At 40.6% G+C, this 57,671-nt stretch carries 44 protein-coding genes and 1 other RNA gene (2 of these 45 cut by a window edge); 18 read left to right on the forward strand and 27 right to left on the reverse strand.

The annotated features are described in order from the left end of the window. Positions 1 to 262: the end of a photosystem II repair protein Psb32 gene (gene psb32 / locus V7K79_RS12200; RefSeq protein ID WP_335047929.1), read on the forward strand. It extends 476 nt beyond the left edge of the window; the window shows 262 of its 738 coding nt (coding positions 477–738); its start codon lies off the left edge, out of view; its stop codon occupies positions 260 to 262. A 63-nt stretch (positions 263 to 325) separates the two neighbouring features. Here psb32 and V7K79_RS12205 read toward each other — a convergent pair whose 3' ends face one another. The 3 genes from V7K79_RS12205 to V7K79_RS12215 form a co-directional block, all read right to left on the reverse strand. Then, positions 326 to 709, reverse strand: a complete 384-nt coding sequence (locus V7K79_RS12205) for a DUF4346 domain-containing protein (RefSeq protein ID WP_335047931.1) — start codon at positions 707 to 709, stop codon at positions 326 to 328. Positions 710 to 893: 184 nt separating this feature from the next. Then, positions 894 to 2,075 (reverse strand): GNAT family N-acetyltransferase, encoded by a 1,182-nt coding sequence (locus V7K79_RS12210; protein ID WP_335047932.1) that lies wholly within the window; start codon positions 2,073 to 2,075, stop codon positions 894 to 896. Between the two features lie 113 nt (positions 2,076 to 2,188). Continuing rightward, positions 2,189 to 2,929, reverse strand: coding sequence for a RibD family protein (locus V7K79_RS12215; RefSeq protein WP_335047934.1), 741 nt, complete (start codon positions 2,927 to 2,929; stop codon positions 2,189 to 2,191). A 294-nt stretch (positions 2,930 to 3,223) separates the two neighbouring features. Here V7K79_RS12215 and V7K79_RS12220 point away from each other — a divergent pair, with 294 nt between their 5' ends. After that, positions 3,224 to 5,356: a sensor histidine kinase gene (locus V7K79_RS12220; protein WP_335047936.1), complete on the forward strand. Its 2,133-nt coding sequence runs from the start codon at positions 3,224 to 3,226 to the stop codon at positions 5,354 to 5,356. 41 nt (positions 5,357 to 5,397) lie between these two features. Here V7K79_RS12220 and V7K79_RS12225 read toward each other — a convergent pair whose 3' ends face one another. The 7 genes from V7K79_RS12225 to groL form a co-directional block, all read right to left on the reverse strand. Next, entirely contained in the window at positions 5,398 to 6,495 is a 1,098-nt protein-coding gene (locus tag V7K79_RS12225; RefSeq protein ID WP_335047937.1) for a Gfo/Idh/MocA family protein, read from the reverse strand. 163 nt (positions 6,496 to 6,658) lie between these two features. Further along, on the reverse strand, positions 6,659 to 7,378 hold the full coding sequence (gene rnc, locus V7K79_RS12230) for a ribonuclease III (RefSeq protein ID WP_335047939.1): 720 nt from the start codon (positions 7,376 to 7,378) through the stop codon (positions 6,659 to 6,661). 102 nt (positions 7,379 to 7,480) lie between these two features. After that, on the reverse strand, positions 7,481 to 7,663 hold the full coding sequence (locus V7K79_RS12235) for a hypothetical protein (protein WP_335047941.1): 183 nt from the start codon (positions 7,661 to 7,663) through the stop codon (positions 7,481 to 7,483). A 219-nt stretch (positions 7,664 to 7,882) separates the two neighbouring features. After that, an RNA gene (gene rnpB, locus V7K79_RS12240) (RNase P RNA component class A) lies at positions 7,883 to 8,314 on the reverse strand. Positions 8,315 to 8,361: 47 nt separating this feature from the next. Then, positions 8,362 to 9,057, reverse strand: a complete 696-nt coding sequence (locus V7K79_RS12245) for a hypothetical protein (RefSeq protein WP_335047943.1) — start codon at positions 9,055 to 9,057, stop codon at positions 8,362 to 8,364. 64 nt (positions 9,058 to 9,121) lie between these two features. After that, positions 9,122 to 10,264, reverse strand: coding sequence for a magnesium/cobalt transporter CorA (corA, locus tag V7K79_RS12250; protein WP_335047945.1), 1,143 nt, complete (start codon positions 10,262 to 10,264; stop codon positions 9,122 to 9,124). Between the two features lie 286 nt (positions 10,265 to 10,550). Next, complete coding sequence (gene groL / locus V7K79_RS12255; protein WP_335047946.1) at positions 10,551 to 12,233, reverse strand: chaperonin GroEL; 1,683 nt, start codon at positions 12,231 to 12,233, stop codon at positions 10,551 to 10,553. 158 nt (positions 12,234 to 12,391) lie between these two features. On the opposite strand from groL, the gene V7K79_RS12260 reads away from it, so the two are divergent. Beyond that, positions 12,392 to 13,474 carry an MraY family glycosyltransferase gene (locus tag V7K79_RS12260; protein WP_335047948.1) on the forward strand — a complete coding sequence of 361 codons (1,083 nt, stop codon included), beginning with the start codon at positions 12,392 to 12,394 and terminating at the stop codon, positions 13,472 to 13,474. A 176-nt stretch (positions 13,475 to 13,650) separates the two neighbouring features. Here V7K79_RS12260 and fabG read toward each other — a convergent pair whose 3' ends face one another. After that, positions 13,651 to 14,397 carry a 3-oxoacyl-[acyl-carrier-protein] reductase gene (gene fabG / locus V7K79_RS12265; RefSeq protein WP_335047951.1) on the reverse strand — a complete coding sequence of 249 codons (747 nt, stop codon included), beginning with the start codon at positions 14,395 to 14,397 and terminating at the stop codon, positions 13,651 to 13,653. A 657-nt stretch (positions 14,398 to 15,054) separates the two neighbouring features. Between fabG and trxA the strand changes: the two genes are divergently transcribed. From trxA to V7K79_RS12280, 3 genes are all read left to right on the forward strand, one after another. Further along, positions 15,055 to 15,372, forward strand: a complete 318-nt coding sequence (gene trxA / locus V7K79_RS12270) for a thioredoxin (RefSeq protein ID WP_335047953.1) — start codon at positions 15,055 to 15,057, stop codon at positions 15,370 to 15,372. Positions 15,373 to 15,742: 370 nt separating this feature from the next. After that, positions 15,743 to 15,907 (forward strand): hypothetical protein, encoded by a 165-nt coding sequence (locus V7K79_RS12275; RefSeq protein ID WP_335047955.1) that lies wholly within the window; start codon positions 15,743 to 15,745, stop codon positions 15,905 to 15,907. A gap of 302 nt (positions 15,908 to 16,209) precedes the next feature. Further along, positions 16,210 to 16,923 (forward strand): hypothetical protein, encoded by a 714-nt coding sequence (locus V7K79_RS12280; RefSeq protein ID WP_335047956.1) that lies wholly within the window; start codon positions 16,210 to 16,212, stop codon positions 16,921 to 16,923. Here V7K79_RS12280 and V7K79_RS12285 read toward each other — a convergent pair. The 3 genes from V7K79_RS12285 to V7K79_RS12295 form a co-directional block, all read right to left on the reverse strand. Then, positions 16,913 to 18,832, reverse strand: coding sequence for an iron uptake porin (locus tag V7K79_RS12285; RefSeq protein ID WP_335048122.1), 1,920 nt, complete (start codon positions 18,830 to 18,832; stop codon positions 16,913 to 16,915). The genes V7K79_RS12280 and V7K79_RS12285 overlap by 11 nt on opposite strands. A 1,295-nt stretch (positions 18,833 to 20,127) precedes the next feature. Then, positions 20,128 to 20,886, reverse strand: a complete 759-nt coding sequence (locus V7K79_RS12290; RefSeq protein WP_335047958.1) for an isoprenyl transferase — start codon at positions 20,884 to 20,886, stop codon at positions 20,128 to 20,130. Continuing rightward, positions 20,883 to 21,833 (reverse strand): ferritin-like domain-containing protein, encoded by a 951-nt coding sequence (locus V7K79_RS12295; protein ID WP_335047960.1) that lies wholly within the window; start codon positions 21,831 to 21,833, stop codon positions 20,883 to 20,885. The genes V7K79_RS12290 and V7K79_RS12295 overlap by 4 nt, the downstream gene beginning before the upstream one ends. Positions 21,834 to 22,263: 430 nt before the next feature. Here V7K79_RS12295 and V7K79_RS12300 point away from each other — a divergent pair, with 430 nt between their 5' ends. From V7K79_RS12300 to V7K79_RS12310, 3 genes are all read left to right on the forward strand, one after another. Beyond that, positions 22,264 to 22,395, forward strand: coding sequence for a hypothetical protein (locus V7K79_RS12300; RefSeq protein WP_335047962.1), 132 nt, complete (start codon positions 22,264 to 22,266; stop codon positions 22,393 to 22,395). 249 nt (positions 22,396 to 22,644) lie between these two features. Next, positions 22,645 to 23,070, forward strand: a complete 426-nt coding sequence (locus V7K79_RS12305) for a type II toxin-antitoxin system VapC family toxin (protein ID WP_335047965.1) — start codon at positions 22,645 to 22,647, stop codon at positions 23,068 to 23,070. A 120-nt stretch (positions 23,071 to 23,190) separates the two neighbouring features. Further along, a complete protein-coding gene (locus tag V7K79_RS12310; protein ID WP_335047967.1) occupies positions 23,191 to 25,599 on the forward strand; it encodes an NB-ARC domain-containing protein in 2,409 nt (802 codons plus the stop codon). 330 nt (positions 25,600 to 25,929) lie between these two features. On the opposite strand, the gene V7K79_RS12315 is transcribed toward V7K79_RS12310, so the two are convergent. Further along, positions 25,930 to 28,956: an eCIS core domain-containing protein gene (locus tag V7K79_RS12315; RefSeq protein ID WP_335047969.1), complete on the reverse strand. Its 3,027-nt coding sequence runs from the start codon at positions 28,954 to 28,956 to the stop codon at positions 25,930 to 25,932. A 212-nt stretch (positions 28,957 to 29,168) separates the two neighbouring features. On the opposite strand from V7K79_RS12315, the gene V7K79_RS12320 reads away from it, so the two are divergent. After that, entirely contained in the window at positions 29,169 to 29,879 is a 711-nt protein-coding gene (locus V7K79_RS12320) for a Uma2 family endonuclease (RefSeq protein ID WP_335047970.1), read from the forward strand. Between the two features lie 332 nt (positions 29,880 to 30,211). Here the strand turns inward: V7K79_RS12320 and V7K79_RS12325 are convergent, their stop codons facing one another. Both V7K79_RS12325 and V7K79_RS12330 read right to left on the reverse strand, forming a co-directional pair. Next, complete coding sequence (locus V7K79_RS12325; RefSeq protein ID WP_335047972.1) at positions 30,212 to 32,203, reverse strand: ATP-binding protein; 1,992 nt, start codon at positions 32,201 to 32,203, stop codon at positions 30,212 to 30,214. Beyond that, a complete protein-coding gene (locus tag V7K79_RS12330; RefSeq protein WP_335047974.1) occupies positions 32,200 to 33,474 on the reverse strand; it encodes a DUF4255 domain-containing protein in 1,275 nt (424 codons plus the stop codon). Before V7K79_RS12330 ends, V7K79_RS12325 begins: the two co-directional genes overlap by 4 nt. Positions 33,475 to 34,045: 571 nt before the next feature. Between V7K79_RS12330 and V7K79_RS12335 the strand changes: the two genes are divergently transcribed. Next, positions 34,046 to 35,965 (forward strand): protein kinase domain-containing protein, encoded by a 1,920-nt coding sequence (locus tag V7K79_RS12335; RefSeq protein ID WP_335047977.1) that lies wholly within the window; start codon positions 34,046 to 34,048, stop codon positions 35,963 to 35,965. A 30-nt stretch (positions 35,966 to 35,995) separates the two neighbouring features. Here V7K79_RS12335 and V7K79_RS12340 read toward each other — a convergent pair whose 3' ends face one another. The 3 genes from V7K79_RS12340 to V7K79_RS12350 form a co-directional block, all read right to left on the reverse strand. Next, positions 35,996 to 36,181, reverse strand: a complete 186-nt coding sequence (locus V7K79_RS12340; RefSeq protein WP_335047979.1) for a hypothetical protein — start codon at positions 36,179 to 36,181, stop codon at positions 35,996 to 35,998. Next, positions 36,178 to 37,803, reverse strand: coding sequence for an AAA-like domain-containing protein (locus V7K79_RS12345; protein ID WP_335047981.1), 1,626 nt, complete (start codon positions 37,801 to 37,803; stop codon positions 36,178 to 36,180). The genes V7K79_RS12340 and V7K79_RS12345 overlap by 4 nt, the downstream gene beginning before the upstream one ends. Before the next feature lie 105 nt (positions 37,804 to 37,908). Next, entirely contained in the window at positions 37,909 to 40,629 is a 2,721-nt protein-coding gene (locus tag V7K79_RS12350) for an AAA-like domain-containing protein (RefSeq protein ID WP_335047983.1), read from the reverse strand. Positions 40,630 to 40,822: 193 nt separating this feature from the next. Here V7K79_RS12350 and V7K79_RS12355 point away from each other — a divergent pair, with 193 nt between their 5' ends. Further along, on the forward strand, positions 40,823 to 40,981 hold the full coding sequence (locus V7K79_RS12355) for a hypothetical protein (RefSeq protein WP_335047984.1): 159 nt from the start codon (positions 40,823 to 40,825) through the stop codon (positions 40,979 to 40,981). A gap of 31 nt (positions 40,982 to 41,012) precedes the next feature. On the opposite strand, the gene V7K79_RS12360 is transcribed toward V7K79_RS12355, so the two are convergent. Beyond that, positions 41,013 to 42,614 carry a peptide ligase PGM1-related protein gene (locus V7K79_RS12360; RefSeq protein WP_335047986.1) on the reverse strand — a complete coding sequence of 534 codons (1,602 nt, stop codon included), beginning with the start codon at positions 42,612 to 42,614 and terminating at the stop codon, positions 41,013 to 41,015. Positions 42,615 to 43,157: 543 nt separating this feature from the next. Between V7K79_RS12360 and V7K79_RS12365 the strand changes: the two genes are divergently transcribed. Beyond that, positions 43,158 to 44,039: an SDR family oxidoreductase gene (locus V7K79_RS12365; RefSeq protein ID WP_335047987.1), complete on the forward strand. Its 882-nt coding sequence runs from the start codon at positions 43,158 to 43,160 to the stop codon at positions 44,037 to 44,039. A gap of 20 nt (positions 44,040 to 44,059) precedes the next feature. Here the strand turns inward: V7K79_RS12365 and V7K79_RS12370 are convergent, their stop codons facing one another. Beyond that, positions 44,060 to 44,191 (reverse strand): hypothetical protein, encoded by a 132-nt coding sequence (locus tag V7K79_RS12370; protein ID WP_335047989.1) that lies wholly within the window; start codon positions 44,189 to 44,191, stop codon positions 44,060 to 44,062. Positions 44,192 to 44,265: 74 nt separating this feature from the next. On the opposite strand from V7K79_RS12370, the gene V7K79_RS12375 reads away from it, so the two are divergent. After that, entirely contained in the window at positions 44,266 to 44,523 is a 258-nt protein-coding gene (locus V7K79_RS12375; RefSeq protein ID WP_335047991.1) for a hypothetical protein, read from the forward strand. 151 nt (positions 44,524 to 44,674) lie between these two features. Here V7K79_RS12375 and mgtE read toward each other — a convergent pair whose 3' ends face one another. Next, positions 44,675 to 45,727 carry a magnesium transporter gene (gene mgtE / locus V7K79_RS12380; protein WP_335048124.1) on the reverse strand — a complete coding sequence of 351 codons (1,053 nt, stop codon included), beginning with the start codon at positions 45,725 to 45,727 and terminating at the stop codon, positions 44,675 to 44,677. 708 nt (positions 45,728 to 46,435) lie between these two features. Here mgtE and V7K79_RS12385 point away from each other — a divergent pair. Next, the gene (locus tag V7K79_RS12385) at positions 46,436 to 49,471 is read left to right on the forward strand and encodes a PA14 domain-containing protein (RefSeq protein WP_335047992.1); all 3,036 of its coding nucleotides are present in this window, start codon (positions 46,436 to 46,438) and stop codon (positions 49,469 to 49,471) included. Positions 49,472 to 49,620: 149 nt separating this feature from the next. Here V7K79_RS12385 and V7K79_RS12390 read toward each other — a convergent pair whose 3' ends face one another. Then, the gene (locus tag V7K79_RS12390; RefSeq protein WP_335047994.1) at positions 49,621 to 51,171 is read right to left on the reverse strand and encodes a mercuric reductase; all 1,551 of its coding nucleotides are present in this window, start codon (positions 51,169 to 51,171) and stop codon (positions 49,621 to 49,623) included. Between the two features lie 1,128 nt (positions 51,172 to 52,299). Between V7K79_RS12390 and V7K79_RS12395 the strand changes: the two genes are divergently transcribed. Then, on the forward strand, positions 52,300 to 53,049 hold the full coding sequence (locus tag V7K79_RS12395) for a hypothetical protein (protein WP_335047995.1): 750 nt from the start codon (positions 52,300 to 52,302) through the stop codon (positions 53,047 to 53,049). A gap of 669 nt (positions 53,050 to 53,718) precedes the next feature. Here the strand turns inward: V7K79_RS12395 and V7K79_RS12400 are convergent. Both V7K79_RS12400 and V7K79_RS12405 read right to left on the reverse strand, forming a co-directional pair. Beyond that, entirely contained in the window at positions 53,719 to 54,999 is a 1,281-nt protein-coding gene (locus V7K79_RS12400; protein WP_335048126.1) for a ribulose bisphosphate carboxylase small subunit, read from the reverse strand. 443 nt (positions 55,000 to 55,442) lie between these two features. Continuing rightward, complete coding sequence (locus tag V7K79_RS12405; protein WP_335047997.1) at positions 55,443 to 55,691, reverse strand: hypothetical protein; 249 nt, start codon at positions 55,689 to 55,691, stop codon at positions 55,443 to 55,445. 106 nt (positions 55,692 to 55,797) lie between these two features. On the opposite strand from V7K79_RS12405, the gene V7K79_RS12410 reads away from it, so the two are divergent. Together V7K79_RS12410 and trmFO are read left to right on the forward strand one after the other, a co-directional pair. Continuing rightward, entirely contained in the window at positions 55,798 to 55,950 is a 153-nt protein-coding gene (locus V7K79_RS12410) for a hypothetical protein (protein WP_335047999.1), read from the forward strand. A 132-nt stretch (positions 55,951 to 56,082) separates the two neighbouring features. Next, positions 56,083 to 57,399, forward strand: coding sequence for an FADH(2)-oxidizing methylenetetrahydrofolate--tRNA-(uracil(54)-C(5))-methyltransferase TrmFO (gene trmFO / locus V7K79_RS12415; protein ID WP_335048001.1), 1,317 nt, complete (start codon positions 56,083 to 56,085; stop codon positions 57,397 to 57,399). A gap of 72 nt (positions 57,400 to 57,471) precedes the next feature. Here the strand turns inward: trmFO and V7K79_RS12420 are convergent, their stop codons facing one another. Continuing rightward, positions 57,472 to 57,671 carry the end of a DUF4439 domain-containing protein gene (locus tag V7K79_RS12420; RefSeq protein WP_335048003.1) on the reverse strand. 445 nt of this gene lie beyond the right edge of the window, so 200 of the gene's 645 nt are visible here — the last part of the coding sequence; the start codon falls outside the window, past its right edge; its stop codon occupies positions 57,472 to 57,474.

A 57,671-nucleotide genomic window follows, 5' to 3' on the forward strand; every position in this document is an offset into this window, starting at 1 on the left:
ACCGTTACGCAATGGTGACAAATACAATCAGGCATTTATTGATGCAAGCGATCGCCTTGTCGCCGTTCTCTCTGGTAAAACCGATCCAGGGCCACCCCAAATAACTGACAATGTACAGGTTGGAGGCACTTTCAAGAAAGCTGAAGAAACCGATCAAGGTAACGCTACTGCTTGGGTAGTAGGATTGTTAATTGCTGCCACCGTTATCCCAATGGCAACTTACTATATCTATCAGATAAATCAGCCTTCATCTAATGGGTAATGGCATTAGGAGTTAGGGGTTATGAATTTCTAACTCTTAACTTTTAACTCCTTACTGTCAACTTTAATCTTGAACATACTCTTGCCCTGTAACTAAAGCTACCTCAGCCCGGATAAATTCTCGACCTAAGTAAGCTGCATGATCTAGTTGAGTTACAGGAGAAGGCTGATTTTCTTCAAAAATCTTCACGCAAAGTTCTTTCGCCGTTCTGGCGCTAAAAACTGTTGTATGAGTTCGTTCTACCTTTTCTCGCGCTGGAATAACCTTTCCCGTTTCAGGATCGACAGCTAAACCGCGATCGTCAATCACATTTGTGAAATGCTTGGCATAAATTAACCCTGCATCTCGATCTAAGTAAATAATGAAATATCCACCGGGATCAAGGTCAATATGGCGCTGGGAAAGTTTATCATCAATTGCGGCTAAATCTTCAACTATTAAATCCATAAGCATTATAAAAAGAAATTTTCTTTTTTCAGGGTTTTTACACTCTATATCAAGTGTAATTCGTATCTTCCTTAGTCTTCTTGATATCTTTCACACTATTTTGAAAATAAGGAAAATTTACATCTATTTGCCGAGTAAAGTTTAATTATTCGGTAAACTCTGTTAAGAAAGTAGTTCGTTTTCCTCAAGCATTTTTCTCATTAAACGGCAACTCTGCATTAATTGCCTCAATCTGCTGCTGTTCGAGTTGATTCACTTCCTTAATATAGGGACGGATAATTTGCCCTAAACGATTATTGTAAAAGCGATGCAGACTATGATTGGGCATAGCGGGAAAACCGCGCCGTTTTTTGTGTCGCCCACCCGCGCCAGGGTCAAAAATTTGGATGCCATTAGCGATCGCCCACTCAATCGGTGCATAATAACAAGCATCAAAATGTAAGCAATCTATTTCTTGAAAACTCCCCCAATAGCGTCCATAAAGTTTGTCATCTTTAAATAAACAAAAGGACATTCCTAAAGGTTGAGAGTCATCTTCTTCGCTATATGCGGCAACAAACAAGACTCGATGGCGATAATCACTGTGTAGCTGCTCAAAAAACCTCCGTGTGAGATACTTACTACCCCACCAGCCAAACTTATCACAGGTGTCAGCATAGAATTGGTGCATCAAGGGAAACAAAGACTGAGGAATTTGATCGCCACTCAACGGTTGCAATCGTAAACCTGCTTTTTCCACAGCTTTGCGTTCCCGCTTGATATTGCGGCGCTGATTGGCATTGAAAACCTTCAAATAGTCATCAAAAGTTTTAAAGCCAGCATTTTCCCAGATATAGCTGTGGTGCAGCCAAGTTGTAAACCCATGCCGTTCCAGCATCGGCCGCCATTGAGGATCGACGTAGAGAAAATGACACCCAGAAATCCGATTTTTGGAGCAAAAAGTGTCAATTTCATGCACCATCAGCGCTGTGATTTCATCCTCATCTTCTCCTGGGGCGATTAAGAACCGATAACCTTCAGCTGGGGTGAATGGTGTCATTCCCAGCAATTTTGGGTAATATTGAACTCCGATGCGATCGGCTAACTCTGCCCATTGGTGATCGAAAATAAATTCACCAGAACTATGTCCTTTAAGATAAAGTGGCGCGGCAGCAATCAGTGTTCTATCTCGCCACAATGTCAAGTGATTTGGCAACCAACCAGTTTTAGCTGTAACACTTTGGGAGATTTCAAGATTGTTCAGCCACTCCCATTCTAAAAATGGCGTTTTGAGTGGCATTGCCAAAGCATTCCAGGCATTTTGGGGTACTTCAGCGATTTTATTCGTCCAAACGACAGAATAGCGAGGCTTAAGTTGTTCCACCATTTTAGAGGAGTAGGGAGTAGGGAGTAGGGAGTAGGGAGTAGTAAGGGGCAGGGGAAGAATAATTAATGCTCAATGCCCAATACCCAATACCCGATAACTTAACTTAGCGTAATCTAATCTGTTAGTCGTTGCAGGCGATAGTGCAAAAACACTTCTTGCTCTACTGTATGAACTTCTATAAGTTCTAACTTGGGAGCCAAATCAGGTAAAAATCCTTTCCCATCTACGGCTGTGGGTGCAGTATTACCACCTAAAATCAGCGGACAGACAGTTAGCCATAATTCATCAATTAAATCTAATTCCAGCAAGGAAGCTACTAATTCACCTCCACCCAAAACCGCCAAGCGTGTTATATGTAGAGTGGCTAGATGCTTCAAAGCTGCGGAAATGTCAATTTCTCGCGTTGGTGTTTCAAAAACCAGAATCTGCTCAAATTCTGGAGGGTACTCTTGTACTCTGGTTGCCAGAGTTGAGGAAAGCGTCTGTAAGCGTTCTTTCCATGAAATTTCTCCTGATGTTGTAGTGAGTAGCCAGCGTCTAACTGGTTGCTTAAAAAAGCGAATTTCCGGATTAAGGTTTGCAGAGTTTGTAGTCACTATATGAACTGGTTGCCGAGGCTTCCCTCCTTGCGCCCGAAGTTCCACTAAAGTTGGATCGGTTATAGTAAGTGTTGTTCCATAAGCGTCCAGAGTCCCAGCACCAAACAAAACGGCATCAGAGGCAGCAATTTGTTTTTCTAAGTGTGCTTTATCAACCCTTGAGCCAAATCGAGCAGGCGATCGCTTAAAATCTGCTATCTTGCCATCTGCACTCATTGCTAAAACAACTGTAGTATGAGGACGATGTTGCAACATTAAATTGATTTGATAGTTTTTATATTTTCTTTAGTCAGATGTAGATTTTCAAACAAAAACATACCTGCAAACTACTGTTTTATAATTTTAGCCCTTTATTGATATGCAACATAAATCGCTTTTACATCTAGCATATACGAGTTTTGGTATACGACGTTTCTTTTTGAATTATAGCAATTTGTTATTTTTAAACATTGAAAATAAAATTTTGGTAATTTAATAAAATGTCTCATCTAGCTGGTCTAATTGCATATCTTTGGTGTTGTAGATTGCAGGTGCAAAGTGAGACAGTCGATGACTAATTCCCGTCAATCTTCCTTTCGTCGAATTTTAGTAACGAGAATATTGCTGCTATTTGTTCCAGTTCTACTAGTAGGCGAAATTGTTGCCTTGAATAAGGCACGTTCTAGTATATTGGGAATCGCACGGCAAAATTTAACAGAAAGCGCTATCAGTAAAGGGGAGAGAATTGGTGATGCGATCGCAATCTTAAAAGCTAATTTGCAGAGTGTAAGCAAAACAACGGTTATTCCGTCAGATTCGCCTATACAAGAGCAAGAAATTCTCACGCAGTTAAGGCAACAACTTCCAGCTAGTATTGAGTGCATCCAATTAACAAATCTCCTAAGCCATAAGATAGTTGCTAGTAGTTGTGGGGATCGAGAAATTGGAGAATTGAGATTACCTTTCCCTAATGAGGGAATTGATGTCAAAGCAATCTTCCCGCAAAAAGCAGGAATGACGGGAAAAAGAAACACACAAAATCAGCAGCTGCAAGTAGTTTTATCTGCACCAGTCTTTGATAGGCGAAAAAATTTAGTTTATAGCTTAAGTATTCAGTCTGCATTGTCCCAACAAACCAATAATCCGCCGGGATCGCTCACGGGCGCTATGGTAGTGATTGCTGAAAATGGCACAATTTTGGCACACCCATTCACAGATTGGGTGGGAACTAAGATCACTCAGCACCCTAATCATTCCCAAATCGAGAGCATAATTAAAAATGCAATTACGGGACAAAACGATTCGATAAATTTCTCTTTTACTGAAGGAAAAGAATTAGTCGCTGGCTATACAGCAATTCCAAACCCACTCACTCAACAGCAGCAGCAAAAATGGATAGTTTTAGCTGTTACTAGCGTCGATAATGCGCTTTTTGGTTTAGAGGAAATCAAATTGATTCTTATCGTTTTGACAGTTGGTTTGATTGGTGCAAGTTTGTTAGCATCTCTATATTTAGCTCCTTACTTGGCACGTCCTGTAGAAGAATTGCGAGACTACGCTCTCAATATTCACTCTCACCATGCCGCACAACCAGTTCCGCACAATTTTCAAATTCGGGAATTTAATCAGCTGGCCCAAGCATTAGACCAAATGGTAGAACGGCTGAAAGCTGGATCGGAAGAACTGGAAATAGCTTGGAAAGAAGCAAAAAGCGCTAACCAAATTAAAAGCCAGTTTTTAGCTACGACTTCCCATGAATTGAGAAACCCATTAAATATTATTATTAACTGTATTCGCCTGGTTGAAGAAGGCTTATGTGATGACCGAGAAGAAGAAATGGAGTTTCTCAAACGAGCCGATGAAACAACAATTCACTTGTTAGGTATTATTAATGATTTACTCGATATTTCTAAAATAGAAGCAGGTAAGCTTTCAGTTGTTTCCACGCCTATTGACCTTCGACAATTATTGTTAGAGGTAATTAATTTACAATCAGTTAATGTCCAACAAAAGGGCTTGCAATTGAAATGTGAGTTAGCTTCCAAAGTGATCCCAATTAAGGCAGACGCAGGAAAACTGAAGCAAGTGCTGATTAATGTTATCGGCAACGCCACCAAGTTCACCGACACTGGAAGCATCACCATTGCTACAGAAATTCAATCTAGTAGTGGTAAATCTCAGGTGGTAATAGCTGTCAAAGATACGGGTATAGGCATCGATCCGACTCAACAGCACAAACTATTTCGCCCCTTTGTAATGGTGAATGGCACTACAACACGCCAGTTTGAAGGTACTGGACTGGGACTAGCAATTTCACGAAACTTAATCGAACTCATGGGAGGCAGTATTACCCTTGAGAGTGCGGGACTTCATCAAGGTACGACACTGAAAATTACCTTACCTTTGATTGATATCTCGCTGTTATCTGTTCCAAATAAAGAAGCAAATGTCGGGGATCTGGGATTCTCCTCTGGGAATGAAGCGGTAAAAGTAAGCCGCTATCCTAGCCTACAAGAGTCTGTAGGAAGTTCCTCTTTGGGGATTAACAAGTCTGTAAAAATAGAGGTAGACAAAGAAAAGTTCCCGAAGTCCCAATTGCTATTTGGAAATGAGACTTGCGAGATTCGTCTTTCGCCTCTGCAAACTATTTTGGTAAGTCTTCCAAAAGGAGGAGTTTGTGCAAATGAGACTTTCAAGAGGTAATTTAGTTAAAAGTTTATATTCTCAGCACTCCTAAATAGTTGTTACTCTTGCTCCTTGAGAATGCGATCGCTCAAAAAAACAGGTTTACCACCTTGCTGAAGAGATACTGTTAAAGCAGCAAGAATTTCTACTAACTCAGTGCCTACCCAGCCAGACGAAACCTCTAAGGGAGTATTGTTAAGAATAGAGACAACAAACGAAGAGCAAACCCGCCCCAATGGTTCGCCTGTTTCTAACTCCAGCGCTATCTGTCTTTGATTCACAGGAATAAATTGATTGTCCTGCTGTTCAAACTCCCCATGTAGCAGCGTTAAAGGTGACGATCGCGACATTTCATCAAAAATCAAACTACCAAGGCTCCCCACAATCCCCAGCCGTCTTTGTTTATCAGGATTCAGCCAGCACAAATGAATATAAGCTTGAAAGCCATCTGGGTATGTCAGTGTTACCCATACTAAATCAGCCAAACCTTGAGGCAAAGGAGAATCTGTCTCTTTCTTCCCCTCTGCCCCTCTGCTCCCCGGCTCCCCTGCTCCCTGTAGCCACACCGTACCCGTTGCTTGTACTTTCACAGGAATTTGACCAAGCCAAGCGTTAAATATAGCAATATCGTGAATAGCTAAGTCCCACAGTGCATCAACATCTTGCCGAACAGGCCCTAAATGGGTGCGCGTCGCGTAGCCATAGCGTAAATCACCTAATTTCCCCTTTTGTACTACAGTTTTTCCTCGCTCAACTGCTGGATGAAATAAATAAGTATGATCAACCATCAGTATTAAATGATGCTGCTCTGCCAAATGGCAAAGTTCCCGACATTCTACTGGATTGAGAGTTAAGGGTTTTTCAGCTAAAACATGGTATCCCTGTTGGAGAGCGTCTTTAATTAAAGCATAGTGGGTGGTAGCAGGAGTAGCGATCGCCACTCCTGTCAACCCTGGCACTCTCTTTAAATCCTGCCACTGGGTTGTTAATAGTACATTTTTATCTAATTCAAACTGCTGCTTTACCGCCGCTAATCGTTCTGGATGGGGATCAACTACAGCAACTACATTTACTTCGGGATGTGCCAAGAAATTCCGCAGCAGATGCACTCCCCAACGCCCAACTCCGATGACAGCAATATTAATTTTATTTATCATTAGTTATTTATCATTTGTCATTTGTCCTCTCTTACAAAGTCTGAGCGCCGGAAGCCGGCGCTCAGACTTTGCGCTTTGTCATTTGTCATTTGTATACAGAGGACGAGGGACAAATGACCACTGACAATCAACTGATTATCGACTAATCGCCCTTCTTTTAAGCTCAGGGTATTTGCGGATTAGAAATTGCTAAAAAAGCTACTTTAGCTGCTGCTTGTTCTGCGGTTTTGATTGAGCGTCCTTTACCTTGTCCAAGCATCTTTCCGTGTAGCCACACTTCAGCCATGAAACGTTCTTGATTGCGATGCGGTTGAGCGACTTCCACAACCCGATACTCTGGTAAAACTTTAAATTGCGCCTGAGTCCATTCTTGGAGAGCAGCTTTGTAATTTAGTCTGGCAGGATCGAGGCGAATTTCTGTTGCTAGTTGGTGAAAGTGGGGATCTAGCCAAGAGCGAATCAATTCCAGATTTTGAGTACTTAAGTAAAGCGCACCCAAAACTGCTTCAAAGGCATCTGCTAGTCGTGACTCTAGACCAACTTTATCAGCAGTAGCACTACCAGCAACTAGTAAGTATAGCTCTAAACCATAAATTCTAGCCAATTGGGCGAGGATGCGATCGCTCACCAACACCGAACGAATTGCTGCAAAATCCCCCACCGGACACTCAGGATAATTTTCCCATAACACAACAGCCGACACCAGCCGCACCACTGCATCGCCAACAAACTCTAGCTGTTCATAATTTGCTGAATCAGAGACAGTGGGATGAGTTAGCGCTAAATCCAGCAGTTCCCACTTTATAGGTGCTTCTAGCGACAAACCAAATTTTTGGACTAAACTTTCGAGTTGCCGTTGACGGCGTGGATAAGCGAGGGGCATTACGTGACAAGGGGAAGGGGGCAGGGAGCAGGGGAAGATAATTAACTATCTATTTTTTTATATTTCTAAATCTCTTGGATTATCACTTTAACAACTTTTATGCTACTTCTCTCTATCTAGCTTCTCTTGAATCGCTTGACGGCAAAACTCAGGAGGATCGCCTTTAGCTTTTACCTCTTCCTTCATTTCTTTGGTGACACGCAAATGTAGATATTCAGTTAATGGTCGCTCTCTATCTGTGGTGAATGGCTTTAAGTTATCTGGATTACCTTTATTTTTAGACATTATATAAAAATACAAATAAAGTTATTCTCCACGTGTATATCAGTAGAGAATGTTAAATCGATGGGCATCTTAGCCTGAGAAACTTGTTGCCTACCGATTTCCACTTTTACAAGAGGTAACTTTATTTTATGTTTACACGCACAGAATTAAGCGATCGCACAAAATCCGTACAAAAAATAATAGAGTATAAACCGTGAAAGGTTCATACTCCATTGCAGGGGAGAGAGCAGGACATAAGCCGGGTTCTGTTCTCTTGCGAGGGCAGTTATCTATCTGGGACGCCTGTTACCAAACGCCTCAAGCGGCTCTCATTGAGCGGAACAGGTAAAAGACCAACCGTAGTTCCTATCGCCTTGCTCCCAACCGGGGTTTACCGAGCCAGCACCTCTCGATACTGCTGGTGCGCTCTTACCGCACCTTTGCACCCTTACCGGGGATTGGGTACTGGGGATTGGGTAATGGGGATTAGGAAGATTTTTTCCCAGTCCCTAGTCCCTAGTCCCCAATCCCTATTCCCGGCGGTATCTTTCTGTGGCACTATCCTCACGATCGCTCGCACTGGACGTTATCCAGCAAGTTTGGTCTTTCGGGAGTCCGGACTTTCCTCAAATCAGTAACTATGACTGATCTGCAACCGCCTGCGCCTACTCTCTCCTTAGATCCAGTGTACCTGGTTGACAGAAGGGGTTGACAGGTTATTACTTCTTTTTATTCCAAGGTAGAGCGTAAGTCCAAGGTAGTTTCCTGACTGTGAAAGGACAATTGATAATACTAATGGGAGGAAAATCGCCACCTGGGGATAGACCTAAACGCACTTCAGATATCCTAAGCACTAATTGCAAAGAAAAGTCCAACTCTTTTTTTCTGTTAAAAAAGTCGTTGTACAACTTTTTTTGCCCTTTTTGTAGGCCATTGATATCAATTAGTGGTTTTTTTGCTAAATAGGTTCCAGTTACTTGATCGCGCTGGAAAACATCTTCTGCTGTCACTGTTTCAGAAAGTGTTTTCCTGGGAGCAATCAGGCTAGGACTTTGAGGTACTGCTAAGTCGCGGGTTAAGTCTGGTGATTTCCGAATTACGCGGCGCGATTGCTTACTGTGTTCAACAACTAAAGAACTGTTATCCCAGTCAACGTATAAAGCAACATTATCCGATTTATTTTCAATGCTAATTCCTAAATCTTTCAAATCGTCAATTGGGTATGAGGATTTGAGTTTAAAGGAAATTCCAATTTTATCATCGAGATTGTGTTCTTTGAGTTGCTCGTCAACAATTCCTTTTTTAAACTCATATTTAACTTGGTCATCGATGGATTCAATCATGCGGTTGAAAACATAAGAAACACCGATAATATAAATCGTCAAAACTACTAAATTCTGGTCGCTACTCCTCATAACTCAAAATCTTAACTCCTGGTGCTAATGAATGTATATAGGACTTGTCGCTAATCTACAATTTTTAATTGCGCTTAATTTCTACAGAATTTTGCAGCCAGCCTCTTCGCCAAAAAAAGAATAGCAAACTAAATGCGATCGCTAACATCGCTACCCAGCAAAGTGGATAGCCCCAATACCAGTTCAATTCAGGCATATTATATGGCGATTTTTCAGTATTGAAATTCATCCCATATATTCCGGCAATAAAAGTCAGTGGAATAAAAATTGTTGAAACTATCGTTAGTACCTTCATGATTTCATTCATTTTATTACTCACTGCCGAAAGGTACACATCCATTAATCCAGATGCCAGTTCTCGGTAAGTTTCCACCATATCCATCACTTGTACCGTATGGTCATAACAATCTCGCAGGTAGATTCGCACTTCTTCACTAATAAGTTCACTACCGTCTCGAATCAAGGAATTAATTGCATCTCGCTGGGGCCAGATAGCACGACGTAGTTGCAGTAATTCTCGTCTAATTTGATAAATGTTTTGTAGTGTTTGGGGAGTAGGTCTGACTATTACCTCCTCCTCTAACTCTTCAATTCGCTCTCCATAAAGCTCCAGTACTGGAAAAAAGCCATCAATAATTGCATCTAATACAGCGTAAGCTAAATAATCTGTTCCCTGTTTGCGAATAGTACCTTTGTTTTTTTCAATTCGCGATCGCACCGCTTCAAAGCAATCATGTTCTGGTTCTTCTTGGACTGTCAGCAAATAATTTTTTGCTAATATCAAACTCACTTGCTCGCTATAAAAACCACATATTTTTTCCTTTGGTACTACCATCCGGGCAATGAAAAGCAATTGATCTTCATAATCCTCTATTTTGGGACGCTCTGGTACATTGACTACATCTTCTAAAACTAGAGGATGTAACTTAAAAACTTTACCCAATCGTTGTAATATATCTTGACTACCTAAACCTTGTACGTCTACCCAAGAAATCGATTCCGCCTCCAGATAGGGGACACACTCCTCTGGAGTTTCTATTTGTTCGCGGATAAAATTGTTTTGGTTATAGTCAATCAAAAAAATTACTGGTGGTGGAGCATCTGCATCAATAAAAATAGTTCCAGGTATAGTCCCTGGTTGGTGATAGAACTCATCTTCATAGAACTTGGAAACTATTTTAGGAAGACGACTTAGTTTTCGTGCCATGCAATATTACCTAATAGTAATTTGTCATTGGTCATTGGTCTTTTGTCATTAGTAAATAACAAAGGACATAAGGATAACTTACACGTTATTTTATAAATATTAATATAAAGACGGTAATTTCTAAATTAGGTAATTATTTAGGTTGCTAATTTGATCGTCAGCCAGATTTAATCTGACGAATTACGAATTGGTATACCATATTGCCTCTGAATCAGCAATGCTACAAAAAACAGTTTGCCTTGGCAAGACAAACTGTTTAAAAAATATTTATCTGGGTTAGCAGAAGTTAGAACATACCCATGCCGCCCATGCCGCCCATGCCGCCCATGCCACCCATGCCACCCATGCCGCCCATGCCGCCCATATCAGGGGCAGGAGCAGCAGATTTCTTCTCTGGCTTTTCAACAACGATCGCTTCTGTGGTTAAGACCAAACCCGCAATGGAACCAGCGTTTTGCAAAGCTGAACGCACGACCTTGGCGGGGTCGATAATACCAGCAGCAATCAAGTCTTCAAATTCGCCAGTAGCAGCGTTATAGCCAATGTTGAATTCACTCTCGTAGACTTTAGAGACAATTACAGAACCTTCAGCACCAGCGTTGTCTGCTATTTGGCGCAAAGGGGCTTCTAAGGCTCGTTCAACAATATCAGCCCCAATTTTTTCTTCGTCATTTTGCAGGGTGTTTTTAATCGCTTCTACCGCCTTAGCTAAGTGAATTAAGGTTGTTCCACCACCAGGAACAATACCTTCTTCCACAGCAGCTTTCGTAGCGTTGAGCGCGTCTTCAATTCGCAGTTTGCGGTCTTTGAGTTCGGTTTCGGTTGCCGCACCCACTTTAATCACTGCCACGCCGCCAGCAAGCTTGGCGATGCGTTCTTGGAGTTTTTCTTGATCGTAATCAGAATCAGTTTCTTCTAACTGTCTGCGAATTTGACCAATCCGCTTTTGTACTTCTGGCTTGGTGACACTGCCAGCGACAATTGTGGTGGTTTCTTTGTCAATGGTGATTTTGCGGGCAGTTCCCAGCGCTTCTAGAGCAGCGGTATCCAAGCTTAAGCCGATTTCTTCAGAAATCAACTGTCCATCGGTGAGAATTGCAATATCTTCTAACAAAGCTTTGCGGCGATCGCCAAACCCAGGCGCTTTAATCGCAGCTACGGCTAGTACACCCCGCGCTTTGTTCACCACCAAAGTTGCCAAAGCATCACCTTCGACATCTTCAGCGATAATTAGCAAAGGCTGACCAGAACGAGCAACTTTTTCTAAAATCGGCACTAAATCTTGGATGCTGCTGATTTTTTTATCTGTCACTAAGATTTTGGCGTTTTCAAATTCGACGATTTGCCGTTCGTTGTTGGTGACGAAGTAGGGAGAAATATAACCCCTGTCAATCTGCATCCCCTCAACTACTTCTAGTTCGGTGGTTAGGGATTTAGATTCTTCAACGGTAATTACACCATCTTTGGTGACTTTTTCCATTGCTTGAGCTAACATTTGACCAACTTCTTCATCGTTACCAGCAGAGACAGTGGCAACTTGAGCGATCGCACTTCCTTCTATCGGCTTGGCTATTTTGGCAATTTCTTGCACCAGGGCCTCAATAGTTTTGTCGATCCCGCGTCTCAAGCTAACAGGGTTACTACCTGCCGCGACGTTCTTCAAACCTTCTCGAATCAAGGCTTGTGCTAAAACTGTGGCCGTGGTTGTACCATCTCCAGCGACATCTTTAGTTTTTGAGGCTACTTCCTGGATGAGTCTTGCACCAGTATTTTCCAAAGGGTCTTCTAATTCAATTTCCTTGGCAACAGTGATACCATCGTTGACAATTTGAGGTGCGCCAAATTTTTTCTCTAAAAGGACATTACGACCTTTGGGCCCCAAGGTGATTTTTACGGCATCGGCAAGGGCGTTAACACCCCTTTCTAGAGATCGCCGCGATTCCTCGTCAAATGCAATAATTTTCGCCATGTTTTATTTCTCCAGCGCTTTCATTAGACAATTTAGCACTCACAGCGCCAGAGTGCTAATCTCTCAAGCGGCTCAAGTTACAAATGGAAATAAAAAAAATTGATTAATATACAGGTGATGCTCATATTAGATACTGGCAGTAATGCTTGAATTGGGAGATGAATCTAGACAACTCCCTTAAGTCCCTTGGTATTGCCGACCCTAGCGGCACCGGCTGGTTGGCAGTAGTATTTACGTTCCTCTTGGCTTGCCTTGTAACTTGGCGTTTAATTCCGACAGTACGCAAATTCGCCTTGCGGGTAGGTTGGGCTGACCAACCCAACGCCCGGCGACTCAACCGAGAACCTTTACCCAATGCTGGGGGGCTGGCTATCTACGCGGGTGTGATTGCCGCGCTGGTATTAGCTAGCCTTTTACGACCGATTGAACTTCAAAACGTATTGGTTCAGGTGCTCACTATTCTGTTAGGGGGTTCGATATTAGTCCTTGTGGGTTTTATCGACGATCAGTTTGGCTTACCGCCCTCTGTGCGATTGTGGGCGCAAATTGTCACGGCACTTTTGCTGGTAGCGAATGGCATCAGTGTCAAAGTCCTGTTTGGCACTCCCATTGACTCGCTTCTGTCCATGTTGCTAACAGTACTATGGGTAGTAGGGATTACCAACGCCATCAACTTGATGGATGGTATGGATGGCTTGGCAGGAGGAATTAGCTTTATTACCGCCATGAGTTTGTTGGGCGTTGCAGCTCAATTTAACAATCGTGCGGCGGCAATCTTAGTACTTGCAGCATTGGGAGGTGCTGCGCTGGGATTTTTGCGCCATAATTTCCATCCCTCACGAATTATTATGGGTGATGCTGGAGCATACTTTTTTGGCTATGTGTTGGCAGCAACTAGTATTTTAGGCAAACTGCAACAAAACACAGTTTATGCCCTAATTCCTACGGTTTTATTTCTGTTATTACCGGTGCTAGACACCACTCAAGTATTTGTGCGGCGGCTACTAGCAGGAAATAACCCTTTGAGTACTCCTGGCAAAGACCATCTGCACCACCGCTTACTTGCTTGGGGACTCTCTCAGCGCCATGCTGCGTTCACCCTTTGGTCAATTACCTTAGTTTTCAACTTGCTAGCAATGAGAATACAAGGTATGAGTTTGTCTGTGATGCTGACAACCGCCAGTAGTATTATCCTGCTTTTGGGTTTTACAGTCTGGCAAAGGATACGCCAACAGTCCTAGTTGCTTGTAGGGTGGGCATTGTAATGCTGGCCCTACAATGGTTTATTCTGTGGATGAAAGTGATGTCTGTCTTGAAAAGTTCACAGACGCTTGCAGACTCGCTATTGGTGCGTTACGATTTCGGCGTAACATCACCCTACGAAAATTGCTGTAAACACGATTCATCGCGTCTCTACTTATGCCATGACCATACCGCCATCGACATTAAAAACCTGTCCAGTAACGTAGGCGGCGGCGGGGTCGGCGGCGAGGAAGCGCACCATCCCAGCAACTTCTTCAGGTTGACCGAAGCGACCGAGTGGGATGTATTTGAGAATATCTTCGGAGTTGTTGAGATTGCTAGTCATGTCGGTGGTGATGAATCCAGGGGCAACAGCGTTAACAGTGATCCCGCGAGTAGCTAGTTCTTTAGCAACGCTTTTGGTAAAGCCGATGACACCGGCCTTGGCGGCGCTGTAGTTTGCCTGACCGGGGTTGCCGATTTGCCCAGCAACAGAGGTAATGTTGATAATCCGCCCCGATCGCTGCTTCAGCATGATTTTACTGACTGTGCGTGTACATAAGAAAACACCAGTTAAATTAAGGTCTATTACAGCTTGCCAATCTTCTGGCTTCAAACGCAAAAGCAGCGTGTCGCGGGTAATACCTGCGTTGTTGACTAATATATCCACACGGCTGAACTTTTCGATGACGGCGTTAATTAGTGCGTCTACTTGATCGCTTTTAGAAACGTCTGCTTGAATAGCGATCGCCTGACCTCCCGCATCTGTAATTTCTGTAACAACTGCCTCAGCTGCGGCACTCGAACTAGCATAATTGACAACTGCGATCGCTCCTTGTGAGGCTAATTCAATTGCGATCGCGCGGCCAATTCCTCGTGATGCACCTGTAACAATTGCGACTTTATCTTGTAATAGTGTCATTTAATGTTCCTCAATCATAGAAATACCGCGCTAATTATCTTATGGCGATTTCGGGAACATCTGAATATTGTCTGGATAATATCTAACTCTTGCGGGGTGATAATCTTGCAGTCATACTGCAAGTTACATAGCTAATAGATAAAGTTATACGTCGTATTTAGCTAGACTATAGCTATGCTGAATCAAACACGCAAAAATAAGATCCCCGGCTTCATAAAAGTTATCGAGAATCTGAGGTTTGCAATTCTCACAAATCAAATAAGATTTATATATAACTCGAATAACAATAATTAACGTTTTACTCTGATTAAATATCTATAGTTACTTCTCTGTAAATAGATGAATAACTTTAAGTAATATATTCGCCTGACTAGATAGACTAGAAAGTGTTGCATCTACAGCCTTTGTAGACATCACTCTTGTGAAAGCCTCTATAATGATTTGTTGATCGCGATCGGTTAAAATACATATTTAATCTAGATACACAACCTAACATAATATACATATTTTCTTATAATTATTTAATATTTTTGACTGTCAAATCATTCTAATATTAACTAATCTAATCTTTTACCAACAAAAACCTATAAACCTATACCGATTTTATTTTATAAGAACTACTATTGAAACAAACAATTGAAAATCGGTGTGTGTCACATGGCAACGAAAAAGCAATTTAACAGTTTTGAAGATATGCTGTCTGCTTCTGATGTACCTGTATTAGTAGATTTTTACGCTGACTGGTGTGGCCCCTGTCAAATGATGGTGCCAATTTTAGAGCAAGTCAACGCCCAACTTAAGGAGCGTTTACGAATTGTCAAAATCGACACAGAAAAATACACAGATTTGGCTAGTCAGTATAATATTGCCGCTCTACCAACCTTAGTACTATTTAAGCACGGTCAGCCTGTGGAGCGGATAGAGGGAGTGATGCAAGCACCGCAGTTGGTGCAATATCTACAAACAAAGATTTAAGCTAACACCTAGAATTTTAATTTTGGTTCTTAGAGGCGCGAAATATCGCGTCTCTTTCAATAGATAGATAATAATGTGCGCCCATATTAATCAAATCACTGTTTGGTTGAACTTTTAGGAGCTATGAGACTCCTATTTGATTGCGTGAAAAAACTCTGTATAACGAAGGCTGATTCCCTACTTTCTGGCTCTGGCGCTTGCGCTGTACTTTGAATACCGCGCAAATAAATTTAAAAATCAAATCGGATTGCGATAAAACCTTAAGCAAATGTTAAGCATATTTACTTATATATCTGGAGAAAGTAGTCCAGAAATTGAGAAGACTATATTGTATAGATATAATAAAATATATTGACAAGTAAAATTATATATGGATATAAAACAGCAAAGACCTGAGAAAGCCTATATTTGGGCGAATATTGATTTTGATAAAGTTAAAAATAGAATAGATGCGGTGACTTGCCAGATTGAGCGGGTTATACAAAAGCACCACCTTTCAAATCAAACTGCTAAAGCAGGTAAAAGAAATAATTAGGTTATCTGTGGGGTGATATCTACGATGAGCTACACCTACACAGTTGATTTTTAATGTAGCCGGCAATTCGGCTATTCAGTAAGCTCAGTCACCACGATAGACATCGCACTAGTTTTGCATAATAGATTTTGGGGAATAGCGACTATATTTTTGTCAAAAACTAAACAATATTATTCAAGAAACATCCACCGAATTTATACGTATTTATTAGTCATTATTTTTATCCTCGACACTCCTAAAAAGGAGTGTTATTTTTGGGAGGATATCTGCTTGCTAATTATACTGTGAAAAGGTGTGAATAAATGATGGGATGGCTATTTGGAGGTCTTGTTAGACAATTTGAGGGTGCAGCTAAGGACGTAGTGAGAGAGAGTAGCAAGGAAATAGCTAACTTGTTTGATGACAAACTTTACCCTTTAGCCAACAAGCTTGATTATATAGCTCAAGAAAGTATTAATCATGCAATAGAAAGAAGTGAGGAATTAGAAAGTAAAATTAAAGTTGACATTGAATATCTATTGAATACCGCAGATAAAAAAGTTAAACATCACCTCGATAAAATAGAAAAAATTCGTAAAAAAGCCCTGAATGAGACTATTAGTAGAACTAATTTTTATCTAGAAAACAGAATTAATCAAATGTCATTAGCTGTAATGCAGGCTATTAGCTTGTCTCAAAATAGCATTGAGCAGAGTTTGGAAAGAATCGAGTATTTTGAAAATAAGTTGTTTCAAGATGCTAATCAAATAGTTGATAAAATATCTGAACTGATAGATGGCAAACTTGAGCTAATTCGGAACGAATTAAAAAAATATTTAGTTCACGGTTTACCCAGTCCTCTTGACAAATGTAGACAAAGGCTCAAAATAGCATGGAAGCCTGGTGGTCTATTTTCTGACACGATATTAGTGAAAGAGGGCAATATTTTTCTTCCTGTGAACTTTGTTATCCAATCTCAAAATCCCCCAATTTCTTGGGGAATTTTGACTGCCTACTCCCAATCTCTTAAAATGTAAAAGTAGTCCGAAGTACACCTACAGTCGTAGTATCATTGTTGCTGTTACCTTCTGGGTTAAAGAGAACAAACGCACCAGGGGTAATGCTGATATTATCGCTAACTTGAAGGCGGTAATAGGCTTCTAAATGGTAAGGAGTCGCCCGATTGTCGCCTGTGGGCGTAAGTTGAGCAGCACCACCAGTATCACTACGGAAAAGCGGCTGACCAAAAAGAATCCCAGCAGTGTTTCCTGACTTGAATAAATCTCTGAAGTGAATTCCCGCCATCCAACTTGTAAAGGTGGTGGAAGCATCCACGTTATTGGAAGCAGCATCAACAAATATTGCTGCACCGTAGCCAGATAATGCTATTTTGGGAGACAATCGCCATGTTACCGTACCGCCAACAGAGTTGAGTGTGAGCGGTGTTCCAACTGCAACCCCTGACAAAGCACCGATATCACTACTAACTAATCCTGTAGCCAAAATATTGATTTCGTGATAACTGTGGGCATAGTTTAAACCAATATCTAGAGCAGAACTTGGCTTGAAGGTTAACTGTGTGGCAATAATACTACTACCACTAAATAAACCTGCTCCCAAAGGTGTAGTAGAAACTCCTGGTACTGCTTCATTAGCAGATTTTTCAGGTAAATTGGCATTTACACTGCCGTATAAAGCTCTTAAATCAAAATTTGGCGAAATGTTAAAAATAAATCCCGCCGCCGATGCTAAACCAGTACCCGAAGTTCCACCAGAAATCCGTAGTACAGGATTCAAGTTGCCAAAACGAGAAATTGACTCTTGTCCTTCACCATAAAAAGGTGTAATTGCTGGGAAAGCATCTGATGTCTCTGCCGCAGTTCCCGCAAACAAAGTTAATTTATTAGCGACGGGAAAGACATACAGCAATTTGTAAACCTGAATACTGTTTGCGCCAACACCCGATAAAGTATTGACATTTAACCCCGGAAATTGCGGCTCAAAACTGGTACGAGCACTACTTGCACTTAAAAGTGGCGAAGCTAATCCTAAACTTTGTTGTAGGCTACCTTGTCCATCGGCTCCACCTAAAAAGTTATAGGCTTGCAATCCGGTAATTAATGAATCTTTACCAGTAAAGCTAGTGGTGAGATTTAACCGTACTCTATTGACTAGGATGATGTTCGGGTCACCCTGATTAGGAGCGCCACCGCTAGCACCAATACCAGCAATAATTGCCTCTCCACTGAGTTTGGTTGTAGTAGAAAACCGATTTGCTTCTAGTTCTGCTGTGCGAGCTTCTACAGCATCTACTCGACCCCGCAATGTTGCCAATTCAGCCGCAAATTGTTCTTGTAGTTTCTGCAACGTCGCTAAATCTTGTTTATTGACTAAATCACCAGTTGCAGTCGCAATCAATTCGTTGATTCGGTCTAAACAAGCATTTAAGCCAGCAGCAAATTCATAGCGAGTCATCGCCCGATTACCGCCATAGGTTTGATTGGGATAACCTGCAATACAACCATAGCGCTCGACTAAAGATTGGAGTGCCTGAAAAGCCCAATCATTCGGCTGTACATCAGACAACTGGGACACGGATGTTACTTGTGCAAGTTTGTATGAGGTTGGAGATGAACTTGCAGGTTGTGGTATGATTGGCTGCGACAAGTTAACAGCAGAATTTACTTCGATATCTTGAGTTTTTTGCTGTTGATTGACTGAGGATAAGTTTTTTTGAGTTTCATTAGCTATCAGCAATTTACTGGAAAGATTATTTGTTAAATTGCTTTGATGAGAATAATTCTTTTCATAGCTGCCGTCATTTTGATTAACAGCTACGTTTTTATCTGCAATTTTTAAACTAGGAAGGGCTTGCACAGGTGATAACCCGACAATTAAACATAAAAATCCCATCCCACTAGCAAAAGCTAGTAGATATTTTGCCATCATGACTCCCAACACCTATAAAATAGTGGAAAAATTCATTGCGATTTTAAAATGGATTGATAAGTAAATTTAAAGTAGATTTAGCAAGAGAGTCTTGTTAACTTTAAATTTTGAATATCAGAATTTTTTCTGAATTAACTTATCAAAACGTCAGCTTATATCGCAGGTATTAAATTCTAGTAAATACTATTTTTGGAAAGAATTAACAATACATCATATTGATAGTTTCTATAATCACGATAGCAATCCTGAATGGTTTATGAACAACGCATTGCGTAAAATGCATGATTCATAAGCTTTCTAAATTTTCTCTGTTCAAAGATAAAAAATAATTGCTATAAGTAAGTGGGCAAAAATATTTGTCGTTGGGATAAAACAGGAGGAAAGAGGCAGAAAGCATGAGGAAAGAGGGTTTTAGCCTCCTTCATTTTTGTTAACATAGTTTGGTTTTATTCTGCCGACCTACTTATTGACAGAAGAATAATTTACATAAGTCTGATTTTGTGATATATGAATATAGGTATTGAACCGAGGATTTCGGCTCAATACCTAATAAAGAATAATTGACTCAAAAAAATTAAGAGGCTGCGATCGCTCCTCAATTTGGGTGCAGCTAAGATCGGGAGGAAAACGGTGGAAATAACTTTCAAGTATTCAATCCCACCAATAGGCAACAACCACCGCATCACAATCTTGCTGAACATCTTCACCCCATAGCCCCCCTTCCAATCTAGTTCTTAGTCGGCGCTTCAGGCGCAAACCATAATATTCACTCGTGCCATCACTTGGTCAGTAATCACTTCTTCGCCATTAAACTCATTGAATCAACGCTGCCAAACCAAAGCAGGAAGAGTTCTTGAGGAGAATAGGATTTCGCAATCGATTGGATTTTGCCTAAATCAAGCATCATGTTGACGGTAAGTAGTATTTTTAACAAAACATTTGTAACTACCCTTGCAGTTTATTTACTCAGTGCCTGCTATTCTTATAGTTACTTCGGTCTGTCATAGCAGATAGATTATCCTCGATAATATTTTATTTGTAAGCGCTCATATACCATCGTGGTAGTGTGGGTGCTTTTACTTTATCAACAAAAGCAGAAGGCAGTCCCGATGAACTTCGTACATCACCAAGCATGAAAATAGGCAGTTCTTGCTGGGGGTAGGGGACTAGGAACTAGTATTTTTACTCAGCACGGGCTAAACGCCCCGCTGACGCTAACAGCACTCTCAAGGCAGAAGGAATATTGCCCTCTGCCTCCTGCCTTCTTTACATGATGTCTGGTGTTTAGTACACTAAGCTGATAATGAAGCTTTGACTTGACCAAAACGGCGATCGCGATTTTGGTAGCTTAACAAAGCCTGATGAAATGCTTCGCGATTAAAATCTGGCCAAAGAATATCGGTGAAATACATCTCTGTATACGCCATTTGCCATAGCAGGAAATTACTCAATCGCATCTCACCACTGGTACGAATCAGCAAATCGGGTTCTGGAGTATCTGCTGTGTAGAGATGTTGTTCTACAAGACTTTCATTCACTTCTTGGGCGCTGAGTTTGCCTTGTTCCACGAGTTGAGCTACTTGACGGCAAACTCTGGTAATTTCGTTGCGGCTACCGTAATTGACTGCAACCGTAAAGTGGATTGCTTGATTGTTCAATGTCTCTGTCATTGAACGTTCTATTTCTGTCTGTAGAGACTTGGATAAAGCTGATAAATCTCCAATAAACGAGATGCGTACTTCTTCTTGATGCATCTGAGCTAACTCGCGGCGTAGTAATCGCTCAAACAAATGCATGAGAAAATCCACTTCTTCAACGGGACGCTGCCAATTTTCTGTGGAGAAAGCATAGGCTGTCAACGCTTTGATTCCCCAATCTTTGCAGCAACGCAATAGTTCTTTGAGTGTCTTTGCTCCTTGGCGATGTCCAGCAATGCGTGGTAATCCTCGACTGGTTGCCCATCGTCCATTACCATCCATGATGACAGCGATATGTTGGGGGATTTTTTGGGGGTTTAAATCGGTGGGTAATTTTGATTTGTTATTTGTCATTTATCATTTGTCCTTTTAGTTTCAAATAAATTTTGCAGATAGTCTGGTGTGAGGCTATTGTTCCAACTCCACAAGCGACGCATTGTATAAATGAACGTGAAGAGGAGAGTTATTTTGTTGGTTAATGACCAAGCATTCCAATTGAGAGTACCCATCATCCGGCAAAGAGTACGCATGAGGTTGTTACGCTGATAGTTTGGCGATCGCGTTTTGATCAGCGTGCGTCCAATTCGCATCAACCCAGTATTAGGGAAAGCCCAAACCCCAAACCCCCAGAATTTAGTCATGTGGTTAATTTCATCCTGTGCTAGTTCCTCTAGAACATCCTGGAGTGCGCCAGTAGTGTGAGCCATCAACCAAATATAAAGACAGGTAGCACCGTATTCTGTGGCGATACGGTGTAAGCCGTGGCGATATAAGTCATCTTTGGCGTCATCTGTGGGGAGATAGCTTCTAACTGTCCGAAGTTTTGGGGTAATTTTCTCGCCTGTTAATTGGGTGTAGATTTTGATTAATGCGGGTGTGTGCTGACGTTCTTCCTTTTCCCACAAACCAAGTTCTACCAGTTCGCCATCTTTACCAACTGTTCCACCAACAAACCGAGCCATTTGAGGATGCAATTTTTCCAAATACTGCCGACTGGTTTGGGTATAACCGCGAATCGGAGCTTCTGTATCCATCGCACCAATCAGTATAGATAAAAATACCTCTGCGTCTAAGCCGATAATTTGATTGCGGTTAATTGTTTGCCAGTCGATGAGTTTCCAAGGACGCGGTTGAGGATTGGCAAACTGTAACGGTAAATCTTGCAGACGCTCGTCTAGTTTTTCGACTGTAATATATTTGTTTATGAGGGAACGAATGCGGCGTTGTGTTTGCAAGTAATGAGGAATAGGATAGCTTTTACCTGCTAGGTCTTCTGTGATTGGGCTGAAGGTATTAAGCATCTTTTTATACTCAGATGTTTATCTCTATGCTCAATAGCCTAAGCGATCGCATTATCGTTTGTCAGTCGGATGAAGTCGGCAGTTTTATGTGATTGAGTTGGAAAAGTCGGATTTGAATTGTGGTGATTTGATATCGATAGGACTTACGCACGAGTTACGGAATAACGAACCGCAGAGGCACAGAGGGCACGGAGAAATCAGAGCTTGAGAGATATTTTGCGTAAGTGCTAATTGACAATGGGCTAATCAGATAAAAAGAAAAATTTAAAGTATCAAAAAAACTATGTACTTTTTAAGCTTTTCATACATATTTATATTGTCTTTACGAGTTATCTATAAAAATTAGAATTTTTGCTGAGGTGGTTTTCCCTTTCCAAGTTCATGATAGAAAACAGTCTTAGAGGCTATTTATTTAGAAGGAAGCAAGAAAATGTCTAAAACAACAAAGCCACCGAAACCACCCAAAGCACCTAAAATAACTAAAATAAAAGTTGTTAAAAGCTATATCAAGAAAAATGGAACTTTTGTCGAACCTTACATTAAAGGAATGCCTAAGATTTAATTAGTTATTTTTTTATATCAGCTATGTCAGCCCTCATCCTATATTTATAGGTGAGGGCTAATCTATTGTTAATAAAAAATATGAGCGATTGTTAATAAAAATATGAGCGATTGCCGCCTTATGCCTTACGCTTCTGGCAGTTCCCCAAATTTATTGGCTGTTTCAAAGGGGAAACTGACTTAGCTGCTAATTCCGAAGCCATTGTGCGTAAGCGAAGCTCGTCGTAGACATCGCTAATGCAAGAAAAGTATGATTATCGCTGATACTGGCTTTTTCGTGGCACTTGGAAACCAAAACGACCAATACCATCAATTATCACTACAAGTTTTAAATGCCCTCAATGAACCACTAGTTACTACTTACCCTGTTATTACTGAAACTTGGTACCTTCTTCTTGCCAGAGGAGGTGGTAATAATGCTCAATGTAGCTTTTTGAGAGAGGTTGCACAGGAAGCATTTGAGGTGTTTGATTTACGAAGTCACCATGTTGTACGCATAGTTGAACTCATGGAAAAATATAACGATTTGCCAATGGATATGGCAGATGCTTCTCTGGTTGTTCTAGCAGAACATCTAGGACATGGACGAATTTTGACAGCTGATCAACGAGACTTTAATACCTACCGTTGGAATAACAGCAATCTTTTCAAGAACTTGCTGCTGAATTTTGAATAAAGTTTGCAAAAGTCGGGAAAAAAGTCGGATTTACAGAATCTTATCCGAAAACTTCAGCAACATAACTGTAGATTGATTTATAGTTGTCCTTAAAATCTGACCTACCCTCGTCGTTACACAATGGACGCCCAAGCAGCATTAGCATGGTTAGACGCCATAATTCCCCCTCAGACTGGGGAACAGTTGAGCGATTTGCAAAAAGTGATTGTTGTGCAAGTTTGGTTGGGTAGAAAATACTTGGATATCGCTCATTCTTACGGTTGCACGGAAGGACACGCTAAGGATGCTGGTTCTCAGTTATGGAAGCTGCTTTCTAAAGTACTGCGCCAAAAGATTACCAAAAGTAATTGTCGCTCTACTTTAGAGCGAATTCTGAGAAAAACTACTGCAATATCATCCAGTCTGATTGATTACTCGCGATCGCCCCAACCCACCCCAAAATTAGAGGATACCAATTTTATTGGACGAACAGAAGCGATCGCTCACCTGAATACTTTGGTAAATCAAGGCTCAAAAGTGATTGTAATCCAAGGTGAGGGAGGTTTAGGCAAAACTACTCTAGCGCAGCAATATCTCCATCAGGAGTTTGACTTAGTTTTAGAACTGCTGATGGCGAAGGAAACGCAAAATATCACCCCCGCCGAACGAGTAGTAGAGGAATGGCTCAAACAAGATTTTAATCAAGAACCTGGGGTAGAATTTGGGGTTACATTGGGACGACTCAAGCGCGAACTCCACAATCGGCGGATTGGGGTCTTGATTGACAATCTCGAACCTGCATTAGATCGACAAGGTGCGTTGATTGCTTCTCACCGCAACTATGTAGAACTATTACGGGTGTTGGCTGATGCTAGAGTGCAATCTGTTACCTTAATTACCAGTCGCGATCGCCTTTGTGAACCTGGACTAAATGTGAATCACTATCGGCTTCCTGGCTTAGATGAAAGCGCATGGCAACAGTTTTTTAGCAACCGGGGATTAGCCATCAACTCACCAACTTTGCAAATCATGCATCGCACTTATGGCGGTAATGCTAAAGCAATGGGAATTCTCTGTGGTTCAATTCTGGAGGATTTCGACGGTGATATGGTTCTTTATTGGCAAGAAAATCATGCCGATCCGTTAGCAGCAACCGACTTAAAAAATTTAGCAGTTAGTCAAATTAATCGCCTGCAAGCCCTCGACCCTCAAGCATATCGCCTGCTTTGTCGTTTGGGATGCTATCGTTACCAAGATATACCCACCATTTCATCTCAAGGATTGTTTTGTTTGCTGTGGGATGTCCCATCTGAGCAACATCGCCAAATTATCGCCTCCTTGAGAAATCGGTCTTTAGTGGAGTGCGATAAAGGTGAATACTGGTTGCATCCGGTGATTCAAAAAGAAGCGATCGCACGTTTACGCCCCAGCAATGAATGGGAAATTGCCAACCACAAAGCCGCAGAATTTTGGACAACGAGTCTTAAGCAAATTGAAACCTTTAAAGATGCTTTGCAAGCTTTAGAAGCATATTATCACTATATAGATATTAATGAATTTGAGTTAGCAGGCAAGGTCATTTTAAAAAGCCGAAATAATCAATGGCAGCAGTTTTTACCTCTTGGAAGTACATTGTATCGGATGGGTTTAATTCAACCGATACTTGCAGCAATTGAGCGAGTTGTTAACAATCTGCAAGATGACCAAAATCTCAGCGAACTTTATAATATATTAGGCGATCTATATTGGATAACAGGTAAAATTAGTCAAGCGATCGCTTGTCAAGAAAAGACTATTACTTTAGCAACGCAAGCACTCAAATCACTTGTACCTCAGCCAAAAAATAAACATACAGTTTACTATCTGAGGATGTTAGAGGTAGATTCTTTATTAAGTATTGGTCTTTACAAGATAGATTTGTGGGAATTAAAGGCAGCCGCAAAGCTATTTCAACAAGTGATTTATCTAGCTCAAAATACCGAGCATCATCGCTGGGCAGAAAAAGCTTCAGTCTGTTTAGCTTTAGTATATTCTTATTTAGGTTTGCGTGAAGCCTCTTCTGCATTAGCAGATGTAGCTTATCAAAATATAATAAATGAAAAACTGGTAGAACAAACGGGAAGATTTGTCTATTTCATGCAAATTTTGGGTCAAACCTATGTCAATTTAAGCGAATTTTCCCAGGCAAATCAGATATTCCATCAAGCTTTGATTTTTGCTGAAGAAAGTCACTATATACAGGTAAAAGCAAAAACACTCAATGGTTTAGCAGAAATCCATCGACAACAAACAAATTTTGCATTAGCTCTTGTTAATCAGACAGAAGCAATCCAACTTTTGGATAAAATAGGTGCTAAATGCGATCTGGCTGAAGCTTATTTTCAATTGGGTTTAACTAATCAAAAGATGGCAACACTTGATGAAAGTCAAATGAATTTTAATCGAGCAATTCAGCTATTTACTGAAATCAAAGCTCCCAAACAAGTTGAAAAAATTATAAATTGCGCTGCTCAAAACTGTGTCGGCGAAGCAGTGCTGAGTGCTGAGTAAAAAGTGGGGTAGGGGCACAGTATTGCTTATTAGACCTCTTGCAAAAAACACTTTTGCAAGAGTTGGGAAAAGGGAAAAGGTTAAAGGGGAAGGGGACAATACAAAACCTTTACCCTTTCCCCCTGCCCCTTATCCTCAAAGGTGGCCCCACCTTCCCCTTTTCCCGACTTATGCAAGAAGTCCATTGGTGTCAACTTAAGCTAAAACCATCAGTAAGCGAGATTGCTGTCATATCAAGTCCGGCCAATTAGTTATGATTCCCGAATCTATACAGAAACCCAAAAACCCTTTTTCTGTGCCCCCCCTGCCCTTATAATATCGGCGATCGCACTAATAATTTCCTAGCTTTCTCTTGACTTCACCACCGATGCGGGCTGTTTTTAACTGTGCTTTGAAATAACTTCGCCAATAGTCACAATCTGCGGGGTGAGCAAAATACTGCTCTACTACTTGATCAATTTCGCCAAGTTGTTGTGTCGAGGGCGTACCGCCAGCATCAACTACATCCCAACAGACAGCAACTTTCTGCCCAATAGCAGTTGAAGCTTGCTTTGCTAATCCGGTTGCTAGAGGTGCTAGGTAAGTGGATATGTGGTTGTGTCCGTGTTCATCATCATTATGAGCGTGATCGCCATCTTTGCGATCGTGGTCGAGTCCTTCATCCGGATTGTCAGTTTTGCCATCTTTAACCGGATTTTTGATATCGTCATGGTCTTTAGCGATTTCTGTATGGCTCGGTGGTGTATAGCTCTTTGGCGCAATTCCTTCCTTGGGATTGCCGTTTTCATCATACAGATCACTGACACCTCCTAATTTGCCAGGTGTACCTATACCGGACTGTTTTTTCTTTTTCTGGATATTAGTTTCTTCGCGAATTTTCGCGATTACTTTATTAATCTTGGCAACGATTTTGGTAACTGCTACATTCCAAGCTGCACCTAGAGTATCTTCTAGGAGTTTATTAACTTCCTGTTCCAAACTTTCGATCGCAGCAGCGACCTTTTCACCAATTACCGGAATCTTCTTAGCAGCTGCTTTGATCAGCTTCAAGGGGTTATTTTCGTAAGCCCACTGATATGCTGTTCGCAGAATATGACTCTTACCCTCGAATGCTTTAGCAGCTGCTTCCAACTGCGTGTTAATGTTGCGAATGCCTTCAGCTAAACTATCACCTGTTCCTTGAATTTCACCTGCGGCCGTTTTACCGGCTCCTTCTAGTGCTTTCTTTTCACTATCAAAATAATCCTTATCGCCACCTAATTTATCGTTGGCGCTATTAAGCACATCCAGCACCCCAGAACCGAAGGAAGCTCCTTTTTCGACTGCACTAGCACCCAAATTACCTGCTTTTTCTGCGATCGCGGCGGCAGTGGGTGCTAAGTCTAAAATGGTGGGAATTGCTTTGTTGATCAATGAGCTAACCTTGTTTCCTAAAGCCGAGAAATCTGCTGGATTGGCTTCATCCATTTCCATATAATCGAGACAAGCCATGATCATTTCGTTGGGGCCTTTCTTCGATTTGTCAAAGGGATTCATCTCTTTAACCTTATCAGCCACCTCTTCTAGAACACTGGCAGCTGTATCCGTTAAGTTGAAGGAACCCGTAGTCATCACTTCCCGCACTTCTTTGTTACCACTTTTACTAGTGCCATTGGGATTTACTAAGTTTTTCTGCTCAGGGCTGCCATCGGGTTGATTAGCATGGATTTGCGTATTTAGAACCTGATCTTTACCCAGTGTCTCAATCTTTTTGTTGCCCTTACCGTCATCCTCAACAACAACTTCCAAACCCCCTTCTCGAATTAAAATGTTGATGCCAATCTCACAGAAATTAGAGTGAGCATAAAAGTCTTGCATCGTGTGGATACCACTGGAGAATTCTCGTGGCCCTAGTCCATCTTCCTTTTTGCGTCCCAAATTGGCTGATTGATGCAGCTTACCAGTTAACCATTTCTTACTTGTATTCATGTAGCGTGGAATGGCACTTTCATCCACCTGGAAGGCTTTGGCATCCTGGAGATTCATAATTTTGCCTTTGGTTTCGGTGGCTGCATAACGGCGATCAACATTGGCATAGCCTTTATCACTAGGCCCCTCAGTGCCCTTAAGCTTGCTAGTTACACCAACATCTGGATTAGTCGAATTGGTAAAGTCATTTTGGGGATTTGCCTGATCTACTTGGTTGAAAACGTCACTACCACGCAAATCAGTAGGGTTATCAATGTGTTCAACAGGATCATAAGTGCCAAATTCTGAGGCGTTCAGTCCGCGCCCAAATTCTTTAATTGCCAGAATATTCAGGATGGGCATAATCCCTTCGGCGGTGAGCAATGCTACTGTTCCAGGAGTCAGAGCTTGAGACATATCGCGTTCCCAGTTACCCATGCGTCCCTTGCGTGCCTCGTCTGCATTCAGCCCCATCCCGTGAAGTGCTTCTTCTGTCATCCCGGCGTGGCCTGTGCCTCCCTTGTATTGCCCAACACCTTTGTCATCTTTGACAATCTGGGTGCTGCCCTGAGCAAATCGCATGATTTTTGTGGGTGCAGCCGTGATAGGCATTACCTTGGCTTGCACTGTGCCCGTTTGCTGCACCACATGAGTCAATTCATGGGCAGTCAACGCATCCTTTGCAGGAGCTTTCCCTGCACCAAAGTAAACATCCTGTTTGTGGGTAAATGCCTGAGCATGTAAATCCTGATTCATCTGCACCGCTTCATTGCCTGTATGCACTCGCACTTGACTAAAATCAGCACCAAAGCGCGGCTCCATGAAGCTTCGGACTTCATCTGATAACGGACTTCCCCCACCTTTACTACTATTGAGCCGACTCTCAATATTATCTCCAGCCTGCAAGTCACTATCCGTAGCCCGTTGCAATGAAAGCTTAGTTTGTATTTCCTCTGATTCCTCTGGCATCGCCTGCCGTTGTATAAGGGGAGTTATCGCAGCTGCTAGAGGCTTGGTTTGCAGAGTCTGTTCCTCTGATGCAATCTCTCGTTGTACGGCAGAATCAGGCATCGACATGACTTGATTTGCCATCATGTCAGCTTCTTGTTCGTATTTGTCGTTTGGCTTACCAACTGTAAGTTTTGCTTGTGGACGACGTAACGATATGCGACTAATGTCGTGACTAAGGGGCTTTTCTTTTATCGCTTCTGGTTCCACCAAGGATTGCTGATCAGCAGATTGGACTTCTTGAAATGGTGCTACCTCAGTTACTGTTTGAAGTGGGACAGTATTAATTTGTGAGCCAAAGCTACGTATTGGATTCGCCAGAGTGGGAATACCTGGGGAGGCAAGTGATAGATTTGTAAAAGTTGATGCGGCTGATTTGTTGCGCCCAATTCGCTCGCTCATCTCACATTCTCTAAGCAGATTTATGAATCAAATTATACAATTTGTTTAGTGGCGATCGCTATCGACTTAAGTAAAAATTATTTTGCGCCAGCAGTAACTCTGTGTGAGCCAGACTTATAATCGTAGAAAGCTGAAATGAAAAATTGAGGCGTTGGCCCTACAGCCCTTCGGGCATCTTAAGTTAAATTTATCTTGTCAAAAGAGAAATTATTATGTCTTCTGCTCAAGATTTAGGAATAATTTTAGAAGACACAGCAGAAGATGTTATATTTCCTCCTGGTGATTTATACAGTGATGAACCACCTTTGGAAACAGAACTTCACTTGCGGCAAATACTGCTGTTGATTCAGTGTTTAGAATGGTTGTGGCAAGAGCGTCAAGATTTTTACGCTTGCGGTAACATGACCATTTATTACAGTCCGCGCCAACGCAAATCTGAGCAATTTCGAGGCCCCGACTTCTTTGTAGTTTTAAATACCGAACGCAAAATACGCAAAAGCTGGGTAGTTTGGGAAGAAGATGGCAAATACCCAAATGTGATTGTAGAGATTCTTTCTGACAAAACATCTGCTACTGATAAAGGGTTGAAAAAGGAAATCTATCAAGATATTTGGCGGACTCCTGATTATTTTTGGTTTGATCCAGTAAGTTTAGAATTTAAAGGATTTCATTTATTAGATGGTCGTTATCAAGAACTGCAAGTAAACGAAGCAGGTTGGTTATGGAGTCAGCAATTGCAGTTATATTTGGGAGTTTATCAATCGAAGTTGCGCTTTTTTACTCCCGATGGACAACTGACACCCACACCAGAAGAAGTAGCACACCAAGAACAGCAACAGCGTCAACAAGCCGAACAGCAACTTATCCAAATGGAGTTTATGCTTGCTCGCTATCGGGAAAGATTTGGTGAATTACCAGAGTAATATCCCAATTCAAAATTCAAAATTCAAAATTCAAAATTAAGAAAGCCAGACAGAACAAAGATATGTCCCTATGCATCTGTCGCATTCTTTTTTCTAATTGGTGTAATTTTGTTTGCTATCGTATTAGCGTAGATACAGCCCGTCTAAACATCGCTCACAAATTTTACAACCTATTTAACTACCAGCATTTTCTAGTAAGTACAACATTTCATTAATTCGTACCGAACTCTTTGCGTAACTTTGCGCTTACCTCTGCGCTACTTTGCGTTTAAATTTCAACCCCAATTTGCCACGATTTTATACAAAGCTATACTAAGGTCAAAATTCTCAAATCACATCCATCCGCCAACTTCCGCATCAGTCAAGGGTTTCTCCAACTTACTATATTCTGTTTGAGCCGCCCGCAATATGTGTTTCATCTGCACTGGTTCCCCAGCATCGGCAGCAAGGAAAGCGGCATTTAAGGCAATGTTATGGATATTACCCCCAGCGACATTGAGCCGTGCTAGTTGCAGAGCATTTAAATCTGCGGTTGGGGTTTCAGCTGGAAAGACACGCCGCCAAATCTCAGCTCGTTGCATAGTATCGGGGAAGGGGAACTGCACCACAAAGCGAATCCGCCGCAAAAAGGCTGTATCAATTGAACTTTTCAGGTTGGTAGTCAAGACTGCTAGACCTGGGTAACTTTCCATCCGTTGCAATAAATAGCTAACTTCTATATTGGCATAGCGATCGCGCGCATCTTTGACTTCACTCCGTTTACCAAATAAAGCGTCGGCTTCATCAAATAACAAAATCACTCCACCTTGTTCTGCGGCATCAAATACCCGACGCAAATTCTTTTCTGTCTCGCCAATATATTTGCTAACTACCGATGATAAGTCAATCCGATAAAGGTCAAGGCGTAATTTCTGGGCCAGTACTTCTACTCCTAAAGTCTTGCCAGTGCCGCTACTACCTGCAAATAGAGCGCTGATTCCCAATCCCCGCGCGCTCTTGCCCCCAAAACCCCAATTATGATATACAGTACTACGTTGGCGCACATGAGCCGCAATTTCCCGGAGAACTTGTTTCTGTGCTTCTGGTAATACTAAGTCCTCCCAATCGCCAGATGGCTCAATCCGTTGGGCAAGTTCATCTAAGCGCGGACGTGCTTGCACGCGGCAGGCATCCCATAAAATGTTAGTAATATCGGTTTCTGGTGTTTGTGCTAACTGTCCTGCGGCTTCTGCACAAGCAGCACGAATGGTTACAGCACTAAGGTTAAACTGATCCACTAGGGTTTTGACTTGCCCATTCATTTGCAATGCACTCGCCCCTAGTGCATCTTGCCAAACTGCACCTTGTTCTTTGCTAGTTGGTTGATGTACGTCAAAATTAACTACTAAGCTTTGTGATAAGCCGATGCGTTCTCGACTGGTAACTATTAAAAAGCCCTTTGTGCGTTCGATGAAACGAGCGATCGCATTCAGCCGCGCTGTATCATTAGTATCCAATTCGTTGCAGTCTATGAGTAAGGCACTCTTACTTAAAATCGTCTCGCGAGTCCAAAGACGGATGAGATTATCCAATTCGCCAGGTGCTAAGGGAATCACTTGTGCAGGCATTACCCACAAGCTTAAACCCTGAAGCTGACAAATTGTCATGGCAATGGCACGTTTACTAGCAGTTTCACCACTAGATAACTGGATAATTGGTAAGCTATTAACCTTGTAAGCTGACGACCAAACTGCTGCGATTCGCTCTGCTAAATCTTGGTGCGAGGGTACTAAATCGCTAACCTCTGGTAATGGCTCAATGATACCAGCTAGCCGTTCGTCAAGATATTGGATACCCGTGAGATAATGTAAAATCCGCTCGTCAATTCTCAAGGGACTGAGAGTCAGGGAGTGACCATCACCAATTTGAATTAACCGCCAATGACGTAAGGGAGCATTTGGAGCGATCGCATCCCAATGGACGTTAGGTAAAGCTGCCAAAGCTAAACCCAAAGTTGGGTAAGCTCGTTGTGAGTCGTCGTGAATCATAGCACACAATTTGGCAAAATCTCCATTTAATTCCATACCTGTACACAACAGCAACAAATCACGTTCAAAGGATGAGAGGCTAAACATTTTGCATATTCTCTCCAATGCTGATGGTGCAGACATAGCAGCAGCCGTTTCCTGTAACGCCTGCTGTAAATACTCTTGATGATTCTCTTCAGGTTGGTTTTGCTCTTTTGCGGTGTGATTTTCTAAAATACCACGCACCACAGCTAGAGCTGCTGATAGGTAGCGGTAGTTTGCCTCATCCCAATTGTGATTAATTGTCGTAGCATTCATAAAATTGTCACCTGTGGCGAATCATATTCCCCAAACTGATTCTTTTGCAGTGGACTTTCGGCCCCATCTACCTGCACCCACACAATATAAGTTCCTGGCTTGACGTTTTTCACTGGAATCATGATTGCATCAGTGTCTTGAGTCGGTGGTGCAACCAAGAAAGAGTAAGCTACCGGACTATCATCTGATACCTCATTGAGTAGCAAAACTACTCGCTGTGCCTTACCTACTTTCGGCTGGAATTTAACGGTAATTTCTGCCATGCGTAAATTATCACCGCTATTTTCTACTTGAGTGACAAATGCTGTAATTGTTGGATGTAAAACAAAAGCTGCAACGTTTGATTCAACTAGATGATTCGTTTGCTCTGCATTGCCCATTGTTAGATGTACAACTTGGACACCCTGAACGCTGGCATATAAATCTGGGGGGACTAACAAGCTAATTTGCGTTTCTTTGACTTCTTGAGGTACTAGTAATGTTTCCGTATTACCAAAACGAACTCGTGTGATTTCACCGCGTAACCGTTTACCACGAATTACTAATTTTGTACCTGCAACAATCATTTGTTCAGTTTTTGTTGGAGCTATAACTTGCTCTATATTCGGTTGAGACAAAGGTATCGTGTAGAAATCTTCTTCTTTGTCAGATTTACTACTTTCAATCAATACCATTGATGCTAAATAGGTAGCTGAAGGTCGATAGTGTGTTTGTAAAGCAGACCATAACTTAGAAGTTTCTTCCATGTTAAAAAACTCTGGAGTCAGTTTTATCTGCTCAATTTGTTCAGCTAAATCGGATACAGACACACTTGCTACAGCTTGGGAAAAAGCACTTGAGGTATTGGTTGTAGATGCATTTATCAAAGTATTTTCAATAATATCAGATGTGATAACTGGTGTTTTGTGTAATAAATGCATTGCATAGCCTAGTAAAAGCTCTGCCTGAAAATCTTTGGCTCCGTAAGCTGTTAATAAGTAGTGAAGGTCAAGAGCTAGTGGTGGAGTTGTAGAGCGCGAGTTTCCATTAACACGTGAATGCTTGCTGCGAAATTCTTGAGATACCCAATCGACATTGCGATTCTGCGTCACTTGATAGAGAAAAAGGTTGATTTGGGCGCGCTCGTCAGCTTCAACTGAAATTCGATCGGGCGGTAGAGCAGTTACAATCACATCACCAACACTAGCAGCGATCGGATCGCTGACTAAACCATTTTCCAGCAAAACTTTTAGTACTGCTGTCACTGCGGCTATAGAGAGCGCATTACTCATCCTCATTCCTCATGGCTATAGCACATATCAATATATCTATGTCAGGGCAAATTGACATAATATATTTTGCAAAACTTGAAATATTCTGTAACAAAAACTATCTGCACAACATATAAAAGCACATTAATAACTACTAGTCTGTTAAGTTTGATTTGCTAAATTCGCAGTTTGCGCTGTCTTCGCTAAAGCGCAAACTACAAACAATCCCACCTCTCAATTATTCTTGATACACTACTATTCATTAGCAGATAAAAATAACCCTAATTTGCTGAGTATAATCTGCTATAGCTCAAAATCAGTAAAAAAGAGTCACGCTGACGACTCTCATCGAATTGGCGTTAACTTCAGGTCAGGAACAAATTTCAACTGCCATAAGTCTTAATTTTAAACATTTTATCAAATTGCTAGCATTACTTGAAGTTACCAATATGTTAATGTGAATATAACTAGAGAAGTTTTAGTAGTATATATTACTAAAATTTTCTAGGCTACTAAGCAATCATATTTGTAATACTAGTACTATCTCTGAATAAAGTTAACACTTAAAGTACACGAGGATGAGTTCTTGCAGATGAAATCCCCACCTGCTTCAAATTCTTGGAATGGTCGCTTCGTAGGTGATAACCAGCGATACCGTTTAGACAGACGGTTAGGCGGGGGTGGCATGGGAGAAGTCTTCCTAGCAACGGATACCCGTGTAGGTCAGCAAGTAGCGTTGAAGTTGCTCAAAGATACGCTGGTGGCATCACAAGAAATGAGAAAGCGTTTTGAGCGTGAGGTGGCAGTTTGTGCTGCTTTGCAAAGCGACCATATTGTTAAGATTAGTGATTGTGGTGTCACCCCGGAAGGTTTTCCATTTTATGTCATGGAATATTTGCGGGGGCAAACACTTGGACAATTACTGCTGCGCGACAAGCGGCTGTCTGTTGAGCGGACAGTGAAGATTATGGCGCAAGTTTGCAAGGGTTTACAGCTTGCCCATCAAGGAGTGACTCTCCAACGGGATGGCGGCAAAACCACTGAACATATTCAGGTAGTTCACCGCGACCTGAAACCAGATAATATATTTTTGATGCCAACAGATTTGGGAGAGTGGGTGAAGGTTTTAGATTTTGGTGTTGCCAAAATTCGCGGTGAATCTTCAGAAAATTCCAATATTACAAATATAACTAGTACATTTATCGGTACATTTCGTTACGCACCTCCTGAACAAATCCAAAGCGATCAAAACCTGGACGCTAGAGGTGATATTTACAGCTTAGGAATTATCCTTTATGAAATGCTGAGTGCAGCCGATCCTTTTGGAATCAGCATTAAGGGTAGTCATGTTAGTGAAGCTTCTTGGGTATTAGCTCATGCTTATGAGCCACCAAAACCACTGCGATCGCAACCAGGGTGTGAGAATTTACCCGTACAATTGGAAGCGGTGGTGATGAAATGCCTCCAAAAAAACCCAGCTAACCGATTTGCAACGGTAGAAGAATTAAATCAGGCTTTGCAAGCTGCGGCAAAATTTGCCACAGATAATATTAGTGTACCCGGACAGATGACTGGGCGATCGCAACCTTCTTTTAATCAAGGTTCAAATCACGAAACTGTTCCCAGACAATCGAACGACAACACGATTTTGCGTCCTCCAGCTGCATATAATCAAGGCTCAAATCACGAAACTGTTCCTAGACAATCGAACGACGACACGATTCTACGTCCTCCAGCTGCATATAATCAAAGTTCAAATCACGAAACTGTTCCCAGACAATCGGACGACGACACGATTCTACGTCCTCCAGCTGCATATAATCAAAGTTCAAATCACGAAACTGTTCCCAGACCATCTAACCCGATTAAACAAAACCAATCTGAGCAAATCGTTCCTCCCATTCAGGCTGGACAGAACCAAGGTTCAAATCACCAAACCGTTCCCAGACCATTTAACCCAGTTGAGCAAAATCAACAAAGTCATGTGAATAATCCGAACGCCAACAAACCTGATGTGACGTTATATCAACCACGACCAGGATCTAATCAAGGTGGTCAACAAGTACCACCAGATAAGACGTTGTTTCAACCACGACCAGGATCTAATCAAGGCGGTCAACAAGCACCACCAGATAAGACGTTGTTTCAACCACGACCAGCATCTAATCAAACTAGACCACCAGTGCAACCAGATAAGACGTTGTTTCAACCACGACCAGCATCTAATCAAACTAGACCACCAGTGCAACCAGATGTGACGTTGTATCAGCCACGACCTGCGTCTAATCAAACTAGACCACAAACACGAACGGATGACACTATTTATCAACCAAAGCTAAGTGAGCAGCTAAGTACGAGAATTACTCCCAATTTCTTGCGAATTCTGGGGGTGGTGTTGGCCATTGGGCTGACTTTAGCAGCAGTTACTTATGTATATACTCAATTGCAATCTCGTAAACAGCCAAACACCCAGCAAAACTTACCTAACAGCGATCAGCGCATTCAGAACTAATCAGCTAATGGGCATTCAATTTCACTACACTTAGGTGATAAAACTCAGTTTATCTATTTTTTGACTTAACCGAACCATATTGAGAGTGGAACAATCAACCCACCCACCCGTGAAGATCCGTGCAATTTTGGATTCAGGAAAGGTAATGATCGCCGTAGTGCGATCGCATTCTGGAGCAAGGCAGTAAACAGATTTTATCCCACGACCTGTAATCATTCCGATAGGCGTTCTTGAAAATAAAGGCGATATAAATTACAAAGGAATTGGACTTCATTGCCTTTGGATTCAATTAGTCCCATGCTGCGTAATTTAAAGGCTTGTATTGAATCTATCTTCACGAAAACATCACTATTAATTACTTGTTGAATCGCTGTTTTTAACAACTTGTCATCTTCTATAAGTAAAAGATAGTGATATAAAAAATCTCCAAATAATCCTTCGTCAGTTGGTGCAACTTCCAGAAATTGTTCTAAAGTTAAATTACCCTTAGAAATTTGATAAAGAGCAGTTTTTAATAAATAAGGATGACCATCAATCATTCCCTTTAATTGTCCGATTTCTCCTTCTGACCAATTTAATCCATATCGTTGGATTAATTCTTTTATTTGTATAGCGTTAAATTCTCCTATTTCGATAGATAAACCCACATTAAAAGGGGATTGATTCACTTTTAGGGAAACATAGACTTCTTGAGAATGAGCAATTACTAAGCGTAGTTTTTGCCAAACTTCTTCGTTTGCCCCGTTTTCATGCCAAGCTCGGAGTAAGGCAAAGAATTCTTGGGCAATCTCAGTATAAGGAAAAATCCGGTCAATATCATCTAAGCCTAATACTAGGGGAGTTTCAATAGCTTTTAATAAATATTTTTTTAAATAATTAGTGCAGTTTCTTTGACTACTTAAGCGTTTATTCCAATATTTATCTATTTGTTCTTCTACTCCTAATTCTTCACTCAGAATTAGACAAAATCCCTGTAAAAATGTATTGAGGTCTGTGAGATTTTCTTTACTCCATAAATTCAAAAAAGCTGTGCGATAGCTTTGTTTTTTAGCATGGTGAAGGATACGACTCATTAAGGAAGTTTTGCCCATCTTACGCGGGGCTTTGATACGGATTAATACCCCTGGTTGGAGGATACATTCATAACATTTAACTTCCACTTCTGGACGCTCGATATAAAAGGGAGAATTAAGGGGAACTTGACCATCAATATTATCAAAAATAACTGTGGTTTGGCTTTGAGTATTTGGGGTGATAGGGGTTGAAATTAGGCTATTTTTCCGAAAAATAGGTGTTAAATATTCGGGAATATTTTCTAACTCTATGGCATTGCAACCCAAGAGAAAGGCATTTTCAATAGATTCTCCATTAAAAAGTGTATCGTAAAAACCAATAGAAAATTGCGTGGCTGCTTCGTCTCCTATTGCTTTATTCATACCTATAATATAATTAATATATGGATAAATGCCTTCAGTTTGTACTTCTGAATAACAAGCATTGAGTAAAACAGCTTCAATAGTAAAAATTTCTTTTAAGGCTTTAAAAAAACGCGATAGTGCATCAGATGTAACTAACACAGCTTCCCCTGAATCTCCCATTAAAGCTAATCCCTGTTCACCGCCACCATGTCCAGAAAAATGAAGTATCTGGGGTTTATGAGTTAACAAAGCACGGCGTAATTCTTTGGGGCGTACAGCTTCTTCAACGATAATTTCAAATTGTTCTCGTTTTAATGAGCGTTCCCAAGCACTTTTAATTTCTCGGACTTCTTCACTTAAACGTAATGGTTGGGTATTGGTAGGATTCGCAGTTAGAATTAAAATCTTTTGGCAGTTCATACGCTCTAAGCGGATTAATAATTGATATTTTATATTTTTTATGCCAAGATCATAGTGTGATTTTCAATTATGATACTACCATTTTGAAAGGGATATCTCCTATAGTCACAATTTACATCTTTCTGCAAGCATAATAAACGGATACCACACCACCGGAGATTCATCCTCTTTTAGGTCTTGTTGATTGCCTGCGAAAACCCAAGCTATCGGGAGTTCTCCCTGTTTTGCAGTCATATTAAAGATAATATTGTGTGGCTCTTCTTGATTAATACGAGTCAAAAATTTATTATAATTTTCCGAATTCCATCCTCTTATCTTTCCTGTCTTCCAGTCAATATTGGATGAATTCCCTGCCTGTAAATACATTTTTCTCTGAACACTGTAACCAAAATGACCTTGAGATTTCCTTGTCCAAAGATCATCGAGTTTTTTCAAATCAGGACAGGAGAAGTTTTTGATAGCCTCTAGATCTAAAACTTTTCTTTTTTCGCGATTTCCTATTATTATAATAAACTGGAAGTTTCTTTCATCTGCTTCTTGCCATTTATTTTTATCCATTAAATCGCCCAGTTTTTTTAAATAATATTCTTTAATAACTTGAATATAAGTAGAGTTTGAAGGGTCTAATTGTTTAAGGTTATTATACAGAGAAATCACAATATCAATATTACTTTCTTCCCATTTATTTTCTCCCGTTAAATAGCCCAGCTTTTTGGAATAATATTCCTTCATCCCTTGAATATAAGTAGAGTTTGAAGAGTCTAATTGATTAAGTTCCTGATAAAGAGAAGCCACAATATCAACATTACTATTGTAGAGGATATTAAATTTTAAGTTAAAAGGAGGAGATTTTAACTTAGCTTCTAGATTTTTATATAGCTCCAATGCTTTGGTATAAGATTTTAAAACAGTATCTAAACTTTCTTTTTGAGTCTGAAGTAATTTTCCTTGAACATAGTAAATATACACTAAACTAGCTAACTGGTTAATATCATTTTTATCAAGTTTTTCTTGTATCTCTGATAATTCTTTAAGAGCTTGAATAATAGCTACTTTAGCTTTGTTTGAATTTTTTTTTGAATTTTCTGAGCCTTTCGTACTAATTAATATTTGATATCCTGAAGCCAGAGAACTATTTAATAAAGCATCTTTTAGTTTTGAATTTTTAATTTTATCTTGTAAAACCAAACTTGCAATATTCAAAGACTGATAGGCTTCTGCTGTCTCGTTTATTTGTTGAAGTTCAGAAGCCAATGCTGATAAGTCTTTAACTTTATTAATCTCTTGTTGGAGTTGCATAACCTTTTTTTGTTCCTTTACTGCTTCATTCCCCTGTATAAATGCTGCTATGAATGATAAGCCTGCAAGTCCTAAAGTAATAAATAGAATTACTGTTCCAACAGTCATTCTTTTTTTAGCAGTTGCTAGTTGCCTTTCGGCTTCTTGTTTAGCTTCTGCTTCAATTAATCTAGCCCTTTCCGCAGCTTCCTTTTCTTTTTTTTCTCTTTCTAATTCTGCCTGTTTTTCTGTTTTTGCTAATTCCTCTTCTCGCTCTCTTTTACGACTAGCTGCTAAAAATTCTTCATCTTGAAAACTTAAACTTTTATCCTGTTTCCAAGTTTCCGCTTCTACTAAAGCATTTCCCCGCAATAACCAATCATCCAGTTTTGTTGATAATAACCACTTCCGATAATTTTCAGCATAAGGACGCAAACTCGCTAAAGTTTTCTCAATCCATAAATTATCAAAAATAGTTTGATAAATCCGATTATAAATTTTTAATTTGCCCTCCTTGTTGACAACTATTCCAGCCAACTGTAAATCACTCTGTTCAATACTATTATCAATATCAATTCCTCCTGAATGCCACACTTGTTGATATAAATCTAATAAATATGCTGCCTTTTGCTCATCTCTTTTTAAAATCCTGTCTCGAATTGTTCTAAAATGTTCCGGTTCATCCTGATATTCCCAATTTTCAATCACGCGACTTCTAACTAAATTCTCTATAAAATCAGCTTCTTCTCCAGCAGGAATTACAGCTTCAGTTTCAGATACAAATTGACCGATTTTTTGAGTCAAAAACGGCTGTCCTCCCGTCCAGTCTAAAATCGCTTTTAGTACTGCTTGAGGATTGTGAGTTTGGGCAGAAAATCCGGTTGCTAAAGGTAAAGCCTCATCAAGGTAAAATCCGGTTAATTCAATTCCTTGTCCAATATTAAAAGGAGTGCGCTTTTTATCTTGAATTAAATCGGAAGGAGTAGCAACACCCAAAAGCACAAAAGTAATGCGTTGATATTCAGGATTATCAACTCTTTGATTAAAAAAAGCACGAATTAGGGCAAAGAAATCATCAACTGGAAAATCTAAGCCGAGAATACTATCAATTTCATCAATAAAAATAACAATCTGTGTGGAGATTAATCGTAGTACTCGATCAATAAATTTTCCAAAAATCTGCACATTAGAAAATCGGGAGTTTTCTGACCATAGCGCATCTAAATCAAACTGCTCATCTAAATTTAAACTATTAGCAATAGTATCAATAACTCCACCATACCATTGTTCAGCACTCAGCCCTGATGTGCCAATTGCCGTCAAATCAATAGATACACAAGCTATTTCTTCAGCCTGTAACCTCTGCATTGTACGAACACGCAAGCTGGATTTTCCCATCTGTCGAGAGTTAAGAACAAAACAAAACTCTCCAGCTTTCAAAGCCTGATACAAATCTTCATCAGCTTTGCGTGTAACGTATGTGGGTGCATTAGCAGGAAGACTACCACCAAATTGATATTGATAATCTTGAGGAACAGGCAAATTCATAGTTATACGCTATATGGGAAATATTCAGAATTTATGTCAATTAAGATACAATATACGGCTTAGAAGCTGTTTGTAAATAATTATAAAGATAGCTGAATCTGAATAAGTGCAGGTCGCTACATTTAATATAAAATTGTATTTCTTGTATAGCAATGCTTTCAGCTTTAGTGCAAAACTTCGTACTATGTAAGCAATGGTAGTAACTCCGGCGATCGCCCCTATTCAAGCAAGGAAACTAAGCGATCGCTTTCCCGTTCCGGCAAAGGATAGTATTACATTTGATATCATAGTTTGGATTTTACCCAATACGGTTCGGTTAAGATCCCCCCGCCTGCGGCGACCCCCTTTTTAAGGGGGTAAAAGAATGTTGCAAACGACATTCCTTAACTATGTTCATCCCAAACCACGGGAAAGGAATAATCTGAAAACGCCGAAAAATCACGATTTTCGCTGCGTGTTTCTTCATCCAAAACTTTGACAACTTTGTTATAAATGTCTTGTGCTTGTTGTGGAGAATCACCGATACTAGTTAATCCCACCTTGCCAAACTGTGAAAGGCAACCCATCAGATGAAACACTGTACCCGTTTCTGTACCACTATCGAACTGGAGTTCGTGGTGAGCGATGATATCCATCAAATCATTGGGTAATAATCCCTGATAGCGCTCTTTTTGGAGATTATCGGTGGCAATGTAATATTTTGGACGGCCTTGTTGACTATAAAATAAACCCGTGGAAAGGTCATAGCGGCCATTCGTTAATAATTTCAGGGTCATGAATGGATGAGTTGTACCGCCTTTACGGAGGTTAATTTCGATCGCCTGAATATCCCACTCTTCATTACCCTTATCAACGGCAATAAAATCTAATCCAAATCGCTCTAAAGTGCCTTTCTCTGCTAGTTTTCTACCGACTTTAAGTCCCAATTGCTGTAATTGCAATCGATATCTTTCATCAGCAGGAAAGCGACAACCAAGGTAAATTTGACCGTCTGGGCCGCCAAGAATTTGGTCGTGAGTTGAAAGGATTTCCACTTCGCCATTAGGTGTGATCCGTCCTTGGACGCTGGGCGATCGCTTAATTTCTCCTTCCACAAATGCTTCCGCAATTACGCCTAACTCAGGCATTTTTCTCAAAAAACTATCCCAACTTTCTTGTTTTGCTTGAAAGCGCATCGTTGAGAAGCGATCGCTAATTGCTGCTATCCTTTCGGCATGAGTACCAATGTTTGGTGCTAAATTCTCAATTGGTCTAAGATCCAGCAATGCATTTCCCTCTCCAGAAATGCCCTCGTTGAGTTTTACTACTACCCGTTTTAATGTTGGTTGGCGTTCCCACAAATCAACGGTAGCTTCTGTCAAATCTTTATGGTTCCAAATTTTTTCGCTGCCATCTGGATACGGTATGTCGCTTTCTTTGAAGATTTGCCGACTACCACTTTTTGTTCCCCAATTCTGTAAATTTGGTGCAGCAGCATACAATGGCACACCTAATTTTAAAGATAATTCACCTTCCCAGTTTGAAGAGTTGTAGCAGATCATAAATGATTTGTCTAGCCTCAAAGATTGACGAATCCGCTCTAACAAGCGAGGACGTTCTAAAATCTTTTGGCTCAGAGGCTTAAAAGAGGAATCGTAAGTAGAAAGTAACAGCAAGCGATTGCGAGCATGAGAAAAGGGAATTCCTGGCAACAGTTGCAGATAATAATCAATGATACTAGGATGTAGCGGTACTGATGTTACATAAATCAGCCGAGTCCGGGGATTCCGCAACCGAATTAAGGAAAATAGTAATCTTTCTTCATAATGTTCGCAACCTTCGATCTTTTGCAGTTCCCCCTGGTCGATACTTAGGGAGGGAATAATTAAAATATCTGCTTCACTATTGTCAAATAGTTCGCTGGTTTTCCAGCGATCGCGCAGGGTTAATTGTAAGTTCCGAAACTTTTCAACTTGTTCTAACTCAGAAATATTTAATGTTGCCATAACCCATGCCCTCTAATAATTTCAATGTAGCGCACCACGCACCCTTTTGGACGATGTATAGTCGCCGTGTCAGCATTCAGATAGTTTTACAAAAAGTTTCCGCAAGTCTGCAAGGAACAATCGAACTATAGCAGCTCGTAAATCGCATACTTTTTTATTCTTGAATTTTGTTTCCATCTTAAGGTTGAGCTAATTGCTGCTTAGTTTACCTCTAGGGGGCGATAAAGTACAGCAATATAATAGTTAACTTGAAAGTAGAGCGAAAAGATAAATTCTTCATCAGATCAAAGTTGTGTACTTATTTTCGAGGATCGATAATGTAAATTGCATACAGTTGCTAAGAATAAATAAGTTTGGCAAATATTCCGGATATGAATGTATAAAAGTGCAAATGGCTAATGGTAGTCAAAGCAAAAAATAAACCTTGGGTTGAATTTTCGATCCAAGGTTTAGTTATGAGATAGGGAATGGGAGAGATAAGAAAAATCGGATTCAATCAATACCCAATGCCCAATTCAATATTCAATTATCAAGGTAAAACAGATGGCTAAATCAAAAGAGCAAAAAGAGAAAAAAGAGCAAAAATTGCAACCGCCACAGCAACAAGAAGCACCAGGTGTGGAATCAGAAATGACACCAAAACCTAAAGCAGATGATGCTCAGTATCGGGGTAGTGGCAAGTTACAAGATAAAGTAGCATTGATTACGGGTGCAGATAGTGGTATTGGTCGTGCTGTGGCGATCGCATTTGCAAAAGAAGGTGCAGATGTGGCGATCCTTTATCTTAACGAACATGATGATGCCAAAGAAACAAAAAATTTGGTAGAAAAACAAGGGCGTCGGGCAGTTACCATTGCAGGTGATATTGGCAATGAAACTTTTTGTCAGCAAGCCATCCAACAAACAGTTGGTGAATTTGGTAAACTCGATATTCTGATCAATAACGCCGCCGAACAACATCCGAAAGAAAGTATTGAAGAAATCACTGAAGAACAACTAGAGCGAACTTTCCGCACTAATATCTTCTCAATGTTTTTCATGACTAAAGCTGCACTCAAGCATTTACAAGCAGGCAGCACCATCGTCAATACTACATCGGTAACAGCTTATAAAGGTAGCCCAAAGTTACTAGATTATTCTTCTACAAAAGGTGCGATCGTTGCTTTTACTCGCTCCTTATCAAAAAATTTAATATCCAAAGGAATTCGCGTTAATGCCGTTGCACCAGGGCCAATTTGGACACCTTTAATTCCCTCAACTTTTCCAGAAGAGAAAGTTGAAAGTTTTGGTAAACAAGTACCAATGGAACGAGCCGGACAACCAGAAGAAGTCGCTCCTAGCTACGTATATTTAGCTTCTGATGATAGTTCTTATGTCTCTGGACAAGTGTTACATGTTAATGGTGGAGATGTGATTAATGGTTAAGTAGAATAATTATGAATTACTCAATTTTGGATTTGAGGTTTTGGATTTGAGATTTTTCTTTCAATCCCAAATTTAAAATCCAAAATCGCGATAATTTGCACGTCATAATTTTTTGTTTTTTCATTCATAACTCCCCCTTCATGGTCATCCATTGGAGGGATGATTTAATGTGCAAATATTGATAAGCTATCTAACAGCGTACATTTAATAAATAATAATTACGTTTATGGCATCTCTTACACCACTGCATGGCACAGAACTAGTAGATTGTGCTAGAGCAAATGCTCAGCAAGGAATTGAAACTGCTGCTTATCAATGTGGCTATGGTCAAGACCTCAACAAATTTGCCCAAGAACTAAGACAAGCTTGTGAAGACATGAATTTACAAGTTAAAGAACTTAGCGGATTAATTACTGACCAGGACATGATACTGCAAGTGGGTACTGGCGAAATTGTTGCTCCAGATACAGAATCAGAATTGTAAAAGTTAAGTTATACCAATTCTTTAAAATGAGGCAACACATTCAAACTCCCAAACCCAGATATAGTCTAGCTTTCTTAATTACGAAATACGAATTACGAATTACGAATTGGTATTAGTCATTTGTAGTTTGTTATTCACTAATGACTCGTTTTCATAACTTTAAAATTACTCGCGCCAAATTGAAGTAAATCAAAACGCCTACGACATCAACTGCTGTGGTAATGAATGGTGCTGACATTAGTGCCGGATCTAAACGCAGATAGCGAAATAAAAACGGCAGTGCTGAACCGGAAAGCGAAGCCAAAATGGAAATAGCTACCAAACTAGTGCCTACAGCGATCGCTACTTCTAATCGTCCTTGCAGAAAATAAGCCCAAACAGTAGCGATCGTACCTAACATTCCTCCCAATAATGCCCCAGCGATCGCTTCCCGGCCGATTACCTGCAATGCACCACGCGATCGAATTTCATCAGTATTCATCCCGCGAATCACCACTGTAGAAGATTGAGCGCCTACATTACCCCCAGTACCAGTCAACAAGGGGATAAACGCTGTTAATGTCACCACCTTTGCTAAAATATCTTCTTGCGACTTAATAATTGTGCCTGTGACAGTATTGGTTACAAGTAAGACCAATAACCAGACAACCCGCTTTTGAGCAATTTCCAGCAAATTCATTTGAAAATAGTTGTCGCCACCCGACTGCACACCACCCAAGGCATAGATATCCTCGGTGGTTTCTTGTTGCAGAATATCAATCACATCATCCACCGTCACAATACCTACTAAAAGCTGTTCTCGATCCACCACAGGCACAGCTAAAAAATCATATCTTTGAATTAATCTTGCAACTTCTTCTTGGTCTGTATCAGTGTAGACAAACACCACATCACGGGTCATAATTTCGCCAATAATTTGCTCCGGCTGAGATGTTACTAATTCCCGCAACGATACAATCCCTGTTAAGCGCCTTGCCGCATCCATGACATAAAGATAATAAATCATCTCACTAGCATTCGCTAAGTTGCGAATTTGCTCTAGAGTTTGAGATACTGTCAAGTTTTCTTTCAGCGAGATTAACTCTAGCGTCATCATTCGCCCAGCTGTATCAGCTTCATAACCCAATAGTTGGGCTGTTGCTTGACGTTCTGCTTTGAGGTTATTACTAAGTAAGTCGGTGCAATAAAACCAAGCTGTATGAATAAAAGTAAATAAGGCTAAAACTCTTTCTCCCCCAGCTAAAAACCCCCTGTCCCCTGCCTTATTTCAACAATAATTATTTACGCCGACCTACTTATATTCTGCTGGTTATAGTAATCAAGACATCAACTAATAGTCAAGATGAAGTATAGATAAATATTAGTTTTTCAAATCTTTAAAGATAAAAGGTTTTCTTTATCCAATTTTTATATAGTTAATAAATCTGTAAATAAAACACTTACATTCTCTGGCACTTTGGCAATTTTTATTTAAAGCTCATCAAAACTTTTATATTCCTTTAAAAAAGTATAGATTAATGTGAATATTTAAACAAACTCTGATAAACAAGATAGACATAACCCTGCAATCTATTGTCAAATATGTAAAAGTAAAACTGATACTTAAGTAATTTATGTAAATTTATTGTATTTGACTAATTACGTATATGGCTACTTTTATTGGATATCGCTTACCTCAACGAATATGCATCTGTATATCAATGAGATTAGAGGCTCTCAATAAATCAGAAATTTGTTGAAATAAAACAAATTCCAATATGTTCTTCAACTAATTATTCATAATTAGCAATTACTAAATATATGTTTATAAGTAAATCAAAGATGAGCTTATTAATATATTGATATCAAGCTTTATGATTCATTCTTTGTTGAAAATATTCGTCCAGATAAAACCGATCATGAAATATTATTTATGGCATCAAATCAAAACTTATCAACATCTGTAAATCCAGTAATTACTACTAAATCATCTCTAGAAAGCATTGATCCGGGGCAAACCAGCATTTCTGCTCGGTCTAGCGTACTCTCTCAAGGAGATGGACTCAAGGCAGAGTATTACGACAACATGGACTTCACCAACCTGAAGGTAACTCGTACAGAGCAGACGGTGAACTTTAACTGGCGCGCTGGTTCTCCCGATTCGTCGATTGATGTAGATACTTTTTCAGCGCGGTGGACAGGTCAGGTAGAAGCCAAGTACAGCGAAACTTACAAGTTCTACACCACTGCTGATGATGGTGTGCGACTGTGGGTGAATGGTCAACAAATCATCGATAAGTTTGTCGATCAAGCTGCCACCGAATCCAGTGGCTCGATCGCATTGGTTGCAGGTCAGAAGTACGATATTAAACTTGAGTACTACGAAAATAAAGGCAATGCCGTTTCTCAACTGCGTTGGTCAAGCACCTCTCAGGCGAAGGAAATCATTCCCCAGTCCCAACTGTATAGTAATGTCGTCAGCACACCTAGTAGTGGCAATGGACTCAAAGGAGAGTATTACGACAACATCGACTTCACTAACCTGAAGGTAACTACTACAGATCCGACGGTGAACTTTAACTGGCGCGCTGATTCTCCCGCTCCGTCGATTGATGCAGATAGTTTCTCAGTGCGGTGGACAGGTCAGGTAGAAGCCAAGTACAGCGAAACTTACAAGTTCTACACCACTGCTGATGATGGTGTGCGACTGTGGGTGAATGGTCAACAAATCATCGATAAGTTTGTCGATCAAGCTGCCACCGAATCCAGTGGCTCGATCGCATTGGTTGCAGGTCAGAAGTACGATATTAAACTTGAGTACTACGAAAATAAAGGCAATGCCGTTTCTCAACTGCGTTGGTCAAGCACCTCTCAGGCGAAGGAAATCATTCCTCAGTCTCAACTTTATTCACCAGTTCTTCAGACCACTATCACCTTAGGATCATCTTCGATGACTGTGAACGAAGGCAGTGGTAATGTTACCGTTAAACTAGTTAGAACTGGAGATGTAAGTGGTACATCTTCAATCAAGTATGCGACTATCGCTAATACTGCTACAAAAGGAGTTGACTATGGGAGTGAAGGCATTGAAAGTGCTGGAACACTGACTTTTGCGCCGGGACAAAGCAGCGTGCAGGTATCCATTCCGATCAATGATGATTCCTTGATAGAACCAGATGAAAGCTTTAATTTTGTCATCGATCAGGCAGAGGGGGCAACACTAGGAGTCCAAAGAACTCTCGCAATTACAATTCAGGACAATGATGGCTCTGGCCTCGATTTCAGTCAGCCAGTAGTTAATGAGGGTGACGGTACTGCCAAGGTGATAGTTACACGGGGCAATACTTCGGCGGCTGCTAGTTTGGACTACACAACCCAAGATGGGACTGCTAAAGCTGGATCTGACTATCGAGCTGTATCTGGAAGCTTGAATTTTATCGCCGGACAAGCTAGCAACACCATTGTTATCCCCATTCTTGATGACAATATTGGGGAATCAAATGAAACATTTGCTTTGAAGTTCAGTAACCCAGTTGGAGTGCAGCTAACTAATCAACAGACAAGTATCACTATTATTGATAATGACTCTGGTAACTTTGCTTTAGATACAGTAGCTTCTAGTTTGAATCAACCTACAGCTTTTGAATGGGCACCTGATGGTAACAGCATGTTCATTGCCCAAAAAGATGGGGTAGTGAGAGTCATGAAAAACGGTAGCTTATTATCAACACCATTTACTGATATTAGCAAAGAGGTAAATGATACGCGTGATCGCGGTCTATTAGGCATTGCCGTACATCCAGATTTTGGCAAAAGTCCAAACGGCAACAACTATGTTTACCTGTTGTATACCTACGATCCACCAGAAACTAATCCAAACAATTCTAATAATAATTCCAATAGCACATTGGACGATCCTGATCAGAATGGGAATCGTACTGCACGCCTAAGTCGTTTTACAGCTGACCCCAACACTAATTACACTACTGCTATTGCTGGCAGCGAAGTTGTGCTACTCGGCACAAATGGCACTTGGGCAAATATCAGCCATCCAGATGGGAATAGTACAGATGTCTCACTTGGCTATGCACCATCAGGAATTCTTAACAAAGATACTGGTAAGCCGTTTACCAGCTTGCAGGATTATCTTAATAATCTCGATAAAGTCCAAAATATCCAGAATTTTATCGCCAATGATAGTGAATCTCACTCAGTTGGTTCTGTGCGTTTTGGTACTGATGGTTCTCTATTTGTGAGCTTAGGAGATGGTACTTCCTACAATGGAATAGACCCGCGAGCAATTCGCGTCCAGGATAAGAATAATCTGTCCGGCAAGATTCTGCGGATTGACCCGATTACTGGTAAAGGTTTATCAAATAATCCTTTCTACAACGGTGACGCCAATAGCAATATTTCCAAAGTTTATGACTTAGGTCTGCGTAACCCCTTCCGTTTCACAATTGATAAAAAGACCAATACCCCCTATATTGGCGATGTTGGCTTAGGTACTTACGAAGAGGTGAATGTCGGAAAACCAGGAGCTAACTTTGGCTGGCCATTCTATGAAGGTGGCCTTGATGCAAATGGTAATACCATCAGTCTCAAACAACCATCCTACGCCAATTTAGATGCAGCCAAAGCTTTCTATAATAGTGGCTCAACTGTTACAGAACCATTGTACACTTACAAGCATTTTGGTTCTAATGCGATCCTCGTGGGTGACTTTTACACAGGTAATACTTTCCCTTCGATATATCAAAATGCCTTATTCATTGGTGATTTCAGTCAAGGAACTATCGATGCTTTGATATTAGATAGTAAGGGCAAAGTTACCTCAGTTAAGCAGTTTGCTTCCCAAAAGGACAGGCCTAATCTAGGACTGCCTACACAAATCACTACTGGGCCTGATGGTAATCTGTATTACGCAAACTTGATTGGAGGCGAGATTGATCGTTTCCGACCTGTTTAGAGATATAGCAAGGGACTGGGGATTAAGTGAAAAATCTTGTTGTGTCTAAGTTTTCTCATCCGTTGATGTCCTAACCACTTTGGCTGTTGCCATAACATAACAGTTACCAGTTATCAGCGAACAGTTATTCGACTGTTCGCTCATTTTACTTAAGATAACTTTGTTAGAAATCCCAACAATTTTTTGGTATTTGATGTTAAAAGTGTTCGACGATAAGCATCAGCTGCTTTTTTAATCACTTCGGCTTGAGTGGGATAAGGATGAATTACACTGCTTAACTTGCTCAAACCAATCTTATTCACCATTGCCGTAGTCACTTCTGAAATCATCTCACCCGCGTGACTGGCGACAATAGTTGCACCAATAATTTTATCAGACCCTTTTTTATGGTGAATTTTGAGAAATCCTAACTCTTCACCATCTGCGATCGCTCGGTCTACACTATTAAAAGGGATCTCAATTGTTGTCACCTCAATACCCAATTTCTGCGCCTCATGTTCGGATAATCCCACGTGGGCAATTTCTGGGTCAGTATAAGTTACCCAAGGCATCACCAAACTACTGAGTTTCGAGCGTCCCAAACCAAAGGGAGAAAACAGCGTATTCTTTATTACAATTCGCGCTGCTGCATCTGCTGCATGGGTAAACTTCCAGTTCATGCAGATATCGCCAGCTGCATAAATTTTGGGATTAGTCGTCTGGAGGTAATCATTTACCTTCACACCTTTGTGCTTGTCATATTCTACACCCACAGCTTCTAAATTCAAACCTTCCACATTTGGCGATCGCCCCGCACTGACTAAAATTTCATCAACTGTCACTGAATCTCGATGACCATTAGAGGAAAAGTAAAGCCGTTTCCCCTCGGTGACAGTTACCACTTCTTCCAACTTGGAATTGAGTACTACGCGAATTCCTTCATTAATCAAAACCTTTTGGAGAATTTGAGCGGCTTGTGCGTCTTCTTTATCTAGGAGATGAGAACTGTTATGCAAAAGTACCACCTGACAACCCAAACGCCGGAAAGCCTGCGCCAATTCGCAACCAATGGGGCCACCACCAATCACCGCCAAACGTTCCGGTCGTTGAATCAAGGAAAAAACCGTCTCATTGGTTAGATAACCCGCCTGTTCAATTCCTGGAATCACCAGTTGTGCAGCTCTTGCGCCAGTCGCAATTACAGCTTTTTTAAACTTGAGGGTTTTGTCGCCAACTTCCACAGTATTTTTACTTGCAAATCGACCGCTACCCAAAAACACATCGACACCTAAGTTTTGAAATCGCTCCGCCGAGTCATTATGGCTGATATCAGCCCTGATTCGCCGCATCCTGGCCATAACTTTAGGAAAATCAACATCAATATTATGTTGGGGAATATTAACTCCCAAGTCTTTAGCATCCCAGATTTCGCCAACAACGCGGGCAGACCGAATAATAGTTTTAGATGGTACGCAACCAACATTTAAGCAATCTCCACCCATAAGATGCTTTTCAATTAATGCCACTTTTAAATTCAAATCCAAACCCGCAGCACCTGCTGCCACCACTAATCCCGCCGTACCAGCACCAATTACTACCAAGTCATAAACGTCAGGGGGTTGAGGATTAACCCAATTTGGCGGATGGACGTAAGATACCAACTTTTGGTTATACTCATCTATTGGGCGAACTGTGACTCTCTCTAAATCTGAATTGGTCATTGGCAAAACCTCTTTTAAAATTAAGAATCCTGATTAATTTAGGCGTCTCAGTCTTTTATTTTTTATGCTTGTTTAATAAAAAATACAGCCTTTGAATTGTTTTGTCCGTTGGGGAATTGACAAATCCGATTAAAGCTTTTCTATATAAACGTTTCAGTAATCAATAATTTACAGTAATTTGCAGTTTAATAGACCACAGTAAGGCTATATACAGTATTTTGCATTTAAATTAAGTACATTTTTACCCCTCTTAATCACCCCTTATAAAAGCTACAGTGTACACACAAGTCTTAAAATCCCACTTAAAACTTGGTTTCGTTGCCCTACTAAGGCAAAGTAGCTTTATAAACTTCTCGAAAGAATATATTAGACATCTCCTAAAAAATATACATCCCGTGTTCTCGAAAAAGCTGAGTTGAGATCCACTGGACTAAAAACAATTTATTCAAACATGAGTTTTGGTGATGATTGCAATTTGCAAAACTCGAATCAAGCAATTGAACAGCTAAGAACTATGCTTAATGCTTATAAGACTGCTTTATCTGTAATTGATTCTTCCAAAACTAAAATTGATCCGATAGAAAAAGTTTTAAGTAATATTACAGACAGAATGGTAAGATAGGTTGCTTTTAATTATGGCAAAAATAGCAGTGAATATGAAATTGTGGACGGGGTTCACGATAGCGAATGGATTCGCAAAAACAGGTTGATTCGCTGGAAAGCATCTGTTAAAAAAGTATCATATGAAAATCTTAAAACTACCTAATATAGCCCAGATAAAAGCATCACATAGAGGGAAAGTAATTTTCTTGCAAAGGATGTAAAGAATGAACAAAGACTACTTTGCTAATTAAATTTATTTTCTCAAATACTGTGATTGTTTATGGTAAAGCATAACCCATTACAATTTTTTATATTTATCTACTCTTTATTATAAATAATAATTATATACAGTTAGTATCATGCATAGCAACGCATGTCTATTAGGCATTTTGTCATTTCATCTAACATTTTATAATTCTGAGAGCCTTCATATACAGTCCTTTCAACCATTTTACTTGTTTAAATACTAATTAGAGTTTATAGTGATACGGTGTTTTCCGTTCCTTGTCTCGGCAGATTCATAACATGATTTATTCTGGCAAATTACAAAAGTATTTTGCAGGCATTTCTTTGTCTGTAATTTTAGTAGGTGACTTAGTTTTCACACAAAAAACTGCTCCAGTTTTAGCTGAAACCATAAATACATCGATCGGTGAAGCTGTGACATTCAGTTGCAATGATAGTGAAGCGACAGTCGCCGCTAAAAATGGCCCCAAAGTAGTTAATGGAACAGCAATAATTTACATTGGTTATCAGCAACTCTCAAATAACAAAAACCCTGTAACTATCCGCTTCAATAATGGGATAAAAGCATGGTGTCGTAATGATTATGAGACCACAAATGACGATAGTACAGGTTACGGATTGTATTGGAATGGAAGTGATGTTTTATATGGCATTTACTCTGCTACAGGCACTCAAACAGGTAATGATTTTCGCCGCTTTGCCAGTGGTCGATGGTTGCCTAGCTATGGTAGTGGAGGTGGGCCAAAAGCCGCAGTTATAGCCCGGATTAATCCAGCTAATGGTGAGGTTAATTATGCAACATTTTTATCTGGTAAAAAGCCAGATAATGGACAAACGAATTCTTTACTTGTCCAGTCTTTATCATGGAATGGCGCAAATTTGACTGTGAAAGCAATGTCATGGTGGAATCCCCGTAATACCTATACAAATTCCATGAATTGCTCTGGTTCATCACCTTATCAATATACAGCCGCATTTACAGGCGATTTAAGAACGATGACCTCAGTTTCAGCCAGTACTTGTAAGTAAAAGAGAAAGAAAAATTCAGCTACCAAATTCAGGAAATATATTGTTTCCAGTTGTTTAAGAATTAACAAAAAACCTGGTGAATCAAATTCGCAACCTTAAATCCCCAACTTCCCCAAGAAGTTGGTTTTCCTGTTGTTCGCAAGTACTTTAGGATTGGCTTTGTAAAGACGGCGATTCATCGTGTCTTTTGCCTTAACCGTACAGCATTGGGATTGCTATAGCTAAAACATCATCTCTTTAGCAGCTATAGCAAAGTGCTGAATGCTGTTAGCGGATAGCTAAGGTTTAGCCCGTGCTGAGTAGAAACTCAGTATTATCAAAGGTTTCAGCAATCAACATAGTCTTAACCTATGCTTCGACTGCTATAATTACCCAGAAATGATATGAGCTAATAGAAAATAAAGCTTTTTTAAACCCGCACGCGCGGGTTTTGTCTGTGTAGACACAGTTTTTAACCGTCGATTTAACTTCCGATTCCTAACTGCCGGATTCTGCTGTAAACTAATGCACCTATATATTGCACAAACTCCGTATAGACTGTCATTAGTCATTTGTGTTTCTAAGGACAAAGGACAACCCTCTCCTGAAAAAGACGCTGCGCGTAGCTTGCTTCCCCAGAGGGGTACACTAGTTAATGTGCAATTTTAATGCGTAACAGCTTATCTGCCCCTAATTACTTCCGTTTGGACGCTGAATAATTGTCTCCAACACTCGCCGCTTGGCTTTAGGATCGATACCTACTAAGCGCACATACTCACCACTATATTCTGTCAAAGTTGCCTCCAAATTTGAGATGGCATCAGTCTCAGCATCAATGTGGCTATGAACACAAGTTTTCCAAGAACCTGTGCGGAAGCGGCGCTCATCTACGTGTTCAACACTAATTTTGTAACCTTGAGCCAATAATTCCCTAATTTGAGCTTGTGTATCTAAAGTCAAATGTGGACTGGATGCTTCCTGTTTCTGGAATTGATTAGTTTTTACTTCTTGAGTTGCGCCATTTAACGGTTGACTAATTGGTTTAATTGGTGTCACAACAACAGGTGGTGCAGATTGAGAATTTCTACCTCGATTGAGACGATTGTAATCATCAACCAAATGGGAATTTTCTACCCGTTTTTGTTCGCCAACCAGGAAGTTACCAGACTCGATTAAGTGAGACAGCCTGAAATCTGGCTTTTGAAATTCTGGTGGGCCTTTAGCGCTGTTAACCACACTTGAGGATATCTGCTCAAAACCTACTTTATGGATGTAGTTGCGGATTTGTTCGTCATAAATGCGCGATCGCAAAGCGCTAAAAAAGTCAATGGACTGGTTGACAAAAGTATCAACTAGCTGTTCAACTTCCTTCTGTGATAGTCCATCCTGTTCAAAAATCCCCTTGACAATTCCCACTTTGTCATCTCTATCTGGTTCCCAGTAGAATTTCTCCATCCGTCCATCCCGAATTAAGGGTGCGTAGAGAGTGGAAAAATCATTACCTGTGACAATAATCGGCACGCGATGTAAAGGTGTGGAATCATAGCTTCCCGGCAACTGCACATCTGTGGGATTATCAGCAATATTCATCAGTGTGGCATTTACCAACTGCGTGTTTACAGTATATTGAGTCCCTTCATCAAAGCGTCCAGCACCCGCATCTAAATCGTTAATCATCAGTACACACATTTTGCCGCGTACTTTGATCAGTTCTGCTGTTTCCCGATAGCGCAACCGAATCAACCGCGCTGGATCTCCGGCATCTGGACTTTCCAATTCGCCACCAGATATGTTAGTGACTTCGATACCCATTTTCTCGAAGACTAATTGACATTGAAATGTTTTGCCTTCTCCTTTGCGTCCATGAATACCCAATATCACGGGAACTCTTACGCCGGGAAGCTTCAGGAAGTTTTTGGTGATATGGACAGCAAGTTTGTCCAAAAAGCGGGGAGCGATGTAGTAACCCATGAGTTTATGTGATGAAAAATTAACACTTCTAAGGTTAATGTTAATTTTTTTTGGGGCTAGCGATCGCTTTTCTTTTAGACAAGCTTCTGACTTGTTCATTTGTTGGGTTGATTGTCTGTTGCCAAAGTTGAACGCCCTCCCAAGCATAGAAGGAGTGAAAACTGCTGTTATTTGGTAGTGCCAAATATTTGATTACAATATCAAATGACTTTGATAAGCCATTAAAATAATTCCAATATTACTGAGATTAGCTTATTTTTTAGAATACAGCGTGTTTGAAAACACGTCTTAGTGTTGCATATCGCTATAATTAATATGGCAATCCGATTTAATGACTGAATTACTCGTAAAGACTGGGGACTGGGAAAAAGGAATAAAGATGTACTGAGTTTTTTTCACGCAATCAAATATGAGTCTTATAGAAATCGTTTGTTCTACTACGTCTAATTAACTGAAACTCCTTTAAAAGCAGACAACATATTTTCTGATAATATATTTGCGTTTTCAGGCTCGTTAGGCAATATAATACCGCGATTTACAAGAGCAGCCATAATCTTAGTGCTTAGTACTGAATCAGGAGGCGTTTCCCCACCCCATATACTTTTTAATTCATTATTATCTGTTATTTCCTCAATACACATAACTGGAGCTTGATTGAAATCGACGTTATCTTTGATTTTGTTTTTAGTCATAAATTACATCCTAATTAACCCATTGTTAACTAATCATTGAATACCTATTTAATGTATCACCTAAAAAAATGAGAAATCAAGGATTTATCCAAAATATCCTAGTTTGATGACTAATTTGGCGAATTTTTTGATTAATGTAATTAGGCAAGGGCTGAAAACGCGATCGCACTTGCTGGCAGTGTGCCAGTTGGAAAATGTTAAGCCCACCGTTGATAGTGGCTTTTCGCGTGACAGCAAAATTGATTGTAAAAAACCTTGAGAGTATAGTCTCAAGGTTACAATTGGCCCAATACTTTATTTGCACTTGTTGTGGTTTAACATGACTTTTTATTGAATTTGACTTCTGTAACGCTGATGGATACTTAATAATATAGGGATTAAAAATTTAACTATGGAAATACAACCGATACAAGTAATTGGAGGTGGACTAGCTGGCACAGAAGCAGCTTGGCAAATAGCGCAAGCTGGAGTGCCTGTAATTCTGCATGAAATGCGTCCAAAGCGATTTAGTCCTGCTCATCATACAGAACATTTAGCAGAATTAGTGTGTAGTAATTCCTTTGGAGCAATGGCAAGCGATCGCGCGACGGGATTATTGCACGAAGAGTTACGCCAACTGAGTTCTATCGTCATCTCAAAAGCTGATGAACACGCCGTTCCGGCTGGTGGGGCGTTAGCCGTAGACAGGGGGCAATTTGGCCAAGATTTAACTGAAACTTTAGCGAGTCATCCTTTAGTTGAATTCCGCCGGGGTGAAGTGTCTGCAATTCCCGAAGGAATTGTGGTTTTGGCAACCGGGCCTTTAACCAGTCCTGATTTGGCAGAAGATTTGCACCGCTTTACAGGGATGGAATACCTCAGCTTTTTTGATGCAGCTAGTCCGATTATCGTCGGAGAATCGATTAATCGTGATATTGCTTTTATGGCATCACGTTATGACAAAGGTGAAGCTGCTTATCTCAACTGTCCAATGAATAAAGAGCAGTACTTGCATTTTCAACAAGAACTCTGTAAGGCGGAACAAACAGAACTCAAGGGTTTTGAACGGGAAACAGCAAAATTTTTTGAAGCCTGTTTACCCATAGAAGAACTAGCACAGCGCGGGGAAGATACCATGCGCTACGGCCCCCTGAAGCCAGTGGGATTGTCAGATACTCGCACAGGGGAACGTTCTTATGCTGTGGTGCAGTTACGACAAGAAGATAAAGCTGGTCAACTGTGGAACATGGTAGGATTTCAAACTAATCTGCGTTGGGGCGAGCAAAAGCGAATTTTTCAGTTAATTCCCAGTTTGGAAAAGGCAGAGTTTGTCAGGTTGGGGGTGATGCACCGCAACACTTTTATTAATGCTCCCCAGTTAATGCATCCTACCTTGCAATTTAAAGAGCGTCCAACATTGTTAGCCGCAGGACAATTGATTGGTACTGAAGGTTACACTGCTGCGGCTGCGGGTGGTTGCTTGGCGGGAATTAATGCAGCGCGATTAGCTTTAGGTAAAGAAGCTTTGGTTTTACCACCAACAACAATGATCGGTGCGTTATTAGAATTTATTAGTTCCGCTTCCCCCAAACATTTCCAACCAATGCCGCCCAACTTTGGGATTTTTCCCGATTTAGGAATGAAAATAAAAAGTAAACCAGAGCGTTATGGACGTTACCGCGATCGCTCTTTAGCTGATTTGGCAAGCTGGAAAGTTAATCACAATTAATGGGAATGGGGCATTGAGATTTCCCCATTACCCCTTATCCCCAGAGGGGGCCCCACCTTCCCCACTCCCTATCTATACCTTCAGTACCCAGGCTTCACGATTCTCAGAGCTAACAAAAGACGCTGGTACGATTTCGAGATTTACTCCAAGTGCTTTGAAAGTGGCACGAATAGCCGCAGCATGGGCAGCCTCAGTAGAACCGATACTTGCCCCGACAGTAATCAATTTTGGAGTTTTCAACTTAGCAATTTCGTGGCTATAGGCGATCGCAG

Origin of the sequence: Nostoc sp., from assembly GCF_036917575.1 — a bacterium.
GTDB lineage: Bacteria > Cyanobacteriota > Cyanobacteriia > Cyanobacteriales > Nostocaceae > Nostoc.

Bases quoted from the DNA above. Each gene is read 5' to 3' on its own strand.
- V7K79_RS12385 (WP_335047992.1), top strand. From the start codon at position 46,436: ATGGCATCAAATCAAAACTTATCAACATCTGTAAATCCAGTAATTACT.
- groL (WP_335047946.1), bottom strand. From the start codon at position 12,233: ATGGCGAAAATTATTGCATTTGACGAGGAATCGCGGCGATCTCTAGAA.
- V7K79_RS12360 (WP_335047986.1), bottom strand. From the start codon at position 42,614: ATGGCAACATTAAATATTTCTGAGTTAGAACAAGTTGAAAAGTTTCGG.
- V7K79_RS12405 (WP_335047997.1), bottom strand. From the start codon at position 55,691: ATGACTAAAAACAAAATCAAAGATAACGTCGATTTCAATCAAGCTCCA.
- V7K79_RS12260 (WP_335047948.1), top strand. From the start codon at position 12,392: ATGAATCTAGACAACTCCCTTAAGTCCCTTGGTATTGCCGACCCTAGC.
- rnc (WP_335047939.1), bottom strand. From the start codon at position 7,378: ATGCCCCTCGCTTATCCACGCCGTCAACGGCAACTCGAAAGTTTAGTC.
- V7K79_RS12210 (WP_335047932.1), bottom strand. From the start codon at position 2,075: ATGGTGGAACAACTTAAGCCTCGCTATTCTGTCGTTTGGACGAATAAA.
- trmFO (WP_335048001.1), top strand. From the start codon at position 56,083: ATGGAAATACAACCGATACAAGTAATTGGAGGTGGACTAGCTGGCACA.
- V7K79_RS12320 (WP_335047970.1), top strand. From the start codon at position 29,169: ATGTCTTCTGCTCAAGATTTAGGAATAATTTTAGAAGACACAGCAGAA.
- V7K79_RS12295 (WP_335047960.1), bottom strand. From the start codon at position 21,833: ATGCTTAATACCTTCAGCCCAATCACAGAAGACCTAGCAGGTAAAAGC.
- V7K79_RS12325 (WP_335047972.1), bottom strand. From the start codon at position 32,203: ATGAATGCTACGACAATTAATCACAATTGGGATGAGGCAAACTACCGC.
- V7K79_RS12300 (WP_335047962.1), top strand. From the start codon at position 22,264: ATGTCTAAAACAACAAAGCCACCGAAACCACCCAAAGCACCTAAAATA.
- V7K79_RS12390 (WP_335047994.1), bottom strand. From the start codon at position 51,171: ATGACCAATTCAGATTTAGAGAGAGTCACAGTTCGCCCAATAGATGAG.
- V7K79_RS12245 (WP_335047943.1), bottom strand. From the start codon at position 9,057: ATGAGGAGTAGCGACCAGAATTTAGTAGTTTTGACGATTTATATTATC.
- corA (WP_335047945.1), bottom strand. From the start codon at position 10,264: ATGGCACGAAAACTAAGTCGTCTTCCTAAAATAGTTTCCAAGTTCTAT.
- V7K79_RS12395 (WP_335047995.1), top strand. From the start codon at position 52,300: ATGATTTATTCTGGCAAATTACAAAAGTATTTTGCAGGCATTTCTTTG.
- V7K79_RS12235 (WP_335047941.1), bottom strand. From the start codon at position 7,663: ATGTCTAAAAATAAAGGTAATCCAGATAACTTAAAGCCATTCACCACA.
- trxA (WP_335047953.1), top strand. From the start codon at position 15,055: ATGGCAACGAAAAAGCAATTTAACAGTTTTGAAGATATGCTGTCTGCT.
- V7K79_RS12225 (WP_335047937.1), bottom strand. From the start codon at position 6,495: ATGATAAATAAAATTAATATTGCTGTCATCGGAGTTGGGCGTTGGGGA.
- V7K79_RS12205 (WP_335047931.1), bottom strand. From the start codon at position 709: ATGGATTTAATAGTTGAAGATTTAGCCGCAATTGATGATAAACTTTCC.
- V7K79_RS12280 (WP_335047956.1), top strand. From the start codon at position 16,210: ATGATGGGATGGCTATTTGGAGGTCTTGTTAGACAATTTGAGGGTGCA.
- V7K79_RS12410 (WP_335047999.1), top strand. From the start codon at position 55,798: ATGACTAATTTGGCGAATTTTTTGATTAATGTAATTAGGCAAGGGCTG.
- V7K79_RS12275 (WP_335047955.1), top strand. From the start codon at position 15,743: ATGGATATAAAACAGCAAAGACCTGAGAAAGCCTATATTTGGGCGAAT.
- V7K79_RS12310 (WP_335047967.1), top strand. From the start codon at position 23,191: ATGGACGCCCAAGCAGCATTAGCATGGTTAGACGCCATAATTCCCCCT.
- V7K79_RS12290 (WP_335047958.1), bottom strand. From the start codon at position 20,886: ATGACAAATAACAAATCAAAATTACCCACCGATTTAAACCCCCAAAAA.
- V7K79_RS12400 (WP_335048126.1), bottom strand. From the start codon at position 54,999: ATGGGTTACTACATCGCTCCCCGCTTTTTGGACAAACTTGCTGTCCAT.
- V7K79_RS12350 (WP_335047983.1), bottom strand. From the start codon at position 40,629: ATGAATTTGCCTGTTCCTCAAGATTATCAATATCAATTTGGTGGTAGT.
- V7K79_RS12335 (WP_335047977.1), top strand. From the start codon at position 34,046: ATGAAATCCCCACCTGCTTCAAATTCTTGGAATGGTCGCTTCGTAGGT.
- fabG (WP_335047951.1), bottom strand. From the start codon at position 14,397: ATGACACTATTACAAGATAAAGTCGCAATTGTTACAGGTGCATCACGA.
- V7K79_RS12215 (WP_335047934.1), bottom strand. From the start codon at position 2,929: ATGTTGCAACATCGTCCTCATACTACAGTTGTTTTAGCAATGAGTGCA.
- V7K79_RS12375 (WP_335047991.1), top strand. From the start codon at position 44,266: ATGGCATCTCTTACACCACTGCATGGCACAGAACTAGTAGATTGTGCT.
- V7K79_RS12355 (WP_335047984.1), top strand. From the start codon at position 40,823: ATGGTAGTAACTCCGGCGATCGCCCCTATTCAAGCAAGGAAACTAAGC.
- V7K79_RS12315 (WP_335047969.1), bottom strand. From the start codon at position 28,956: ATGAGCGAGCGAATTGGGCGCAACAAATCAGCCGCATCAACTTTTACA.
- V7K79_RS12345 (WP_335047981.1), bottom strand. From the start codon at position 37,803: ATGAACTGCCAAAAGATTTTAATTCTAACTGCGAATCCTACCAATACC.
- V7K79_RS12220 (WP_335047936.1), top strand. From the start codon at position 3,224: ATGACTAATTCCCGTCAATCTTCCTTTCGTCGAATTTTAGTAACGAGA.
- V7K79_RS12370 (WP_335047989.1), bottom strand. From the start codon at position 44,191: ATGGATGACCATGAAGGGGGAGTTATGAATGAAAAAACAAAAAATTAT.
- V7K79_RS12340 (WP_335047979.1), bottom strand. From the start codon at position 36,181: ATGATTACAGGTCGTGGGATAAAATCTGTTTACTGCCTTGCTCCAGAA.
- V7K79_RS12305 (WP_335047965.1), top strand. From the start codon at position 22,645: ATGATTATCGCTGATACTGGCTTTTTCGTGGCACTTGGAAACCAAAAC.
- V7K79_RS12285 (WP_335048122.1), bottom strand. From the start codon at position 18,832: ATGGCAAAATATCTACTAGCTTTTGCTAGTGGGATGGGATTTTTATGT.
- V7K79_RS12330 (WP_335047974.1), bottom strand. From the start codon at position 33,474: ATGAGTAATGCGCTCTCTATAGCCGCAGTGACAGCAGTACTAAAAGTT.
- V7K79_RS12365 (WP_335047987.1), top strand. From the start codon at position 43,158: ATGGCTAAATCAAAAGAGCAAAAAGAGAAAAAAGAGCAAAAATTGCAA.